This window comes from Pseudomonas ekonensis, from assembly GCF_019145435.1.
In the GTDB taxonomy this organism is placed as follows: domain Bacteria; phylum Pseudomonadota; class Gammaproteobacteria; order Pseudomonadales; family Pseudomonadaceae; genus Aquipseudomonas; species Aquipseudomonas ekonensis.
Window position 1 is genome coordinate 1,136,812 of sequence record NZ_JAHSTS010000001.1, and the last position, 57,004, is coordinate 1,193,815.

Genomic DNA, 57,004 nt, shown 5'->3' on the forward strand with positions numbered 1-57,004 from the left:
CGAGCACATGCAGGTCGACCGTCACGACGAAGTGCTGGCCGCGACCAGTCACCTTCCGCACCTGCTGGCCTTCGGTCTCGTCGATTCGCTGGCCAAGCGCAATGAAAACCTGGAGATCTTCCGTTACGCTGCGGGCGGTTTCCGCGATTTCACAAGAATCGCCGGAAGCGACCCGGTCATGTGGCACGACATCTTCCTCGCCAACCGCGAGGCGGTCCTGCGCACACTCGATACATTTCGCAGCGACCTCGACGCCTTGCGCGACGCGGTCGATGCAGGGGATGGGCACCAACTGTTGGGCGTCTTCACGCGCGCCCGGGTTGCCCGCGAGCATTTCAGTAAAATCCTGGCCCGCAGGGCCTATGTGGACGCTATGAATTCCAACGATCTGATCTTCCTGGCTCAACCTGGTGGCCGCCTGTCCGGTCGGATTCGCGTACCGGGCGACAAATCGATTTCCCACCGTTCGATCATGCTCGGCTCCCTGGCTGAAGGCGTCACCGAAGTCGAAGGTTTCCTCGAGGGCGAAGACGCCCTGGCGACCTTGCAGGCGTTCCGCGACATGGGCGTGGTCATCGAAGGCCCGCACCACGGTCGCGTGACCATTCACGGCGTCGGCCTGCACGGCCTCAAGCCTGCGCCTGGCCCGATCTACCTGGGCAACTCCGGCACTTCGATGCGCCTGCTGTCCGGCCTGCTGGCGGCGCAGGACTTCGACAGCACCCTGACCGGCGACGCGTCGCTGTCCAAGCGTCCGATGAACCGCGTGGCCAATCCGCTGCGCGAGATGGGCGCCGTGATCGAGACCGCCGCCGAAGGCCGTCCGCCGATGACCATCCGCGGCGGCAACAAGCTCAAGGGCCTGACCTACACCATGCCGATGGCCAGCGCCCAGGTGAAGTCCTGCCTGCTGCTGGCGGGCCTCTACGCCGACGGCAAGACCACCGTCACCGAGCCTGCGCCGACCCGCGACCATACCGAGCGCATGCTGCGCGGCTTCGGCTATGCGGTGGACGTCGACGGTGCGACCGCCTCGGTCGAGTCGGGCGGCAAGCTGACCGCGACCCACATCGAAGTGCCGGGCGACATTTCCTCGTCGGCGTTCTTCCTGGTGGCGGCCTCGATCGCCGAGGGCTCCGAGCTGGTGCTCGAGCACGTCGGCATCAACCCGACCCGTACCGGCGTCATCGACATCCTGCGCCTGATGGGCGCGGACATCACCCTGGAGAACCAGCGTGAAGTCGGCGGCGAGCCGGTGGCCGACCTGCGCGTGCGGGCAGCTAAACTGAAGGGTATCGAGATTCCCGAGGCGCTGGTTCCGCTGGCCATCGACGAGTTCCCGGTGCTGTTCGTGGCCGCTGCCTGCGCAGAAGGCCGTACCGTGCTGACCGGCGCCGAAGAGCTGCGGGTCAAGGAGTCGGACCGGATCCAGGTCATGGCGGACGGTCTGCTGGCGCTGGGCGTCAAGTGCGAACCGACCCCGGACGGCATCATCATCGACGGCGGCCGCATCGGCGGCGGCGAAGTGCACGGTCACGGCGACCACCGCATCGCGATGGCCTTCAGTGTGGCCTCGCTGCGCGCCGATGCGCCGATCCGCATCCATGACTGCGCCAACGTCGCGACCTCGTTCCCGAACTTCCTGGCGCTGTGCGCGCAGGTGGGCATCCGTGTGGCAAAAGAGGCGCAGTCGTGAACAGCATCGCACCGGTCATCACCATCGATGGGCCAAGCGGCTCGGGCAAGGGCACGGTAGCCGGCATTCTGGCCGAGCGCCTGGGCTGGAAGCTGCTGGACTCCGGTGCGCTGTATCGCCTGTTGGCGTTCGCGGCGCGCAACCATGGTGTCGACCTGACCAATGAGGAGCTGCTGAAGAAGCTCGCCGCTCATCTGGATGTGCAGTTCATTCCGGCGACGAACGGTCAGCTGCAGCGCATCATCCTGGAAGGCGACGAAGTCAGCGATGTCATCCGCACCGAGGGCGTCGGCGCCGGCGCCTCCCAGGTGGCGGCGTTGCCGGCGGTGCGCGAGGCGTTGCTGCAGCGCCAGCGTGATTTCCAGGAAATGCCGGGCCTGGTGGCCGACGGCCGCGACATGGGCACAGTGGTGTTCCCCGGTGCCCCCTTGAAGATTTTCCTGACGGCCAGTGCCGAGGAGCGGGCGCGCCGCCGATATTTGCAGTTGAAGGGCAAAGTCGAGGGTGTTAGTCTGTCGAGTCTGCTAGATGAGATCCGTGCGCGCGACGAGCGTGACACCCAGCGAAGCGTAGCCCCGCTCAAGCCGGCGGCCGACGCGATACAGCTGGATTCCACGGAGTTGTCCATCGATCAGGTGCTTGAACGCATCATGAGCGAGATCGCCCTCCGCGATATCGCCGGGTGACCAGAAGGCGGCAGGGGACCAGTCATAGTCCTGCGGCGCTTCTTTTAAATGAAACTGATCCATACCGTCTGGGGTGTGGCTATGGGCGTATCCTTCGCCCTAATCTACAGGAATTAAAATGAGCGAAAGCTTTGCGGAACTCTTTGAAGAAAGCCTAAAGTCCCTGAACCTTCAGGCAGGCTCCATCATCACCGGCGTTATCGTTGATATCGACTACCAGATGGGCTGGGTAACCGTCCACGCTGGCCTGAAGTCGGAAGCACTCATCCCTCTGGAGCAATTCAAGAGCGATTCGGGTGACCTGAACATCAACATCGGTGACGAAGTTCACGTTGCTCTGGACTCGGTTGAAGACGGTTTCGGTGAAACCAAACTGTCCCGTGAAAAAGCCAAGCGCGCTGAATGCTGGATCGTTCTGGAAGCTGCCTTCGCAGCCGAGGAAGTGGTCAAGGGCGTTATCAACGGTAAGGTTAAGGGCGGCTTCACTGTCGACGTTAACGGCATCCGTGCGTTCCTGCCAGGTTCCCTGGTTGACGTCCGTCCAGTGCGCGACACCACGCACCTGGAAGGCAAAGAGCTGGAATTCAAGGTCATCAAGCTGGATCAGAAGCGCAACAACGTTGTCGTTTCCCGTCGCAGCGTCCTGGAAGCCGAGAACTCCGCCGAGCGTGAAGCTCTGCTGGAATCCCTGCAGGAAGGCCAGCAAGTCAAAGGTATCGTCAAGAACCTCACCGATTACGGCGCATTCGTCGATCTGGGTGGCGTGGACGGCCTGCTGCACATCACCGACATGGCCTGGAAGCGCATCAAGCATCCTTCCGAGATCGTCAATGTCGGCGACGAGATCGACGTCAAGGTTCTGAAGTACGATCGCGAGCGCAACCGTGTTTCCCTGGGCCTGAAGCAACTGGGTGAAGACCCGTGGGTTGCCATCAAAGCCCGTTACCCGGAAAGCACCCGCGTCATGGCGCGCGTGACCAACCTGACCGACTACGGCTGCTTCGCTGAGCTGGAAGAAGGCGTTGAAGGTCTGGTGCACGTTTCCGAAATGGACTGGACCAACAAGAACATCCACCCTTCGAAAGTCGTACAAGTCGGCGACGAAGTGGAAGTCATGGTTCTGGACATCGACGAAGAGCGTCGTCGTATCTCCCTGGGCATCAAGCAGTGCAAGTCGAACCCATGGGAAGACTTCTCTGGCCAGTTCAACAAGGGCGACAAGATCTCCGGCACCATCAAGTCGATCACCGACTTCGGTATCTTCATCGGCCTGGACGGCGGCATCGACGGTCTGGTTCACCTGTCCGATATCTCCTGGAACGAAACCGGCGAAGAAGCCGTGCGTCGTTACAAGAAGGGCGACGAGCTGGACACCGTTATCCTGTCGGTTGACCCAGAGCGCGAGCGCATCTCCCTGGGCATCAAGCAACTGGAAAGCGATCCGTTCTCCGAGTACGTTCAAGAGAACGACAAGGGCGCTATCGTCAAGGGCACCGTGAAAGAAGTTGACGCCAAAGGCGCCATCATCGTTCTGGCCGACGACATCGAAGCGACCCTGAAAGCCTCCGAAATCAGCCGTGACCGCGTTGAAGACGCGCGTAACGTCCTGAAAGAAGGCCAGGAAGTCGAAGCCAAGATCATCAGCGTTGACCGTAAGAGCCGCGTAATCCAGCTCTCGATCAAGTCGAAAGACGACGCTGAAGAGAAAGAAGCCATCCAGAGCCTGAAAGCCGCTCCGGAAGGTGAAGCAGTCGACACCACCATGGCGGCACTGCTGAAGCAAGCAATGGCCAAACAGAACTAAGTTCTGATCGGTCATGAGAAAGGGCGACTTCGGTCGCCCTTTTTTTGTGCCTGCGATTTGGCGTTCGCGGTCTTGAGGGGCGGTTTCGGCATCTGGATGAAACCGGATCGTTTTTTTGACGGTCTGTTTCTCTGGGCGGATCAATTGCCCAATCGCAGCTAGGCTTGAATTGAAGAGTGCAGTGGTCGGGCTGTTTGCCTGGCATAAGGATCGGAATGAGCAAGCTGATTGTCTTGTTTGCAATGTTGGCGTTGGCGGGGTGCACGACTGGCGCAAAGACGCATGCGGTGCACGGTGTCAGCGGCATAGAGGTGGACTGTTCGGGCCTGGGGTCCGGATGGGACAGGTGTCTCAAGCGGGCGGCCAAGGAGTGCAAGGGGGCTGGCTACAAGGTGTTGGCGAGATCCGATGATGCGAAGGAGGAGGACGTCTTTCCTTTCGGATTCAACCCGGCAGGCTACGTGACGCGCACCATGCTGGTGATCTGTCGGTGACTCCGCAGGCGTCGCAGTGCTGAAAGCGGGTGTTTCCGGGGCGTTGAAGATATGTCAATCCCTGGGCTGTTCAAATTCTTCAGGGCGTGCTAAAACCTTTGAAGCGCTGATCTAGCTGCTTGAAAAAGAAGGGAAAAACATGACGAAGTCGGAGTTGATCGAACGAATTGTCACCCATCAAGGGCTGCTCTCATCCAAGGATGTGGAGTTGGCCATCAAGACCATGCTTGAGCAAATGTCCCAATGCCTGGCGACCGGGGATCGCATTGAGATCCGTGGCTTCGGCAGCTTTTCCCTGCACTACCGTGCGCCGCGCGTCGGTCGCAACCCAAAGACCGGCCAGTCCGTCAGCCTCGACGGGAAGTTCGTTCCGCACTTCAAGCCAGGCAAGGAGTTGCGTGACCGTGTGAACGAAGAGGAGGAGGGGCTGTGATCGTCATGCCGCTTTCCGGGGAGTCGGCATGAGCCCTCTCAAACGTATCGTCGCAGGCGTCTTCCTGCTGGTGCCGGTGCTGGCCACTCTTGCGTTCATGCTGGAGAACCAGCAGCCGCTTTCGCTGCGCTTCATGGGGTGGGTCGGCCCCGAGCTTCCCGTCTCGTTGATCATGGTGCTGGCGTTGCTGTTCGGCATGTTGATCGGCCCGCTGATCGGCTGGCTTTTCGGGCGGTCGTCCAGGGCGTCCCGCAAACGTCTCGCCTGACACATGCAGCGACAAAGCCGGGTGTCGATGCTGTTCCGTTTGATCCGCAGCCTATCCAGATCCATTAGTAAATCGTTCATTAAGCTGTAAAATGCCGCCCTGACCGACTGGAGGCATCTTTGCGCTTCCGTCAGGACCGATTTCGATAGAGGCCTCGTCGTCGAGGGGCTTTTTGTTCGTGGATTTGACGTCGCCCGGTCGGCGATCCGTCAGCAGCTCAAGGGTATGACTTCGCGTGAAAATTCTCGTAACCGGCGGTGCCGGATTCATCGGCTCGGCCGTTATCCGTCACATCATCTCCAACACACCCGATTCTGTGGTGAACGTCGATAAGCTGACCTACGCCGGTAATCTTGAATCGTTGGCGCAAGTGAGCCAGGACGAGCGTTACGTTTTCGAGCGGGTCGACATCTGCGACCGCGGGCAGATCGACCGCGTCCTCAATGAGCACCAGCCGGATGCGATCATGCACCTGGCCGCGGAGTCTCACGTCGACCGTTCGATTTCCGGGCCGTCCGAGTTCATCCAGACCAACATCATCGGCACCTACACCCTGCTCGAGGCTGCGCGCCAGTACTGGGGCGCGATGGATGAGGGGCGCAAGGCGCGCTTCCGCTTCCATCACATCTCGACCGATGAAGTGTACGGCGACCTGGAAGGCCCGGAAGACCTCTTCACCGAGACCACGCCGTACCAGCCGAGCTCCCCGTATTCGGCGAGCAAGGCCAGTTCGGACCATCTGGTCCGCGCCTGGGCCCGTACCTATGGCCTGCCGACCCTGGTCACCAATTGCTCCAACAATTACGGCCCCTGCCATTTCCCCGAGAAGCTGATCCCGCTGATCATCCTCAACGCCCTGGAAGGCAAGCCGCTGCCTGTGTACGGCAAAGGCAACCAGGTGCGCGACTGGCTGTATGTCGAAGATCACGCGCGCGCGCTCTACAAGGTCGTCACCGAGGGCGTCGTCGGCGAGACCTACAACATCGGCGGGCACAACGAAAAGCAGAACATCGAAGTGGTGCACGCGCTTTGCGCCTTGCTCGATGAGCTGCGTCCTGAATCCGCCCATCGCCCGCATGCGGATCTGATCACCTACGTTCAGGACCGTCCCGGCCACGACCAGCGGTATGCCATCGATGCCAGCAAGATCCAGCGCGAGCTGGGCTGGGCGCCCGAGGAGACTTTCGAGACCGGCATCCGCAAGACCGTCGAGTGGTACCTGAACAACACGCAGTGGGTGGCCCACGTCAAGAGCGGCAGCTACCAGCAGTGGATCGAGCAGAACTACGCGGGCCGTTCGGGCAAGCCATGAAGATTCTACTGCTGGGCAAAAGCGGGCAGGTGGGCTGGGAGCTGCAGCGCTCGCTGGTGCCCCTCGGCGAGCTGATCTGCCTGGACCGTCACGGCGCGCCCGGGCTCTGTGGGGATCTTGCCGATCTGGACGGCCTGCGCGCGACCCTGCAAGCGGTGCGGCCGGACGTCATCGTGAATGCCGCGGCCTACACCGCCGTCGACAAGGCAGAGGCCGAGCGGGAGTTGGCCGAACGGGTGAATGCCCAGGCGAGCCGGGTCATGGCCGAGGAAGCGGTACGCCTGGGGGCGTGGCTGATCCACTATTCCACCGATTACGTCTTCAGCGGCGAGGGATCCACGCCTTGGCTGGAGACCGATGCGGTAGCCCCGCTGAACCACTACGGCGCCAGCAAGGCGGCAGGTGAGCAGGCGATCATCGCCAGCGGCTGCAAACACCTGATTTTTCGCACCAGCTGGTGCTATGGCTCCCGCGGCGGCAATTTCGCCAAGACCATGCTGAGGCTGGCCCGTGAGCGCGCAAGCCTCGACGTCGTCGCCGACCAGGTCGGCGCGCCGACCGGTGCGGACCTGATCGCGGACGTCACGGCCCACGCCATCCAGCAGGTTCAACAACGTCCCGAGCTGGCAGGCGTGTATCACCTGGTGGCGGGCGGTGAGGTGTCCTGGCACGGCTACGCCGCTTTCGTCATCGGCCTTGCCCGGGACCTCGGCGAGGAACTGGCGGTCACGCAGATCAATCCGATCGATTCCGCCGCCTATCCGACCCCGGCCCGCCGCCCCTTGAACTCGCGGCTGAGCAACCAGAAGCTGCGCGACAACTTTTCTTTGCACTTGCCGGATTGGCAAAGTGGCGTCACTCGAATGCTTAGGGAAATTCTCAACAAATGATCAAGACAAACCGTAAAGGCATCATCCTGGCCGGCGGCTCGGGCACCCGTCTGCATCCGGTCACGCTGGGTGTGTCCAAGCAGTTGCTGCCGATCTACGACAAGCCGATGATTTTCTATCCGCTGTCGGTGCTCATGCTGGCCGGCATGCGTGAGATCCTGATCATCTCAACCCCTGAAGACTTGCCGAACTTCCGCAAGCTGCTGGGCGACGGCAGCCTCTACGGCATCGAGCTGAGCTACGCCGAGCAACCGAGCCCCGACGGCCTGGCGCAGGCGTTCATCATCGGCGAGTCGTTCATCGGCGACGATCCGTGCTGCCTGATCCTGGGCGACAACATCTTCTACGGGCAGTACTTCACCGAAAACCTGCGCTCGGCCAACGCCCAGCCTTCCGGGGCGACGGTGTTCGGCTATCACGTCAGTGACCCGGAGCGCTTCGGCGTGGTCGAATTCGATGCATCGGGCAGCGCCCTGAGCATCGAAGAGAAGCCGCTGAAGCCCAAATCCAACTATGCGGTCACCGGGTTGTACTTCTACGACAACAAGGTGGTCGAGATCGCGAAAGGCATCAAGCCATCGGCGCGCGGCGAGCTGGAAATCACCGACATCAATCGCGCGTACCTGGAACAGAAGACCCTCAACGTCGAAATGCTGGGCCGCGGGTTCGCCTGGCTGGACACCGGTACGCACGATTCGTTGCTGGAGGCCGGGCACTTCGTCCACACCATCGAGCACCGTCAGGGGCTGAAGGTCGCATGCCTGGAAGAGATCGCCTACAACAACGGCTGGATCGATGCAGAGCAGCTGAAGGTTCAGGCCGAGCGCCTGAAGAAGACCGGTTACGGTCAGTATCTTCAGAAGCTGCTGGACCATCCTTCGATTTGAGGTCGGCCGTTCTGTCGGTTGCTTTGGCCCGTATGCACTTGCCGAGTGAACTATGGGGAGCTGGCGCTGTAGAATGGCCGCCAGCGGCGAGGGTTTTGCACTGAGTCCGGTGCAGGAACGACCAGAAACATAACTGAACCCGCTTGCCCGTCGGTCATCCGCGGGAAGGGGCTTAAGGATTTAGAGCATGGAACTGATTCCCGTAATTTTGTCTGGCGGAGTGGGTAGCCGGTTGTGGCCGGTTTCCCGTGAGGCTCATCCCAAGCCGTTCATGGAGTTGCCGGATGGCCAGAATCTGATCCAGAAGACGTTCCTGCGCGCTTCGCGCCTGGAAGGGGTTGTCGAAGTCCTGACGGTCACCAACCGTGAGCTGCTGTTCAAGACCGAAGACGAATACGGCCTGGTCAACAAGGCCGGCCACGCCCAGGGCTTCATCCTCGAGCCGTTCGGTCGCAATACGGCAGCCGCCGTCGCTGCGGCGGCGCTTTCGCTGGAGGCCAGCCACGGCGCAGACGCCCATATGCTGGTGCTGGCGGCCGACCACCTGATCAAGGACGAGAAGGCGTTTGCGGCGGCCGTGGCGAACGCCGTCACCCTGGCTTCCGATGGCTGGCTGGTCACCTTCGGCATCCAGCCGACCTATCCTGAAACCGGCTTCGGCTACATCGAGGCGCAAAAGTCCGCTCCGCTCAACGGCGGTCTGAAGGTGGCGCGCTTCGTTGAGAAACCGAACCTGGAAACCGCCCAGGGCTACCTCAGCGCCGGCAACTATTTCTGGAACTCCGGCATGTTCTGCTTCCGCGTCGGCACGGTGCTGGAGGAGCTGCGCCAGCACGCTCCCGACGTCGTCGCTGCGGTCGCCAAGACCATTGAGGCGTCGCGCCTGACGTCGTCCGAGAACTACCGTTGCCTGGCCCTGGACAGCGGGCTGTTCGCCCAGGTGCCGGACATTTCCATCGACTACGCGCTGATGGAACGTTCCCAGAAGGTCGCGACCATCCCTTGCGACATCGGCTGGAGCGACATCGGTTCCTGGAACGCGGTGAGCGAGCTGACCCCGGCAGACGAAAACGGCAACCGGTTCGAAGGCGAAGTACTGGCCCACGACTCGCGCAACAACTACGTGAACAGCGAAGAGCGCCTGACCGCCCTGGTCGGCGTGGAGGACCTGCTGGTCATCGACACCCCTGACGCCGTGATGATCGCCCACAAGGATCACGCCCAGGACGTGAAGCACATCGTCAGCCAGCTCAAGGCCTGCAGCCACACGGTGCACCTGCTGCACCGCACGGTCCATCGCCCGTGGGGCACCTACACCACCCTGGAAGAGGGCAAGCGCTTCAAGATCAAGCGTATCGTCGTCAAGCCGAAGGCCTCGCTGTCGCTGCAGATGCATCACCACCGCAGCGAGCACTGGATCGTCGTCGAGGGCATGGCGGTGGTGGTCAACGATCAGCAGAAGCTGATGCTGAACACCAACGAATCGACGTTCATCCGCGCCGGCCATCAGCACCGTCTGGAGAACCCGGGCGTGATTCCGCTGGTGCTGATCGAGGTGCAGAGCGGCGATTACCTGGGTGAAGACGATATCGTCCGCTTCGAAGACAACTACGGCCGCGTCGACAAGTAACCGCGGGCCGGACGCCATAAGCCTGACCGGTGCATGTTCTGCCGGTCAGGCTTATTTGCATGTGTCGATCCTCGACACCCATCCATCTCGGCGGTGCGCAGCGGATGTTCCCGGCGTGCCGTCACCTGAATCCCGAGCAAGAGACCAGCATGCATACCCCTATCAAGACCCAGTGCTTCAAGGCTTACGACATTCGCGGCCAGGTGCCTTCCGACCTCAATGAAGAGGTCGCCTACCGGATCGGCCGGGCGATGGTCACTGAGCTTCAAGGCAAGAGCATTGTGCTGGGGCGGGACATGCGGCTCGAGAGCCCGATGCTGGCCGAGGCGATGACGCGGGGCCTGCTCGAGGCCGGCGCCGATGTGATCGACATCGGCCTGTGCGGCACCGAAGAAGTGTACTTCGCCACCAGCGCGTTCGGTGCCGACGGCGGCGTGATGATCACGGCCAGCCACAACCCCAAGGGCTACAACGGCATGAAGCTGGTCAAGTCGCAGTCGCGGCCGATCAGCGGCGACACCGGGCTCAACGCCATCCGCGACCGCGTCGACAGCGGTGACCTGGGCCCGCTGGCCGCCACGCCGGGCAGCGTTCGCGTGGAGGCGGACAAGGGGCGCTACATCGAGCACCTGCTGACCTACATCGACGTCGCCGCGCTCAAGCCCCTGAAGGTGCTGGCCGACCCGGGCAACGGTGCCGCAGGCCCGGCGCTGCAGGCGCTGATCGACCGTCTGCCGTTCGAGTGGGTGGTCATCAACGCCGAGCCGGACGGCCATTTCCCCAACGGCGTGCCCAATCCGCTGCTGCCGGAAAACCGTGACCTGACCCGTCAGGCCTTGCTGGACAACGGCTGCGACCTCGGCCTGGCCTGGGACGGCGATTTCGACCGTTGCTTCTTCTTCGACGGGAACGGGCGGTTCATCGAGGGTTACTACATTGTCGGCCTGCTGGCCGAGATGCTGCTCAAGCAGCACCCGGGCAGCAAGATCATCCACGACCCGCGCCTGACCTGGAACACCATCGATCAGGTCGAGCAGGCCGGCGGCGTCCCGGTGCTGTGCAAGACCGGGCACGCGTTCATCAAGGAGCGCATGCGCCTGGAAGATGCGATCTACGGCGGCGAAATGAGCGCTCACCATTACTTCCGCGATTTTGCCTACTGCGACAGCGGGATGATCCCGTGGCTGCTCGTGGCGGCCCTGATGTCCGCCACCGGCAAGACGCTGGCCCAGCTGGTCGACGAGCGGATTGCCGCGTACCCGTGCAGCGGTGAGGTCAACTACCGGGTGGCGGACGTGCCGGCGGTGCTGGAGAAGGTGCTGGCGCATTACCTGCCGCAAGGCCCGGAGCTCGACAAGACCGACGGCATCAGCCTGTCCTTCGGCGACTGGCGTTTCAACCTGCGCGGCTCCAACACCGAACCGCTGTTGCGGCTCAATGTCGAAGCGAAGGGTGACGAGGCGCTGATGCAGGCGCGGTTCAAGGACGTCGAGGCGCTGATCACGGGCGCCTGAGGCGCCGGGTCTTCTGGTAGCCAACGGCGGCCACGCTTGCGTGAGCGAAGCGGTCAGGCGCGGCCGCCGGTCGCGAAGCATCAATTCTGAAGGTTCATAATTTGAAAACGGTTTTATTGCTGAGTACCTATCCGATCGCCAGCCCCCGGCACGGTGGGCAGGTGCGGGTGGCCAACATCGCCTCGACCTTCGAGGACAGCGGCTGGAGCGTGACTCACCTGGCGGTCTATGAGCCGGAAGGGTATCCGCCGTCGACACTGGGGCCGAACGACGTCAAGTTCCCGGCCGGCAGCGATTTCAGGAAGTACAAGGGCGCTTACGTGCCCTTGATCAATGACCTGCTTTCGGGGGAGTTCGCGGCCTCGGAGGAGGGCGGGTTCCCGGAGATCCTCAAGAAGCTGCCGCCGGCCATCGACGTCATCCATGTCGAGCAGCCGTGGCTGTGGCCGCTTGTGCTGAAGATCAAGCAGATGCCCCAGTACCGCAACGCCTGCCTGATCTACGGTTCGCAGAACATCGAAGCGCCGCTGAAGCAGGAGATCCTCGACAGCTACGGCATCAAGGGTGCAGCGCCGGTGATCGCCGACATCGAGGCGCTGGAGCGCAAGGCGGCGCTGGAGGCGGACATCGCCGTGGCCGTCACGCAAGCGGACTATGACATCCTCAAGGCCTGGGGGGCGGCGATGCCGCTGCTCGCGCCCAACGGCATCGCGCCCTGGACCGCCAAGGCGGATGCCCTCGAGACCTGGAAGGCGCGCCTGCCGGAATCGCCGTGGATCCTCTACGTCGCCAGCGCCCATCCGCCGAACTTCAAGGGCTTCAACGAGTGCCTGGGCAGTTCCCTGGCGTGCATCCCGCCGGACAGCAAGCTGGTGGTGGTCGGCAGCGTGTGCGAGCACCTGGAGGCGACGCTGCGCGACAGCCGTTGGGGCCAGTTGAACCTGTCGCGCCTGCAGTTGCTGTACATGCTGCCCGACGAAGACCTGGATGCCGTGAAGACCCTCGCCCATGCGTTCTTGCTGCCGATCCCCCATGGCGGCGGCTCGAACATCAAGACGGCGGAAGCCATCTATTCGGGCAAGTATGTGGTCGGGACCGAGTCGGCCTTCCGCGGGTTCGAGCAGCATCTGAGCCAGCCGGAAATCAGCGTCGCGCGCTCGCCCGCCGAGTTTCACGCCGCGATCCGTGGCCGTTTGACCGGGCCTGCGTCGACGGACGGCAAGGGGCCGGACAGGGCGTCCCGTGAGCCGTTGACCTGGGCCCGGAGCCTGGAACCGATTCCGCAAGCAGCGGCACAAGTCATTGAGAAGAAGGCGCAAGAGGCATGACCACCTGGTTTGATGTGACGACCATTCTGGGCTGGCGCCGGCCAGCGGTAGGCATTATCCGCACCGAGGCGGAAGCGGCTGCGCACGCGCTCGAGCTGATCGCCGCCGGTGAAGACGTGAAGTTCTGCGCCTACGACCATGCCGCCGGCTACGCCACGGTCTCTGCCGGTGACGTGGCGGCCACGCTGAAGCGCATTTCCGGCACCCACGCCGCGGCGCCGGGGAGGGTCGCCAGTGGCGCGGCGAACAAAAGTTCGATCGAAGCGCGGCTCAAGGAAAAGGCCATCAAGGTGCTGAACCGTCTGCCGACGCGCGTGAGCGGGCGGATCTATCAGTTCTTCCAGCAGCGCCGGGTCTCCATCGTCGAGGCGGTGATCGGCGTGCGGCATTTGCGTTCGGCGGCCAAGGCTTTCCTGAAGCCGGCCAACCGCGGTTACGTGTTCACGCCGGCTGCCCGCAAGGCCGGCATCGCCGGGCATCCCTTCTCCAGGGGCGACAGCTACATTTCCGTCGGCCTGGATTGGGACAACAAGGACCTGACGTACCTGTACGAGCTCAAGAAGAAGGTCGGCCTGCGGGTCGTCCTTTGCTGCTACGACGTGATCCCCGTGCGCTTGCCGCACCTGTGCGTGGGTGATGTGGCGGCCAAGTTCGCCAACTACTTCGCCGATGTCGCCTGGTGCGCGGACAAGATACTGTGCATTTCGGAATGCACCCGCAAAGACCTGATTTCGCTGCTGAGCGAGTTGGGTGCGCCGGTTCCGGAGACGGCGGTGGTCAAGCTGGGTTGCCAGTTGTCCCATGAATTGAGCGACGACATCAGCGCGGACGTGAAGGCCTTGCTGAAGGAGCGTTTCGTGCTGTTCGTGTCGACCATCGAGCGGCGCAAGAACCATGAGGTGCTGTACCGGGCCTATACGCGCCTGGTGGACAAGGGCGTGCAGGATCTGCCCAAGCTGGTGTTTGTCGGCATGCCGGGCTGGGGCGTGGGGGATCTGCTGATGGACATCAGCCTTGATCCGCGCACGAAAGACCACATCCGCATCCTCAACAACGTCTCCGACTCGGATCTGATGCACCTGTACCGCCATTGCATGATGACGGCCTTCCCGTCGCTGTACGAAGGCTGGGGCCTGCCGGTGGCGGAAAGCCTGGCGGCGGGCAAGTATTGCCTGGCCTCCAGCGCGGCTTCGATTCCGGAGGTCGGTGGGGATCTGCTGGATTACCTGGAGCCTTGGGACGTCACGGTGTGGGCGGCGGAGCTGGAAAAGTACGCCTTCGACCCGGCGGCGTTGGCCGCCAAGGAAGAGGCGATCCGCCAGCGCTACCGCCCGGTGGCGTGGAAGGAGACCGCTCAGGTCGTTTTCGACAGTTCGAGATAGTCAGTCGCCGGTGGCGCAGGCCTGGCGATCCGGGCCTGCGCCACCTGGCCTATACGATGGTGTTGGTGTTGAACACGCTCAGCGGCGCCTGAATGTCCGCTGTCGCCAGCAGGGCAGGGTTGGCCGACCACTGTTCGATGATGCCTGAAAAGTGATCGACGGCCTTGAGCAGCACCTTCGCCCGAAGCGAAGCGCCGACCGCCTGCTCCAGCTTCTGTGCGTAGTTTTCGGCCGTGAACGTTTCCCGTGCCCACGCTTGTGCCCGCTGCCCGATGGCATTGGCCGATGTCCGGTCCTCGTGGAGCGAAAGGAAGATCCGTTTCAGGTCCTCCACTTCATTGTCCGCCGATATCTTCAGGACGCACGGGTCGGGCAGCTCACTGTAGAAGCCGGTGTCCGTGACGATCGTGGCCTTGCCGTAGAGCATCGCTTCGATGGCCGAGGCGGAGGCGGCCTCCAGGCTGGGCCAGCGCAGGCAACTGATGACATCCGCTTCGCGGATGGCTTCGGACAGCGCCGCGTCATCGACTTCGTTGGAGATGATCAGCTCGACGCCGTTGTCTAGCGCCAGCTCGGACAGTCGTTTTTCCGTTTCCGGAAGGATGGCGCCAACCAGCCGGTAACGGATGTTCGCCCGCAGTGAAGGGCTTTCGGCGATGGCCTGGATGCAGCGTTCGACCCGCTTGTTGGGGTTGACGTGGCCGATGGTCAGGACATTCAGCCGGTCACCGCCGGTGCGCCCGTCGTTGCCTGTGGCGCCGGGGGCGTCGTAGGCCAACGGTGTCACGTAGACCGGGCCGGCACAAGCCGCCAGCACGCGCTCGCAACCCCAATTGCTGTGGGTGATCACGGTGCTGGCCATTGAGCTGATCCACTCGGTGAGCGGGGCTTCGTTGAGGGTCTGGCTGATGAAGACCGAACCGTCATGGATCTGGAAGTACCCCTGCGCAACGGCGTTTCCATACCACTGCTCCAGGATCCTGACCGCCTCTTCGCGCCGGTTCTGCGACCAGCCGAAAAACAGATGCCCGAGAAAGAAGTCGTGCAGGCAAACGACGCCGGGAGCCTTGGCCAGCCAGGCGATGCCGCCTTCATGGAACTCGTAGCTGTTGCCGATCTGGTAGACGCATTCGTCGGCCGCTTCGATCTCCCGGGCGACTTGGGCTTCGTCGGTCCATGGCAGCACGGTGCAGCCGAAGTCGTGCAGCTCGTCGACCGCGACGTGCTGGCTTTCGGTGCGGACCACCACGACCTGGTGTTGCTGGGCCAGGAGCTGGCGGACGACGAGCCGGGTCATCCGGCCGATGGCCGACGTCTTGACGGCCGGCGTGAACATGACAAGTTTCATTTGATCAGTGCCTCGACCGTCTCCGGCCAATTGATGCCCAGGCTGTTCCACAGCGTCTGTGCCCCTTCCCCGTACTGCCGGGTCCTGGCCCTGTTCTCGTAAGCGGCGTTCATCGCTTGCGCCAGGCTCTCCGCCGACGGCTCTGCCCGCCATCCGGTTTCGCCGGGCACCACCAGACCGAGGATCCCGCCGCTGTCGGTGGTCGTGATCAAGGCCTTGCGGGCGGTCGCCGCTTCCATGCTCACGTAACCCAACGAGTCTTCGTCGAACGGAATGTAGGCAACGGCCAGCGCACGGTTGACGTAGTCCACGTAGGTCGCGCGAGGCAGGAAACGCAGGTCGAGCCTGACGCGGTCCTGCAGGCCGAACTGCTCGATGATCGCGTGCAGTTGCTGGGTGTCGGCAGGCGTTTCGGGCGGTCCGGCAATGATCATTTTCACGCGCCGGTCAGCTTTGGCCAGGGCTTGCAGCAGCAGGTACTGGCGTTTCATGCCGTTGACCCGGCCGCCCGCGAAAATGTAACCGTCGTCTTCTCCGCCGGTGAAGGCTTCCGGGTCGTTGACGGGCGGAAGCAGCACTTTGGAGTCGAAGCCGTTGTACTTGAGCAGGCGCTGCCGGGTGACTTCCGAGTTGGTGTAGATGTGCCGGCTTTGCGCGAAGGTCTCGTTGTCGGCATGGGCGATGGCTTTGCGGATGTCCGCTCCGGTGTCGCCAGGGGGCAGGTTGGTCTGGCCGGCGTCGTACAGGTCATAGGCTTGCCGGTACTGGTGCAGCAGCCACAGCGATTTGCGGTGGTGGCGCACCAGGTACGCCGGAAACTTCAGCGCGATGACGTGATCGGTATTGGCGATCTCCAGCGTCCGCGCCAACAGCATCTGCGACGGGATGCGGGTTGCCGGCTCCCATTGGAAGGGGATCCGCAGGATTTCCGCGTCATGCCCGGCGACGGTCAGGTTCTTCTGCAGATTGACGGCCAGCTCTTCTGCGCCCCCCCAGATGAAGGGCGCCATGTTGTTCACGATCAGTACTTTCATGCCAGAAGACGCTCCAGAACCTGCGCCCACGAGATCTTCAGGTCGACCAGTCGCTGACTGGCATTCCTGCCCATGGTTTGGGTCACGTTCTTGTCCCGGTAGAGTTTGTCCATGGCGTTGGCCAGGGATTCGGGGGTCGGTTCGGCGACGTAGCCGTTGTGCCCGTCCAGAACCAGCTCCAGCACACCGCCGGAGTCCGAGGTCGTGAGGATCGGCTTCTGCGCGTGACTGGCTTCCAGGCTGGGGTATCCGTAGGAGTCTTCGTCGACCGGAAGATAGGCGGCGGCCAGGCATTGCGACAGATGCTCCACCTTTTCCTCTTCGCTGATCCAGCGGTCTTCCAGCGTGACCCGGTCCGCGACGTTGCAGGACTCGATCGTCTGCCGCAGGGCATTGCCGTAGTCGGGGCTTGCGCCCGTTCCCAGGATGCGCAGGCGAACCGGCGTCGTGGTGTAGCTCAGCGCCTCGATGAGCAGGTGCTGGCGCTTGTAGTGTTCCAGCCGGCAGATGTAGACGATCTCGTCGTTGTACCCGGCGCAGAAAAAGCGCTCCGGCTGGAAGACCGGCGGATACAGCACTTCGCTGTCGATGCCGTTGTAGGTCTTGAGGCGTTGGGAGACGACTTTCGAGTTGCTGAACACGGTCTTCGCTTCACCCATCGCCAGGGTGTCCACCTCCATCAGGGATTGGCGGATCGCCCGGTTCTTGGCGTCGTCGGGAAAGTCCCGGTACGGGGTGTCCCACAGGTCGTAAAAGGTGCGGATGTGGTGAATGAACCACAGGATCTTGTGCGGGTGCGGTATCAGGTGCGCCTGCGGACGGAAGCAGATGACCCGGTCCGCCGCCTGCAGGTCCACCCAGCGCAAAGCCATCATCTGCTGGAACAGGATGTCCGGCGGAGCGTCGTACTCCGGAAGGTACACGACCTCCACCTGATGTCCGGCTTCGATCAAGGTCGAAGCCAGCCAGTCGACGATGTTTCTTCCGCCGCCCTTGATGAAGGGGATGAATGAAGAGCAAAGGGCGATTTTCATCAGACCGCCAAGACCTCGCGCAGGCTGGCCGCGATCCTGATGATGTCTTCCCGGGTCAGATCCTGGTGGGTCGGCAGGTTGATGCCGCGGCCGGACCACAGGTCCGCCACCGGATAGATGCCGTCTTCCTTGTAGGGCGGCAGGACGTGCATCGGGTAGAACACCGGCCGGGTCTCGATGCCCATCGCGTCCAGCTTCTGCATGACGGCGTCGCGTTTGTGCTCGTCGCCGTCGGCCAGGAAGATGTTGTACATCCAGAACACCTGCTTGGCCCAGGCCGCCTCGGTAGGCAGGACGATCTTGTCCTTGAGGTCGGCCAGCGCCTCGTCGTACCAGTCGGCGATCTGCTCGCGGTCTGCCAGCGAGGTGGCGATGCCTTCCATCTGGGCCAGGCCGATGGCGGCCTGGATGTTGGTCATGCGGTAGTTGTAGCCGATCACCGGGAACCAGTAGCGACGGTTCGGATCCATGCCCTGGCCCCGGAACAGGCGCAGCTTGGCGGCCAGCGCGTCGTCGTTGGTGGTGACCATGCCGCCTTCGCCGGTGGTCACGATCTTGTTGCCGAAGAAGCTGAAGGTCGCGCAGGTGCCGAGACTGCCGACCTTGCTGCCCTTGACCTCGGCGCCGTGGGCTTCGGCAGCGTCTTCGACGACCCACAGGTTGTGTTTGCGGGCGATGTCGTTGATCACGTCCATCTGCGCCGGATGGCCGTAGAGGTGCACCGGGATGATGCCCTTGGTCTTGGAGGTGATCTTGCTTTCGATGGTCTGCGGATCGATGTTCATCGTATCGGCGCACACATCCACCAGCACCGGGGTGGCGCCGCAGTAGCGGACGGCGTTCGCGGTCGCGATGTACGTCACGGTCGGGATGATGACTTCGTCGCCGGGCTGCAGGTCGAGCACGACCAGCGCCAGGTGCAGGGCGGTGGTGCCGTTGTTGGTCGCGATCGCGTGCTTGACCCCGCAGAAGGCCGCAAAGCTTTCCTCGAAGGCGGTGATGTACTTGCCGTTGGAGGAAATCCAGTTGGTGTCCAGGCAATCGAGTACGTACTTGCGCTCGTTTCCGGCAAGCTTCGGTTGTGCAACGGAAATACGTTTCATGTCTCTTCCTTCAAAATTTGTTTAAAGCTTTGGCCGGCACGCCCACAACCGTGACTGCCGAACCGACATTGGAAATGACGACGCTGCCGGCGCCCACCATGGAAGACTCGCCGATGCGAATCTGCGGAATGATCTTGCTGCCTACGCCGATGAAGCTGAGGTCGCCGACCTGAACGTTGCCCGCCAGGGCGCACTGGGGGGCGATGTGGACGGCCTGGCCCAGGATGCAGTCATGGTCGATGGTGGCGCCGGTGTTGACGATGCAGAGGTCGGCTATCGTCGCCTCGGCATTGATCACGGCGCCCGCCATCACGGCGACCCCGGCGCCAAGCCGGGCCGAGGGCGAAACGGTGGCGGCCGGGCTGACGGCGTTGACCAGCGTGAAGCCCAGGGCGGTGGCCTTGGCGGCAAGCTTGTTGCGCACGGCGTTTGCGCCGATGGCGACGAACGCCCGCCGATAGCCTTCATTGAAGAGTGCGGACAGATGGTCGTCACTTTTCAGCACGGGGATGCCCACGCAGGTGTCCGGGCTGTCCGGATTGCCGACGCAGCAGGCGACGGTGTCGCCCTGGGCCTGCAGCAGTTCGATGCAGACCTTGGCATGCCCGCCGGCGCCGATGACGATGACTTCGGTCTTCATGCTTGCGTCCTTGCGGCTTGCATTGATTCGGGGGAAGTGAAAAGCAGGTTGACGGACTCGGCATGGGACAGCCGTTCGACCGACCAGTCTTCGAGATCGCCGGTTTGATCGTTGACGACGTTGAAGGCAAGCCCCAGGGCGGTGAAATGTCGCAGCCAGTCTTCGAGCGCGATCGAGTTCCGTTTCAGGTGGGACAGGCCAAGCTCGACGATGATGAACATGTGCGGGTTGGTCGAAAGCAGGCGTTTTGCGCCTTTGACGATATCGATCTCGGCCCCTTCCGCATCGAGCTTCAGCAGCCGTGCGGTCTGGGATTCGGGCAGGAACTCATCCAGGGTGGTCGTTGAAATGTCGACCGATGCCGCAGACGAGAACGACGGGGTCTCGAGTTCGTAGAGCGAGTGGTGGCCGCTGGTGGCGCCCAGGTGCAGCTTGTGGGTGCCCGTGGTGTCCGACAGGGCGTAGTGGGAGACTTCGCTGATCTCGGAGAAGCCGTTGAGCCACAGGTTCCTTTCGAGCATTTTGCGGGTGGGTTCGAACGGCTCGAAGGCGATGACCTTGCCGCGTCCCGCCATCGCCCGTGCCGCCGCGATCGAATGCATGCCGATGTTGGCGCCGACATCGATGTAGGTGTCGCCTGGGCGGACGAGCCGTTCAATGAGCTTTCGGGTTCCGGGCTCCAGTTCCCCGGCTTCCATCAGGTTGGCCAGAAGGGCATGGTCCTTGGCGCCGCACAGGACATAGCCGACAGCCGACTTCACCAGGGTCTCGTCGGATCCGGAGTTGATGGCGACGCGGTTGACGTCGATGAGCGAGTAGTGCTCGATGCGGTCCAGCTGCGGTCCGGCCTTCTCCAGGGGGAGCTGCTCGGCAATGAGTTTTCGCGAGAGCGAGGCCTGAACGCTGGCCGCATTCGCCAGGCGTTGGAGCTCCTGCATGATTTGCCGGGTCTGTTCTTGCTGATGTTCCTGCAGCCTGGCGAACTGCTGCTGCATTTCCTCGCGCAGGGCGCCGGTGAAATAGTTGCGTACGCGAAAGAGCACCGGACGTGCGAAAGGCTTGGTCGCGCGATAGGCGCTGCGGGCCATTCGTCGAAGCACTTGTTTGATCTGGTGTCGTAGCATCGTGCTGATCCTCGTTTGGGCGCCGCCGGCCACGTCGTCCATGCCGTGGGCGGCTGCCTCGGCGATGTCGGACGGTGCGGTTGCGACGGGCTGGACGGCCGCAGCGGTTCGCATGCGCCTGGATGCCGAAGTGAATGCCATTGCGATGTCAACGCCGTTGCGCTTGATGCTGTTCATTGGCTTCAGCCTCCGAAGTACGCAGCGGTGACGGACGCCGGGTCGCCGTCCATCCTGATCTTGCCGTGCTCCAGCCAGAGCACCCGGTTGCAGGTGTGCATGACCAGTTCGCGCGAGTGGCTGGCGATCACCAGGATGTTGGTTGACTTCACCAGTTCGTTCATGCGGATTTCGGCCTTGTGCTTGAAGCCTTCGTCGCCGACCGACAGCCATTCGTCCATCAGCAGGATTTCCGGTTTGATGGTGGTCGAGACCGCGAACGCCAGCCGCAGGTGCATGCCCGAGGAATAGGTGCGGATCGGCATGTCGACGAAGTCGCCCAGCTCGGAGAACTCGATGATCTCGTCGAGCTTTTCGGTGATCTGCGCCTTGGTCATGCCGAGGATGGCGCCGCGCAGGTAGATGTTTTCCCGGCCGGTGGCCTCCGGGTCGGTGCCCAGGGAAATGTCGATCAGGGAGCCGATCTCACCGTCGATCCGGGCGGTGCCGGAGGACGGTTCGTAGACGCTGCTGAGCAGGCGCAGCAGGGTGCTCTTGCCGGCGCCGTTGTGGCCGAGCAGGCCGACCCGGTCGCCGTCGCGCAAGGTGAACGTCAGGCCTTCGAGGGCCCGGACGATGACGCGGCCCTGCTGGTCGGCGCCCAGTTGCCCGCCGGTGGCCACCTGGATCAGGCGTTTTTTCAGGGAGCGGCCGTTGGCGTTGTAGATCGGGAAATCCACGCTGACGTTATTGAATTCGATCAAGGACATTGGGAGTTCTTCTCAGAGCCAGTAAGCGATGCGGCGCTTGTAGCGGCCATACACCATGAGGGCGACGATCCAGCCGATCACGGCCATGCTCACGGAGAACCACCAGTTGGTGGCGGTCGGCATCTGTCCGATCAGCGGGGAGCGGACCACGGAAATGACGTGGTAGACCGGGTTGAGGTCAAGCAGGTAAAGCCCGGCGCGCTGCGGCAGCAGGCTCGGCATCCACATGATCGGGGTGAGGTAGAACACCACTTGCAGCAGGCTGCCGACGATCTGCGGCAGGTCACGGTAACGGGCGCAGAGGATGCCCAGCAGCAGGGCGATCCAGGTCAGGTTGGCCAGTGCGAGGATGAAGCCCGGAATGCTGATCAGGGCGAGCCAGGTCAACGGCTTGCCGACGGCCAGCAGCACGAGCGGGAAAATGACGATGTTGTGCCCCAGGATCAGGATGTTGCGCCAGATCATGCGCAGGATGTGGGTGAACAGGGGAATGGGCAGCTGCTTGATGATGCCCTCGGCGGCGATGAAGCCGGTGCAGCCTTCGGTGACCACGGTCGACATGAAGCTCCAGAGGATCATGCCGATGGCCAGGAACGGAAGGAACTCCTGCATCGGGGAGTTGAAGATCTGGCCGAACACCACGCCGATGGTGCCGATCATCACGCCCATGCTGATGGTCAGCCAGAAGGGGCCGAGCGCGGACCTCCTGTAGCGTTGTCGCACGTCTTGCCAGCCTAGCGTCCCTACCAAAGCGTACCGCCTTGTCGCGGCGATGATGTCCGACACGGCGATACTTACTGAACCATTGCGCATTAAGAGCACCAGATTATTGATCAAAAAAACACGCCATTTTAGGCTGGGGGGCGGGGAGTGTCACCTTTTCTACATCTTTTCTTTGCGGCCGGCGGCGCGAGACCGGGGCCTTCGGTCGGAAACCCTCAAGTGACTGAATTTACAAGGCAACGCCCGTCAGGCGACTAAACCGGGCGGGCGCCTTGTGCAGCATCGGGCAATGATTTCTCCGGCGGTGCCGGGAAAGAACCGGACATGTATTGTCGGTCGGTTGGGTATCGTCGTTCCGGGCCGCATTCTGTATGATCTGCAAGAATTTGCGGCTCTGCCGACCGGAGCCCAATGGCGCACACGACACAACAGAGCCTGCTGACTAGGCGCTCAAATGGAGTTTAGAGGATTCGCATGAAAGCTATCGTTACCGGCATTACTGGGCAAGACGGCGCCTACCTGGCGGAACTGCTGCTGGAAAAGGGCTACACGGTGTATGGCACCTACCGCCGGACCAGTTCTGTCAACTTCTGGCGCATCGAGGAGCTTGGCATCGACAAGCACCCTGAGCTGCATCTGGTCGAGTACGACCTGACCGACCTGTCGGCCAGCATCCGTCTGCTCCAGACCACCGGAGCGACCGAGGTCTACAACCTCGCGGCCCAGAGTTTCGTAGGCGTCTCCTTTGACCAGCCCCTGACCACCGGCGACATCACCGGCATGGGCTGCGTGAACCTCCTGGAAGCCATCCGGATCGTCAACCCGAAAGTGCGCTTCTACCAGGCGTCGACCTCCGAAATGTTCGGCAAGGTCCAGGCGATCCCGCAGATCGAAAGCACCCCTTTCTATCCGCGCAGCCCTTACGGCGTGGCCAAGCTGTACGCCCACTGGATGACCATCAACTACCGCGAGTCCTACGGCATCTTCGCCACCAGCGGCATCCTGTTCAACCACGAGTCGCCGCTGCGCGGCCGTGAGTTCGTGACCCGCAAGATCACCGACTCCGTGGCCAAGATCAAGCTGGGCCTGCTGGACAAGCTGGAGCTGGGCAACCTCGACGCCAAGCGCGACTGGGGCTTCGCCAAGGAATACGTGGAAGGCATGTGGCGCATGCTGCAGGCCGACGAGCCGGACACCTTCGTGCTGGCCACCAACCGCACTGAAACCGTGCGCGACTTCGTCACCATGGCGTTCAAGGCCGTCGGCATCGACCTGGCCTGGAGCGGTTCGGCCGAAGACGAGCAGGGCACCGATGCCGCGACCGGCAAGGTGCTGGTGAGCATCAATCCTAAGTACTACCGTCCGGCGGAAGTCGAGCTGCTGATCGGCAACCCGGCCAAGGCCAAGGCCACCCTGGGCTGGGAACCGAAGACCACCCTGGAAGAGCTGTGCCGCATGATGGTCGAGGCCGACCTGCGTCGAAATGAGAAAGGATTTTCCTTCTGATGAGTATTGCCGGTAAACGAGCGCTGATTACAGGAGTTCAAGGTTTCACCGGGCGTTACATGGCCGCCGAGCTCAAGGCCGGCGGCTATGAAGTGTTCGGGTTGGGTACCCAGCCCTCCGACGAGCCCGGGTACTTTCAAGCCGATCTGGCGGATGGCTCCGCACTGCGCGAGTTGCTGGCAACCATTCAACCGGATGTCGTGATCCATCTGGCGGCGCTGGCCTTCGTCGGGCATGGCGCCGCCGACACGTTCTATCGGGTCAACCTGATCGGAACCCGTCACCTGCTCGAAGCGATCGCGGCCTGCGGCAAGGTGCCTGACTGCGTGTTGCTGGCCAGCAGCGCGAACGTCTACGGCAATGCCTCCACCGGCTTGCTCAGTGAAGCGACGCTTCCGGCGCCGGCCAACGATTATGCGGTCAGCAAGCTGGCGATGGAGTACATGGCCCGCCTCTGGTTCGACCGCCTTCCGATCGTGATCGCCCGGCCGTTCAACTACACGGGTGTCGGTCAGGCCGACAGCTTCCTGTTGCCCAAGATCGTTGCGCATTTCCGTCGGCGTGCCGACAAGATCGAACTCGGCAACCTCGACGTCTCCCGGGACTTCAGCGATGTCCGCGCGGTGGTCAAGGCCTACCGTGGCTTGATCGAAGCCAGGCCCGTGGGGCAGACCGTCAACGTCAGTTCAGGCAAGAGCCATTCCCTTCGCGAAGTCATCGACATGTGTTCGGCATTCACCGGCCACAGCATCGAAGTCGAAGTGAATCCGGCCTTCGTCCGGGCCAATGAGGTGAAGATCCTGTGCGGCGACAACGCCCGGCTTCGCGAGCTGGTGAAGGGGTGGGAGACGCCGGCGCTGGATGAAACGTTGAGCTGGATGCTTTCGGCGGACTAAATGAAGCTAATCCTGTCTGTTGAGCCGATCCGCTTTCCGCTGACCGGCATCGGTCGCTATACCTACGAACTTGCGCTGAGGCTTCAGCAGAGTTCCGACATTTCAGACCTGCAGTTCTTTGCCGGTCGACGCTTTTTGCCAGAATTGCCCACGGCCGCCGACGAGTCCGGCAGCGGTTATGGCCTGAAGCGTGCGGTGCAGAAAAACTTCCTCGCCGTCGAGGCCTACCGGCTGCTGATGCCGATCCTGCGCAAGGCGGCGCTCAAGGGGCACGGCGATTTCCTGTACCACAGCCCCAATTACTACCTGCCGCCCTTCGCCGGGCGCAGCGTGGCGACGTTTCACGACTTGTCGCCCTTCACCTGGGCCCATTGCCACGCCCCGCAGCTGGTGCGCTACCTGCAGAAAGAGCTGAAGGCCACGTTGACCAGGGCCGATGCGCTGATCACCGATTCGGAGTTCACCCGCAGGGAGCTGGCCGACTATTTCAACTGGCCCATCGAGCGGATCCACACCGTGCCGCTGGCCAGTTCCCCTGAGTTCTACCCGAGGCCGCTTGCCGAGCTTGAGCCGGCCCTGGCCCGTTACGGCCTCAAGGCGAACGGTTACTCGCTGTTCGTCGGCACCATCGAACCGCGCAAGAACATCGAAACGCTGCTGGACGCCTACAGCCGTCTTCCGGTGGACGTGCGCACGCGTTGGCCGCTGATCCTCACGGGCTACCACGGTTGGCGCAGCGATGTGATTCACCAGAAGCTGGAAACCGCCCGGCGCGAAGGCTGGGCGCATTACCTCGGGTTCGTGCCGAGCGAGGATCTTCCCCTGCTGTTCGCCGGCGCGCGGCTGTTCGCCTTCCCGTCGCATTACGAAGGGTTCGGGCTGCCGGTGCTCGAGGCCATGAGTTCGGGCGTCCCGGTGGTGTGCTCCAACAGTTCGTCGCTGCCGGAAGTGGCCGGCGACGCGGCGCTGATGTGCGCACCGATGGACATCGACGGGTTGACCCGGTTGCTGGAACGGGGCCTGGTCGACGAAGCCTGGCGAGACATCGCGGTGGCCAAAGGCATGCAGCACGCGCAAGGGTTTTCCTGGGAGCGCTGCGCCCGGGAAACCCAACAGGTCTATCGAAGGGTCGTCGACGGAAAATGATCAAGGTTCTGCACTTCTTCAAGACCTACTACCCGGAAACGATGGGCGGGATCGAGCAGGTCATTTTCCAGATCGCCCAGGGCGGCGCCGGCCACGGCTTTTCCTCCGAGGTGCTTTACCTGAGCGAGCGGGGAGCCGCCCGGGGCGAAACGGTGGGCAATCACGTCACCCACCGTTCGAAGCTGGACCTGCACGTCGCGTCCACCGGGTTCTCGCTGTCGGCCTTCAAGGACTTTTCGCAGTTGGCGAAAGAGGCGGATGTGGTGCATTACCACTTTCCGTGGCCCTTCATGGACCTGGTGCATTTCGCGAGCCGCCACGGCAAGCCGGCGGTGGTCAGCTACCACTCCGACATCGTCAAGCAGAAGACCCTGCTCAAGCTCTACCAGCCGCTGATGAACCGCTTCCTGTCCAGCGTCGACTGCATCGTCGCCTCTTCGCCGAACTATGCGCAGAGCAGCCCGGTGCTGTCTCGCTTTAGCGACAAGGTCGAAATCATTCCTTACGGGCTGGATCGGGCCACTTATCCCGCCGTTCCCGAGGCGAAGCTCGCCGAGTGGCGGCGCAGGGTCGGCGAGAAGTTCTTTCTCTTTGTGGGGGCGCTGCGCTATTACAAAGGCCTGGATTACTTGCTGGAGGCCGCCAGGATCACCGGCTTGCCGGTGGTGATCCTCGGCGGCGGCCATGAGGAGGCCGAGCTGAAGGCGCAGGCGCAGCGCCTCGGGCTTTCCAATGTGCATTTCCTGGGAGGGCTGGGCGACGAGGACAAGGCGGCGCTGCTCACGCTTTGTCATGCGTTCGTCTTTCCCTCGCACCTGCGTTCCGAGTCCTTCGGCATTTCACTGCTGGAGGCTGCCATGTACGGCAAGCCGCTCATTTCCTGCGAGATGGGTTCCGGCACCACATTCATCAACATCGCCGGCGAAACGGGGCTGGTGGTGCCTCCCCGCGACGCTCAGGCGCTGGCGGCGGCGATGAGCACCCTGTGGCAAGACACCGAATTGGCCGAAGGCATGGGCAGACGCGCAATGCACCGTTACGAGTCCGTCTTTTCGGCCGACACGATGGTCGCCGCCTACGCGGCGCTCTATCGCAGGGTTTGCGCGAGATAGCGCCGGCCTGTCCGCCAATTGAACCTTCCGGCGGCCCTCAATGTCTTCAAGCCCGGACATACATCGAATCGCCTTCAAACAAGAACAGGGATATCAGGTAGAGCAATGACTGTACGAGAGGCTCAGGTTTCAACGTCGTCCGCCCGCATTTCGGGCATCCATGCACGGCATATCGGGTATCGGCCCGACATCGACGGCCTGCGGGCCGTGGCGGTCCTGTCTGTCCTGTTCTTCCACGCCTTTCCCACGATGCTGCGCGGCGGCTTCGTCGGCGTGGATGTTTTCTTCGTCATTTCCGGCTACCTGATTTCCAAGGTCATCCTGACGACCTTGGAGCGGGAAACCTTCAGCCTCGCCGACTTCTACTCCCGGCGCATCAGGCGAATCTTTCCCGCGTTGGTTCTGGTGCTGGGGTTCTCCCTGGCGTTCGGCTGGAACACGATGCTGGCGGACGATCTGGCTCAACTGGGCAAGCATGTCCTCGGCGGCGCGACCTTCGTCTCCAACTTCGTTCTGTGGAACGAGGCCGGTTATTTCGACAAGGCTTCGGAGCTCAAGCCGCTGCTGCACCTTTGGTCGCTTGGCATCGAGGAGCAATTCTATGTCGTCTGGCCGCTTCTGCTGTGGGCAGCATGGCGTCTGCGCATTCCGTTGCTGCCGCTTGTCGTCGCGGTCGGCGTCGCTTCTTTCGCCCTGAACGTCGCGGGCGTGCGAGAGCACGCGACGGCGACGTTCTACTCGCCGCTTTCCCGCGGGTGGGAACTGGTGGTCGGTGCGCTCCTGGCGTGTTTCGCATCCGGGGCCCGGTTCCGGCTGCCGGGGGCGCTCGGCGGCGGGCACGGCGCATCGATAGGGCGAACGATCCTTTCGGTCGTCGGGCTGCTGCTCATCGTGTATGCGGTATTCCGGATTCGGGACACGCTGCCCTTTCCCGGCAAGTGGGCGCTGATACCGGTTCTCGGTGCGGCATTGATCATTGCCGCGGGCCCTGGGGCCTGGGTGAACAGGGTTCTTTTGGGCAACCGTCTGATGGTGTCCATCGGGCTGATCAGCTTTCCTCTCTACCTTTGGCACTGGCCATTGCTGACGTTCGCCAGAAGCGCCTTTCCGGAGGGGTTGGCCTGGCCGGCGCGGCTGGCGGTGCTGGCGGTCAGTGCGGTGCTCGCGACGTTGACCTATCTGTACATCGAGCGCCCGTTCCGTTCGGGTTCGGGTTCGGGAGCGCGGGTCAAGGTCATCGGGCTGTGTGCTTCGATGTGTGTGGCGGGTGTGCTGGCCGGCGTCATGTTCAAGTCCGGCGGTTTCCCTTCCCGCTATCCGGAAATCATTCAGCGGGCGACCGAATACGATCTGGACGGTTATCGTGCGTCCCTGCGCAATCGCGTCTGCTTCATGGACCTGGGGCAGGACGCGTCGCAGTTTGCGCCGGAGTGCGTGGACGGGGGAGACAAACCCCTGTGGATGTTGTGGGGGGATTCAGGTGCCGCCGCTGTCTATTGGGGCTTTCGCGAGCTTTCCAATCGTTCCTCGGCCTTTCGTTTGGCACAGTTCACGACGTCTTCGTGTCCGCCGATCGTGGATTTCGAGGGGAAGAACCCGGACTGCAAGGGCAACAATCGGCGAGCCTTCGAAAAGGTGCGTGAACTGGTGCCTGACACCGTCATTCTCGCCGGCATATGGGAGTCCTATGACAAGGCGCTGCTGCCGGCCACGATCAGGCAGATAAAGGATGCGGGCGTGCGCAGGGTCATTCTGCTGGGGCCTGCGCCGGCCTGGAAGGACACGCCTTCGCGCATTGCCTTCAACTTGTGGAGCAACGACCCCCTGCACCGCGTCCCTTCCGAGCGGCTGGACTATGCGAAGTACGGACTGTCCGAAGGCGGCCAGGACAACCAGACCGACGCGGCGGAGCAGTACCTTCGCGACGTCGCCCAGCAGACGGGCGCCGTCTACATCTCGGTCATACAGAAAATGTGCAATGACGAGGGCTGCCTCATGCGGGAGTCGGCATCGAGCGGTGATGCCTTCTACCTCGACATTGTCCACCTGACGCCTCGGGGGTCGGACTTCGTCGTGAGGTCCATTGCGCGGGAGTTGGGTGTCGAAGAGCGCTAGCTGCGCTGCGGGGGTTGCCGACTGAAGCGCGCTGCCGGGCTTCGGTCGACAGGATCCGGCGTTGGCCGGCCGGCGCGCGTTTCAGCGGCCGGCGGGCAGGTTCCGTGGGGGTATCAGGGCTGCCGGGCGATATGGATGCCTTCGAGCCTTGCGGAAAGGCCGTAGTAGCTGTCGTCGGTCGGTGAGTCGAACTCCAGGAGGTTGTCGCCGTCTTTGAGCGCTCCGTGTGCGATCGTGGCCGAGAACGTACCGTCTGCACTCCACTGCAGCGCCAGCGGCTGGCCGTTGAGCGCAATCTTCATGCTGCTCCGGTCGGTTGTTCCGGCGAAGATCGTGAATCGGCCCTTGAGTTCGTAGGTGCGCTGGTCTTTGGGCTTGAACGGGAAGATGAGGCTTGAGTAGCGCTCGCTTTTCCATGCCGACGCGTGGTGATGGAAGCTGTTGATTTCCCATTCCGCTTCGCGCCAGCCGGTACCGTGGGTCGGTATCTCCATGCTCCACCATTTGCCGAACGTCCAGTCGTACCGGTCGGTGGCGACGGCGTCCTTGAAGCGGATGAAGCGTGTCTTTGCATTCAGCGTGTCGACAATGCTCTTGTAGCGCTTTTCGACTACGCCCTGAGGCACGGTTCGGGTGTCCTGTGGGGTCTCGTCGGACTTGCCGATCTCCACGGTGACGATCGACGCTTTCGGTATCACCAGGTTCGCAGGCTGGGGGGTGGCGGGGACGCCCGGTCCGCTGACCGAGGTCGGGTACTCGAATGTCCAGTCCTGTGCGCCTTCAACGCACCGTCCCTTGCGGCCCAGCGCGTCCGAACGCTGCCAATGCTTGCTCGGCAGGTGGCAGACCTGAATGCTCGAGACCGGTTTGTCGTACAGGAACGACAGCGACCCCGTCAGGCTTTCATCGATGAACATCCACGTGTGGTTCAGCCGGTTGCCGTGATCGAGGATCAGCAGCGTCTTGCCTTCGGTGTTTCCGTCGAACTGCCGGGCGATGTCGTTCAGTATGGCCGTCTGCGTCCGGGATATCTCGATGTAGTGATGGAACTGATAGAGCTGGAACGAAATGCCCGTGATGAAGAAAAAGCCGATGGCCGCACCGGTCAGCGCTTTGGAGAGGCTGAAGCCGCCGTTCAGTATCGCCGCCAGCAGCAAGGCCGCGCCTGGGGTCGCGAACAGGTAGGTCCTCTGGCTGATCGCAAGGTGGGCATTGGACGTCAGGAACGGGAAATAGCCGAGCAGGATCAGTATCAGGCCGGTGAGGGCGAGTCTGATGTTGAAGGCCATGGCGGACGAGTTCCGGGTGCCGGCCGGCTGTGCGTTGTCCTTTCGCAGGAGCGCCATGATGGCCACGGACAAGACAGCGCTTGCCGCGAGGACGTACCCGTAGTTGGCGAACTCTTCGGCAGTGATCCTCACGGCGTCGAACCACCCGCCCAGCGTGCTGCGCAGCAGACCGACGCTGAACAGTTTCGGATAGGTGAGCTTGAGCGTCGAGAGCAGGTCGGTGCCGACGACGCCGGCCTGATAGCTCTTGACCACGGCGGATGTGCGCAAGGCGTAGATCACATAGGCAGCGGGGCCGGCGACCCAGATTGCGTGCTCCGCCAGCTTCGGCCTGATCTGGGTCAGCGCCGTCACCAGGCCGTCCCGGGCAAAGAGCATCAGGGCCGGGATGCAGGCGAGCAGCAGCGAGGCCTCGTACATGAAGCACGCGCACGCAAACAGGGCGCTGGCCAATGCGCTGAGCAGGCAGGCGCGGAGCTTGTGCTTGAGCGACAGTCCATGCAGGAAAACGGCGCTGCCCAGCAAGGCCAGGCTGAGGGCCCAGTTGATGTGCACGCCCCTGAAGGAGAGCTGCATCGTGTCGGCCGGGTAGATGATGACCAGCACGCAGGCAATGACGCCCAGCTTCAGGCTGCCTGTCAGCTTCTCCATCAGGTAGCTGACGGAGGCGCCCTTTATCACCAGCGCGAGCATCAGCAGGAGATGCCAGTAGAAGAAGGAGTTGCTGTCCAACCAAAAGGCCAGGGCGTGGGGGAAGATCGTCAGCGGCCTTAAGGCGTGCGGTGCGAGCGGGCTGGAGGTGTCGGCGAAAAAGAAGACGCCATGTTTGATGAACAGGCCCAGGACGCCCCACTCTTCGATCAGGCCGGTCAGCGCGAAGCCGAACGGTAGCCACAGGATCAGCACCACCAGCGCCGCAGGGACGATGTGCGCAAGCCAGCGCCTTGAGGCGGGCTGAGGATCCGACGCGGCGAGAGGGGCAGGGGGCTGGGTGGGGTTCATTGACGGCCTGATGCTCATTGATGGTTCCATGGCGTTCTTGCAGATTTGAGGTTCCGGGACCCTGAACAGAGGCAGTCCCGGAAAAGTCTTGGTGGTTTCCATCATCCCGCTGGCAGGGGGCCGGTGGCGGAACGACTGCGGTCTTTGGCTTGCCTTTACTGTGCTTTCGCGATTTTTACCCAGTCCAGCCGGGCGGAGATTCCGCCGAGGGCGGCATCCACGCTTGAGAGAAATTCGAGGGTGTTGTGCCCGGCTTCCAGTGTCTGCGGCGGCAAATCACCGCTGAACTCACCGTTGGCGCCCCAGCGGAGCGCCACCGGGTGGCCGTTGACCCGTATCTGCATCTGCGTGCGGATCTGGTCGTTGGCGAAGCTGTTGAACGCTCCGCTGATCGCGTAGGGGGTTGAGGCGGGTGTCAGGTCAAAGACCAGCGAGGCGCGCGGCGCGTTTATCCATGCCGAAGCGTTATGGCGAAAACGCCGGGTCTCCCACTCGGTCTCCCGCCAGCCGGAACCGGCCATCGGTGGCGCCAGGCTCCACCATTTGCCGAAGTCCCAGTGGTACTCGTCATGGGCGCGGTGGCGGAACGTGATCAGGCCGAACCGAGGAGCGACGCCGGTTTCGGCGATGCCTTGCAGGCGAGTGGCGGTCGGCGACGCGCCGGACTCCAGCGTCTGGCGCCAGGCCTGAAGTTCAGGGGAGGCGGACGCCGTTGCCCCGTTGCCGACGTCGACCGTGACGACTTGCGAGCGCGGCAGTTTGCGGACTTGCGCGGCGGATTGCCCGTCGGCGTCGAGCGGTACCGGATAATGCAGGATCCAGCCTTCTTCGGTCTCTTCGCAGCGGCCTTTGCGTTGCAGCGGGTCGGACTGCTGCCATTCGTGGCCAGGCATGTAGCAGACTTCGATGGCGTCCACCGGCTTGCCGTACAGGTGGAACAGCACCGCGCTCAAATCGGCATTCAAGAACATCCAGTCGTGATTGAGTTCGTTGGAGTGGTCGAGAATGATCAGGGTCTTGTTGAGCGCATTGCCGTCAAAGTTGCGGACGATGTCGCTCAGTACCGATTGCTGCCGTTTTGAGATGTCGATGTAGTGCTGGAACTGAAAGAGTTGCGCGCCGAGCCCGGTGAAGACCATCAGGGCCGCGAGCGCGGCGGTGACGGCCCGGGAATGGCGGCGGACGATCAGCAGCGCGGCGATGAACACCAGCACGGCACCCGGTGCCGCGTACAGGAATGTCCTCTGGCTGACGCCCATGTGCGCGGGGTTGAAGATGAACGGCAAGTACCCCAGGCAGATGAGAAGGCATCCGGCCAGGATCATCCTGCCCGCCAGCATGGGCTTTGCCGGTTGCCGCAGTCCTGCGCCGGCCGTCTGCGCCGACGTTGCCGACACCAGCGCAATGAACCCGAGGATCGCCGCCGAGGCGAGGGCGATGTACCAGTGGCTGCCGATTTCGAGGACAGTGATCTGCAGGGCGTCGATCCAGCCGCCGAACAGGCTTCGTCCGATTCCCAGGCGCCAGAGCTTGGGAAAGTACTGTTTCAGGGAGGCGAAGGCGCTGTCGCCCACCACTGCGCTTTGGTAGCTGTGCACCAGCGGCAGGGTGTGGATCACATAGGCGACGTAGGCGACCGGGCCGATGGCCCAGATCAGGTGTTGCGGGTAATGCCGTTTGATGTGCGGGACGAGGCCTTTGAGGCCGACCTGGATGAAGACCGCGAACGCTGGGATGGCCGCCAGCAGCAACGCGACTTCGTACATGGCGCACCCCGCCGCCAGCAGGAGGCTGGCGAACGCGCTGAGCGCGAAGGCGCTGGCCCTGCCTCTTTGCTCCAGTGCCTGGAGCAGCAGGACGCAGGCCATCAATGTCAGGCTGAGGGCCCAATTGATGTGGATCGATCTGAACGACAGTTGCATGGTGTCGGCCGGAAACAGGATCACCAGCACGCTGGCCAGCATTCCCCATTTCAGGGAACCGGTGATGCGGGTGGTGATCAGGCTCATGCAGCAGCCTTTGATCACCAGGGCGATGATCAGCAGAACGTGCCAATAGTTGAAGGTGTCCGGATCCAGGGCGTACGCGATGGCATGGGGCAAAATGGTGAGCGGGCGCAGCGCGTGGGCCGGCATGGCGCTCGTGGCGTCGGTCAGGAAAAACACCCCGATCCGGCTGAACAGCCCGATGACGCCCCATTCCTCCAGCAGGCCGGTCAGGCTGAAACCGAACGGCAGCCATATGAAAAGGACCGTCAGCAATGCCGGGCCGGCGTGGGCGAGCCAGGCGGCTTTTTTGCCGTGCAGCGACGCCGGCGTCAGGATCGACGACTGCGGGAGGGGGGCGGTCATGGGGTGTCAGTCCTTCGAGGGTGTTGTTTTGTGGGTGGCCTTGAGGACGAACTTGTTCAACAGGTAGCTGCAGGGAAGCAGCAGCGCGATCACCAGTATCGGAGCGATCGCCTTGTGCAGGTGCAGGTGTTCAACCAAGAGGTTGAGCAGCAGCGCGCCGAGAAGGTACTGCACAAGGTAGATGGTCGGGTAGACGAGCATGCCGCTCCACGACTGCTGCACCTTGAACACGACCTTTGCATTGAAGAAGTAGGCGAAGACTATCCCTGCCGCGTAAGCGATCGCATAGGCGATCTGGTAGTCGATCCAGACGCTCAGCAGCAGGTACAGGCCATAGGTGAGCCCGGTGTTCAGGCCGCCGCCGATCAGGAAGCTGATCCAGCGGCGAACCTGCGGGTTGTCTTTCAGCGCGATCACGAGACGGTTTTTTTCGCGGTGAGCCGGGTGAACTCCGAGTAGTCCCGGATGTAGTCGTCCGCTTCGTAGTAGTCGGACGTGAACACCAGCAGCACGGCGTCATCCGAGTACTTGTACTGGATGCCCCAGGTCATCGGCGGCAGGTAGATGCCCTTGTCGGGTGCATCGAGCAGGACTTCGGCCCGGTTGGTGCCGTCGTCGACCACCACCGCGCAGCTGCCTTTGACGCAGATCAGGAACTGGTGGCATTTGTGGTGGGCATGTTCGCCGCGGGTCTTTTGGCTCGGGACGTTGAAGACCAGGAAGTAGCGCTTGGGCAGGAACGGGATTTCCTTGTGGAACTCGCCGACCGAGAGATCGCCGCGCATGTCGGTGATGTACTTGAAGCGGTGGGTGGTGACATCGCCCACGCCGATCCGCACCACGGCATCGTCTTGCTCCCGGGCCTTGGCGGCGGGGCTCTTGGCGGCGTCGCTGGAGGCGGAGTTCTCCACGTAGCCGGTGATGCGCGCCGGCGAACCGGTGACGATGGCATACGGCGGAACGGACTTGGTGACCACCGCGCCTGCGCCGACCATCGCGCCCGTGCCGATGGTGATGCCCGGCAGGATCACCGCGCCGCCGCCGATGGAGGCGCCGTCCTGGATCACGGTCTGCGAAAACGACTCCGGATAGACCTTCGAGCGCGGGAACTTGTCGTTGGTGAACGTGGCGTTGGGCCCGATGAAGACGTCGGAGCCGATCCGCAGGCCGTCCCAGACGTAGACGCCGGACTTGATGGTGGTGCGGTCGCCGATGATCACGTCGTTCTCGATCAGGGAGTGCGAGCAGACGTTCACGTCGTCGCCGATGACCGCGTTCTCGAAGACCACCACGTATTGCCAGATGCGCGTGTTCTTGCCGATCTTCTTGCTTTTGACGTCGGCGCTGGCGTGGATGAAGGGCTCAGTCACTTCAGGGGTTCCTTGTTGTCGAGTTGCATGCAAACGATCGCCAGCGGCCGTTGTTTGCTGTTTTCATAGGCGCGCCACGCATAGGTGCCGACCAGGCCGACCCCCAGCAGGTTCAAGGTTCCCAGCAGCAGCACCACCAGCATCGTCGCGGCGTAGCCAGGCACTTCGATGGCGCCGGACAGGCGGGCGACGATGACCATCAGGCCGATGAACAGTGAAATCATCGAACCCACCGCGCCCATCCGGGTCAGCAACCGGATCGGGTAGTCGGTGAAGGCGAAGATGCTGTCCATCATGTAGTCGAGTTTTTTCTTGAACGTCCAGGCTGATTTGCCTTCGAGGCGGGTCTGGCGCTCGTACTCGACGAACTTGCGGCGGAAGCCCAGCCAGAAGATCAGGGCGATCAGCGACGAGCGGGATTCGTTCAACTGCAGGAGCTGTTCGCGGAACGCCTTGTTGCAGCCGAAGATGTCGACCCCGCCCTTGGGCATGTCGTGCACCACCAGGCGCCGGTACAGGCCCCAGAAGATCGAGGAGGCCATGCGGCTGGAGAAAGGATCCTGCCGCGCGTTGCGGGTGCCGATGGCCACGTCGCACTCGTCGTTGGACAGCGCCTTGAAGAAGCTGATCAAAAGCTCCGGCGGCTCCTGAAGGTCCGCCGCCATCACGCCGAAATAGTCGCCCTTGGCGGCCATCAGGCCGGTGCGGATCGCCGGGAACGAGCCGAAGTTGCGCGAGTGGGCGAGCAGCTGGGCGCAGAAGGTCATGTCGCCCAGTGCGTTCTTCAGCATCGCGAACGATTGGTCCGGGCTGCCGTCGACCACGAACACGACTTCAAGCTGCTTTTCGAGCGAGTCGTTCATGTCCTCCAGGGCCTGGATCAGCCGAGGTATCGATTCTTCGTTCTTGTAGACCGGGACGATTACCGAATACTTCATGCCGCCCATCCGTTGACGGCGGCGATGACCTTGCTGACTTCGTCGTCGGTCATTTCCGGGTAGCAAGGCAGCGTGAGGATCTGCGAGGCCAGCCGCTCGGTGTTCTCCAGCGACACGCCGGCGAACTGCTCGCCGAACACCGGCTGGCGGTAGTCCGGGATCGGGTAGTGGACGTCGGAGGCGATCTGCGCCTCGCGCAGGTGCGTCTGCAGCGCGGTGCGCTTGGACGATTTGATGACGTACAGGTGGGCGACCGAGGCCTTGCCTTCGTCGGCGCCGTGGGTCACGTCGCTGTGACGGATTTCGCTGCGGTAGCGGGCGGCGATGTCGCGGCGGCGGGCGTTGCCTTCATCGAGATGGGGCAGGAGCTCGGACAGGATCGCCGCCTGCATTTCGTCGAGACGGCTGTTGCGCGCACCTTCCAGCTCGACGCAGTACTTCGAGGACCAGCCGTACTGGCGCAGTTGGGCCACGCGCTGGGCGATGCGGTCGGAATTGGTCACGACCGCACCGCCGTCGCCCAGGGCGCCGAGGTTCTTGGTCGGGTAGAAGCTGAAGCTCGACGCATCGCCGAAGGTGCCGACCCGCTGGCCGTCGCGTTCGGCGCCGTGGGCCTGGGCGCAGTCTTCCAGCAGCGGGATACGCTGTGCGGCGCAATACTCGGCGATGGCCTTGATCTCAGGGATGGCCAGGCCATAGAGGTGGGTGACGACCACTGCCTTGGCACCGGCCTCGACGGCTTGCTTGACGCTGTCCAGGGTGACGACGTGGGTGTCCGTGTCGACGTCCATGAAGACCGGCGTGGCGCCGACGGCCAGGGCCGAGGTGGTGGTGTACATGCCGGCGTTGGCGACCGTCGCCACTTTGTCGCCCTTGACCACGCCGAGCGCCTTGAGGGCCAGCTCGATGGCGTCGGTGCCGTTGGCGACGGTGATGCAATGGGCAGCGTTCAGGTATTGGGCGAACGCCGCTTCGAAACGTTTCACTTCCGGGCCCAGAACCACCCAGCCGCTGGCGACCACCCGCTGCACCGAAGAATTGATTTGCGATTGAAACTTTTCAATCTTCGCTGCGAGGTTGTTGATTTGCTGCATGGGTGCTCTCCATTTCGAAGCAAAAAGCGTGCGATATCTGGTTTTTTGACGGCATTGGCCGAAGTTATTTTGGGCGGGAACGCGTCGGCCACCCACCGGCGGGCGCACGATCCCTATTTCCGCACGGATTCTATCCGTACCCTGAGCCGGCTCCAACCGCCAATGCGCAATTTGGATCGGCGGGCGGCTGAGCCGCAACGGTGAACCGGACGGCGCAAGGGCGAAAATGAACGCGTCGGCGGGTCGGCGAGCCTCCGCCCTGCGACAAAGTGGCTAACCGTGCATCGATTCAATAAACTGCCGCCCTCCGGCCGTTTCCGGTTCAACGTTTCGGATTTCGGTGATGGCGGCAGGATGATCGCCGTTCAGCCAATGTATTCGCTGCCGTCTCTCCACTGATTTCCATGTTTCCCAAGGGGCGTCCATGCGATCCAAAACAATCCTGGTCACCGGCGGCAGTGGTTTTGTCGGGCGTGCGCTGATCGCACGGCTGGCGGCGCTGCCGTGTTCGGTCATCGCGCCGGTGCGGGATATGGCCACGGTCTTTCCGGCCAACGTGCGCAAGGTTCAGGCCGGCGACCTTGGGCCGGGGCAGGACTGGGCCGCGTCTTTGCAGGGTGTCGACTGCATCGTCCATGCGGCCGCGCGGGTGCATGTCATGCACGACACGGACGCCGATCCCCTGGCCGCCTTCCGCCAGGTCAATGTCGAGGGCACGGTCAACCTGGCGCGCCAGGCGGCTGCGGCCGGGGTCAGGCGCTTCGTCTTCGTCAGTTCGGTCAAGGTCAACGGCGAGGGCACGCCACCGGGCAGGGCCTACAGCGCCGATGACGCGCCGGCCCCGGCCGATCCTTACGGCATTTCCAAGCTCGAAGCCGAAACGGCATTGCTGGCCCTGGCCCACGCCACGGGGATGGAGGTCGTCATCGTCCGCCCGGTGCTGGTGTACGGGCCGGGCGTGAAGGCCAATTTCCTCAGCATGATGCGCTGGCTTGCCCGGGGCGTGCCGTTGCCGTTCGGCGCCGTGGACAACCGGCGCAGCCTGGTGGCCATCGATAACCTGGTGGACTTCATCGCCGTGTGCCTGGAGCACCCGGCGGCGGCCGGCCAGGTGTTCCTGGTCAGCGACGGCGAGGATCTCTCGACCACGCAGCTGCTGCGCAAACTGGCCGCCGCGCTCCAGGTGCGCGCGCGGTTGCTGCCGGTGCCGGTCGCGCTCATGCGCGCTGCGGCCACCGCGCTGGGGCGGCGCGACCTGTCGCAAAGGGTTTTCGGTTCCCTGCAGGTCGACATCGACAAAAACCGGCGCTTGCTGGGCTGGACGCCTCCGGTCAGCCTCGATCACGCCTTGGGCGCTACGGCGCAACACTTTCTGGACGCTCGCCAATCATGAATTACGGATGGTTCATTCCTGCCGTCGCGCTGGTTTCATTCCTGCTGACCTGGGCGCTTCGCCGCTACGCGCTGGCCCGCAGCCTGATCGACATTCCCAATGCCCGCAGTTCCCACTCGGTGCCGACCCCCCGGGGCGGTGGCGTGGCAATCGTGCTGGCGTTCCTGCTGGCACTGGGCCTGTTGCTGTGGGGCGGGCTGATGACTGTGGCGCAATTCGTGGCGATCGCGGGGGCAGGGGCCCTGGTGGCGGTCATCGGTTTCATGGACGACCACGGCCACATCGCCGCCCGCTGGCGTCTGCTGGGTCATTTCCTGGCGGCCGCCTGGCTGTTGTGCTGGATCGGCGGCCTGCCGCCAGTGCGCCTGGCGGGCGTCACCGTCGATCTGGGTGTGGTGGGCCACGTGCTGGCGGCGTTCTATCTGGTCTGGTTGCTCAACCTCTATAACTTCATGGACGGCATCGACGGGATCGCCAGCGTCGAGGCCATCTGCGTCTGCATCGGCGCCGGCCTGCTGGGCTGGTGGAGCGGCCTGCCGCAGTTGGCCTGGGTGTCGGCCTTGCTGGTGGCCAGCGTGGCGGGGTTCCTGTTCTGGAACTTCCCGCCTGCGCGGATCTTCATGGGCGATGCCGGAAGCGGGTTCCTGGGCATTGCGCTGGGCGGTTTGTCGCTTATGGCCGCAACGTTCGACGCCAATCTGCTGTGGAGTTGGCTGATACTGCTGGGCGTCTTCATCGTCGATGCGACGTTCACCCTGTTGCGCCGGCTGTTGCGGGGCGACAAGGTGTATGAGGCGCACCGCAGCCATGCCTATCAGTTTGCCTCTCGTCGGTTTGGCAGCCATTTGGCGGTCACGGCGACCGTCGGGGCGATCAATCTGCTCTGGCTGTTGCCTATTGCGGTGTGCGTCGCCCGTTTCGGGCTGGACGGCAGCCTGGGCCTGATCCTGGCCTATGCTCCCTTGTTGGTGCTGGCCATCAGGTTTCACGCCGGAGAACTTGAAAAAGCGCCGGCGAAGGACTAAGCAACAGTTCTGTCATAAGGGATTGGATTAAAGTGCGAGAGGCTCGGGGCCGGACCGCCGCGCCAACGTAACCGATCAAAGGAGGGCTGAGGTGTTTGAAGAGTTGATGGAAAACGTCAGAGCGCGCCTTCTGGGGCTTCCCCGGCGTCGCAAGCGTCTGATCCAGGTCAGCACGGACATCGTCCTGGTCTGGGTCGCCCTGTGGCTGTCCTTCATCGTCCGCCTCGGGATCGATGACATGTACAACCCCTTCAGGGTGCATTTCTGGTTGTTTGTCTGCGCCCCGGTGGTCGCCATCCCGCTCTTCATCCGCTTCGGCATGTACCGGGCGGTCATGCGCTATTTCGGCAACGATGCGCTGATCGCGATCATTAAGGCCGTGAGCCTGTCCTCGCTGATCCTGGCGGTGGTGGTGTACTGGTACAGCAACCACGAAGCGGTCGTGCCCCGTTCGGTCATCTTCAACTACTGGTGGCTGAGCCTGGTGATCATCGGCGGCCTGCGCCTGTGCATGCGCCAGTACTTCATGGGCGACTGGTTCACCGCCGCCCAGCACGTCCCGTTCACCAGCCGCGACAACGGGCTGACCAAGGTCGCTGTGTATGGCGCCGGCGTCGCCGGCAACCAGCTGGTGGCCGCTTTGCGCATGGGCAAGGTGATGCGTCCGGTGGCGTTCATCGACGATGACCCGAGCATCGCCGACCGCTCCATTTCCGGCCTGGTGGTCTACAAGCCCAAGCACATCCAGCAGATGATCGACGTGACCGGCGCGCAGGAGATCCTGCTGGCGCTGCCGTCCTCCACCCGTTCCCGCCGCCGGGAGATCCTCAACCTGCTGGAAGGCTTCCCGCTGCACGTACGCAGCGTGCCCAACTTCTCGGATCTGGCCAGCGGCCGCGTCAAGGTCGAAGACATCCAGGAAGTGGACATCGCGGACCTGCTCGGGCGGGATTCGGTGCCGGCCCAGCCTGACCTGCTCGAACGCTGCATCAAGGGCAAGACCGTCATGGTGACCGGGGCCGGCGGCTCCATCGGTTCGGAACTGTGCCGGCAGATCTTCGCGCTCGGCCCGACCGCGCTGATCCTGTTCGACCACAGCGAGTTCAACCTCTACAGCATCCTGTCGGAGCTGGAGAAGCGCGGCGCCCGTGAGTCGGTGCCGGTGCACCTGCTGCCGATCCTCGGCTCCATCCGGCATCCGCACAAGCTGCTGGACGTGATGAAGACCTGGAAAGTGGAGACCGTGTACCACGCCGCCGCCTACAAGCATGTGCCGATGGTCGAGCACAACATCGCCGAGGGTGTGCTCAACAACGTCATCGGCACGTTGAACACGGCCCAGGCCGCGCTGCAGTCGGGAGTGGCCAACTTCGTGCTGATCTCCACCGACAAGGCCGTGCGCCCCACGAATGTGATGGGCAGCACCAAGCGCCTGGCCGAACTGACCCTCCAGGCCCTGAGCCGGGAAGTGGCGCCGGTGCTGTTCGGCGACAAGGCGAACGTCTCGCGGGTCAACAAGACCCGCTTCACCATGGTGCGTTTCGGCAATGTCCTGGGCTCGTCCGGCTCGGTGATCCCGCTGTTCCACAGCCAGATCAAGTCCGGCGGGCCGCTGACCGTGACCCACCCGAAGATCACCCGCTACTTCATGACCATTCCCGAGGCGGCCCAGCTGGTCATCCAGGCGGGTTCCATGGGGCAGGGCGGCGATGTGTTCGTGCTGGACATGGGCGAGCCGGTCAGGATCGTCGAGCTGGCGGAAAAGATGATCCACCTGTCCGGCTTGAGCATCCGCTCCGAGCGCAATCCCCAGGGCGACATCTCCATCGAGTTCACCGGGCTGCGCCCCGGCGAGAAACTGTACGAGGAGTTGCTGATCGGGGACAACGTCGCGGCCACGCCGCATCCGATGATCATGACGGCCAACGAGGACCACCTGGCCTGGGATGTGCTGAAAAACCGTCTGAGCGACCTGCTGGCGGCGGTCGAGCAGGACGACTACTCGCGGGTGCGGCAGTTGCTGCGCGAAACGGTCAGCGGGTATTCGCCGGACGGGGAGATCGTCGACTGGATCTATCAGCAGCGCCGGCTCGAGCCCTGATTGTTTCATATCCTGTAACGCACGGGTTTTTGACAGGCCCGCTCCATTGTCTAAGTTTTGGGAAGCAGCTTCGGAGAAGCTGCTTTCCCAAATGATGATGGAGCGTCACTTATGCGTACCGGTTTTTTCTCTTCCCTGGTTTTTGCCCTGCTCACCAGCGCCTCGATCGCTGCGATCGCTGCGCCGTTGGCGAGCCCCGAAGCACAGAAGCCACCTTTGGCGAGCGTTGCGGCACAGGCGCCTGCCACCTCCGCCAAGGTTGACCTCAACGACGCCGATGCCGCCACCCTGCAAAAGGAACTGGCGGGTGTGGGGGAGGCCAAGGCGAAAGCCATTGTTGCGCACAGGGAAACAAACGGGCCGTTCGCCTCAGTGGATGAACTGCTGGAAGTGAAGGGCATCGGCAAGGCGATCCTGGATCGCAACCGCGACAGGCTGGAAGTGAACTAAGCTGAACGCTCATCGCCAAGAGGCCGGTCATTGACCGGCCTTTTTGCATTCCGGCACCGGGCAGATGGAGATCCGGGCGGGTGTTCGTCGGGTGGATTTAAATTACGGCTATCATATTGCTCTCTGATTATGCCTATAATATTTTCGCCATCCGAAGCCGTCCGGCCTCCGGAGGCGTTCATTCCCCAAGGTTCTGCAGGAGTACGGTCATGAATTCTCCAAAGTCTCAAGGTACGGCCCTCGTCACCGGCGCGTCTTCCGGCATCGGCGCGGTGTATGCCCAGCGGTTGGCGGCGCGGGGGTTCGATCTGTTGCTGGTGGCCCGTGACCAGGAGCGGCTGGAAAGCGCCGCCGTCAGGTTGCGCGGTGCCCATGGCGTCCAGGTCGAAGTGTTGAAGGCCGACCTGACGCAACAGGCCGATGTGCAGAAAATCGAGCAGCGCCTGCGCAACGACGCCGGCATCAGCCTGCTGGTCAACAACGCGGGCGTCGGCGCCAACGGTTCGCTGGCCGACGCCGATCCTGAGCAGTTGGAGCGGCTGATCCAGCTGAACATCACCGCCGTCACCCGGCTGGCCTCCGCCGCCGCGGCGGCGTTCGTCAAGGCCGGCCGCGGCACGATCGTCAACATCGCGTCCGTGGTGGCGCTGTTTCCCGAGCGTTTCAACGCCACCTACAGCGCCAGCAAGGCGTACGTGCTGAGCCTGAGCCAATCGCTGAACGCGGAGCTCGACGGCACCGGCGTCAAGGTGCAGGCGGTGTTGCCCGGCGTCACCCGCACCGAAATCTGGGAGCGCTCCGGGATCGACGCCAGCGGCATTCCGGATGAAATGATCATGGAGGCCGGCGAGATGGTGGATGCGTCTCTGGCGGGGCTGGACCAAGGTGAACTGGTGACCATTCCGTCCCTGCCGGACGCCGGCGAATGGCAGGCCTTCGTCGCCGCGCGCCTGGTGATGGCGCCGAACCTCTCCCACCGTTCGGCGGCCGGACGCTACAAGTAAGACCTTTCTGAATCGGCAAGAGGAAACCTGATATGGATCAGTGTCGGATAGTGGTCACGGGAATGGGCCTGGTGTCTCCGCTGGGCAGCGGCGTCGAAGCGGCCTGGCAGCGTCTGTTGGCCGGCCGCTCGGGGTTGCGTCCGTTGCCGGAGGCGGTGGTCGCCGACCTGCCGGCCCGTGTCGGCGGGGTGGTGCCGACGGTGGAGGAGGATGCCGAGGCCGGCTTCGACCCTGATCGTGCGACGCCGTCCAAGGAACAGAAGAAGATGGACCGCTTTATCCTGTTCGCCATGGAGGCGGCCCGTCAGGCGTTGGAGCAGGCGGGCTGGAAGCCTGCCGAAGCCCGGGCCCAGGAACGCACCGCAACCGTCATCGGTTCCGGCGTCGGTGGCTTCGGCGCCATCGCCGATGCGGTGCGCACCACCGACAGCCGGGGCCCGCGTCGTCTGTCGCCGTTCACCATCCCTTCGTTCCTGGTCAACCTCGCTGCCGGTCATGTCTCGATTGCGCACGGCCTCAAGGGGCCGCTGGGCGCGCCGGTGACGGCGTGCGCGGCCGGGGTGCAGGCCATCGGCGACGCGGCGCGGATGATCCGTGCGGGCGAAGCCGACATCGCGGTGTGCGGCGGCGCCGAGGCGGCCATCGACCGGGTCAGCCTGGCCGGCTTCGCGGCGGCCCGCGCCTTGTCCAGCGCCTACAACGACACGCCCGAACGCGCCTCGCGCCCGTTCGACAGCGGGCGGGACGGCTTCGTCATGGGCGAGGGCGCGGGCCTGCTGGTGATCGAGTCCCTGGAGCATGCGCTGGCGCGGGGCGCCCGGCCCTTGGCCGAACTGGTCGGATACGGCACCAGCGCCGATGCCTACCACCTGACCGCCGGGCCCGAGGACGGCAACGGGGCCCAGCGCGCAATGAAACTGGCATTGGCCCAGGCGGGCGTGACGCCGGATCAGGTGCAGCACCTCAATGCCCACGCGACCTCGACGCCGGTCGGGGATCTGGGCGAACTGGCGGCCATCAAGTCGTTGTTCGGTGCCGGGCGCGGCATCGCCGTGACCTCGACCAAATCCGCCACCGGGCATCTGCTGGGCGCGGCCGGCGGACTCGAAGCGATCTTCACGGTGCTGGCGATCCGCGACCAGAGCGTCCCGCCCACCCTCAACTTCGACGACCCCGACCCGGCCAGCGAAGGCGTGGACATCGTCCACGGCCAGGCGCGTTCGATGCCGATCGAGTATGCGCTGTCCAACGGTTTCGGGTTCGGCGGGGTGAACGCCAGCGTGCTGTTCAGGCGCTGGGCGGGCTAGTCTTTCGAACGCTTGAGGTGTTCGCGGGTGACGTCGAGGATGCGCTGGGCGAAATCGCCGTCCGCGACGCTGCGCGACAGCAGCAGCGCGCCCGCCAGGGTCGCCATGATGACGATGCTGCGCTCGGCCGCGTCGTCGCCGTCGAGGGTGCCTTCGATCTGGTCGAGGCGGGCCTTGAGCACCTCATCGCTGGTGGGGCTGGGCTGGCCGCGCAGCCCCAGTTCCGAGGAGATGGTCAGCAGCGGGCAGCCTTCGTGCGGAGAGGTCTGGTGCCATTCGGAGAGGTAGGTGTCGATGAACAGATCCAGCGGATTGTCCTGGGCGAAGATATCGGCGCACAGGCCGGCCACTTGGTCGCCGGCCGCCTGCAAGGCCTTTTCCACCAGCTCATCCTTGGACTTGAAGTGCGAATAGAAACCGCCGTGGGTCAGGCCCAGGGCTTTCATCAAGGGCTGCAGGCCGGTCGCGCCGATGCCGTCCTTGCGGAACCGTTCGGAGGCTTCCTTGATGATGCGCTGGTGGGTCTGGGCTTTGTGATCCTGCGAATAACGCATTTAAACTCTCCGCAACAAGGTCCCCATCTTAACCAATGAAAATTGCATGGTGACTGTACTTCTACTTCTAAAAGGCGTGCGGTTGAGTCCGGTGTGATCTCAGCCGTGTACCTGCCTGTGGGCCAGCCAGCGCCGCAATGAAAAACCCGCCGGCGTCGGCGGGTTTTCATTCAGCGGTCCTGTGCCTCCTTGGCGTCCATTTCCGCATTGCGTTCAGCGACGCGTCTGCGTTGCTCTTCGGTCAGTTCGACCTTGTTGGCGGTGTCGCGCAGCATCATCAAGCCGCCAACGATCGAGCCGATGGCCACGACCAGGATCAACCAGGCATACCAAGGCATAACGGCACTCCTCAAGGGCAGGCCGGCGGGCGAGGGTTTCGCCGTACGCCGCTGCATACACTGTTTGAGCGAAGGGATTTCGCAGTGGTTCCATTCTAGGCCGGTTACGCCCTCAGCGGTTCACGGACCGGTGCCGTAATCGGCGCGTAAAGCCACTCTTTACGCTTTCTTTATGCGCTTGCGAGCCCCTCGGTCTCGTTCTTTTACGGCCGCCTTTCCGACAATGCCTCCACACGCGGCAATACGCCGTAACACGGAGATCTTCCATGAGCGTTCTGGACGGGGTGTCCCTGCTGCTGGCGGCAGGGCTGTTCATTTATCTGTTGGTTGCGCTGTTGCGCGCGGACCGGAACTAGGAGCGGCTATGCACAGTTATGACTATTGGCTGATCCTCGCGTTTTTCGCGGTGGTTCTGCTGCCGGCGCCGTTGCTGGGGCGCTTCTACTACAAAGTGATGGAAGGCCAGCGCACTTGGCTGACGCCGGTGCTCGGCCCGCTGGAACGCGGCTGCTACCGCCTCGCCGGGGTCGATCCGCAGGCCGAGCAGAGCTGGCAGAAGTACACGCTGGCGTTGCTGGCGTTCAACCTCGCCGGGTTCTTGCTGCTGTTCGCTATCCTCCTGTTCCAGGATCACCTGCCGCTCAATCCGCAGAACCTGCCGGGCCAGGAATGGACCCAGGCGTTCAACACCGCGGTCAGTTTCATGACCAACACCAACTGGCAGTCCTACAGCGGTGAGGCGACCTTAAGCTACCTCAGCCAGATGGCCGGCCTCACTGTGCAGAACTTCGTCAGCGCCGCCACCGGCCTGGCCGTGCTGGTTGCGCTGTGCCGCGGCATCGGCCGCAAATCCGCCAAGACCCTGGGCAACTTCTGGGCCGACATGACCCGCGCCACCCTCTACGGCCTGCTGCCGCTGTGCCTGCTGCTGGCGCTGTACCTGGTGTGGCAGGGTGTGCCGCAGACCTTCGCTCAGTACGTGAACGCCGTGACGGTGCAGGGCGTCGATCAGGTGATCCCGCTCGGTCCTGCGGCCAGCCAGATTGCGATCAAGCAATTGGGCACCAACGGCGGCGGCTTCTTCGGCGTCAATTCGGCGCATCCGTTCGAGAACCCGACCGCGTGGAGCAACCTGTTCGAAGTGGCGTCGATCATCCTGATCCCGGTGGCGCTGGTGTTCACCTTCGGCCATTACGTGAAGGACCTGCGTCAAAGCCGCGCGATCATCGGCTGCATGCTGGCGCTGTTCATCATCGGCGGCGCCACGTCGCTGTGGGCCGAGTACCAGCCGAATCCGGCCCTGAACAGCCCGGCCGTCGAACAGACCGCGCCGCTGGAAGGCAAGGAAGCGCGCTTCGGCACCACCGCCACCGTGCTGTGGTCGGTGACCACCACCGCCGCCTCGAACGGTTCGGTCAACGGCATGCACGACAGCCTCAACCCGCTCAGCGGCATGGTGGCGCTGGTCAACATGATGGTCGGCGAGGTGATCTTCGGCGGCGTCGGCGCCGGGCTCTACGGCATGCTGCTGAACGTGTTGATCGCGGTGTTCCTCGCCGGCCTGATGATCGGGCGCACGCCCGAGTACCTGGGCAAGAAGCTGCAGGCGCGGGAAGTCCAGCTGCTGGTGGTAACGCTGCTGGTGATGCCGGTGGGCGTGCTGGTGCTCGGCGCGATCGCCGCGAGCCTGCCGGGCCCTGCCGCGACCATCAGCAACCCCGGCCCCCACGGCTTCAGCCAGTTGCTGTACGCCTACACCTCGGCCAGCGCCAACAACGGCTCGGCGTTCGGCGGCCTGAGCGCCAACACCCCGTTCCACAACCTGATGCTGGGCCTGGGCATGCTGATCGGCCGCTTCGGCTACATCCTCCCGGTCATGGCCCTGGCCGGCAGCCTGGCGATGAAGAAGACCGCGCCGGTGGGCCAGAACAGCTTCCCGACCCATGGCCCGCTGTTCGTGACCCTGTTGACCGTGACCATTTTGCTGGTGGGCGGCCTGACCTTCCTGCCGACCCTGGCGCTGGGCCCTATCGCTGAACACCTGAGCATGGGCTTCTAAGGAATCCATCATGAATATGCCTGCAATCAAACCCGTCGCCGCCAAGGCGCCGGAACATGCGAAAACCGCGATCAGCGCCTTGTGGCGTCCGGCGCTGGTGCAAGCCTTCGTCAAGCTCGACCCGCGCCAGCTGCAACGCTCGCCGGTGATGCTGGTGGTGGAGCTGACCGCCGTCCTGACCACCGTGCTGTGCTTCATCCCGGACAGCGTCGTGCCGACCTTCGTCGCCGCGCAGATCGCCCTGTGGCTGTGGTTCACCGTGCTCTTCGCCAACTTCGCCGAAGCCCTGGCCGAAGGGCGCGGCAAGGCCCGGGCCGACAGCCTCAAGGCCGGCAGCGAAGGCCTGAGCGCCCGGCGCAAGCTGGCCAGCGGCAGCTTCCAGGTGGTGCCGGCCGCCAGCCTGCGCAAAGGTGATGTGGTGCGCGTCGAGGCCGGGGAAATGATCCCCGGCGACGGCGAAGTCATCGAAGGCATCGCGGCGGTCAACGAAGCGGCCATCACCGGTGAGTCCGCGCCGGTGATCCGCGAGTCCGGCGGCGACCGTTCCGCCGTCACCGGCAACACCCGCCTGGTGTCCGACTGGCTGCTGGTGAAGATCACCGCCAACCCTGGCGAGTCGACCCTCGACCGCATGATCGCGCTGGTCGAAGGCGCGAAGCGCCAGAAGACCCCGAACGAAGTGGCGCTGGACATCCTGCTGATCGGCCTGACCCTGATCTTCCTGCTGGTGGTGGTGACCCTGCAGCCGTTCGCCCACTTCGCCAACGGCAGCCTGCCGCTGGTGTTTCTGGTGGCGCTTCTGGTGACGCTGATCCCGACCACCATCGGCGGCCTGCTGTCGGCCATCGGCATCGCCGGGATGGACCGCTTGGTGCGCCTGAACGTGATCGCCAAGTCCGGGCGTGCGGTGGAGGCGGCGGGCGACGTGCACGTGCTGATGCTGGACAAGACCGGCACCATCACCTTCGGCAACCGCCGCTGCAGCGCGGTGCATGCCGCGCCGGGCGTGAGCGCCCGTGAACTGGCCGAGGGCGCGCTGTTCGCCTCGCTGGCCGACGACACCGCCGAAGGCAAATCCATCGTCGAGTACCTGCGCGGCTCCAACCCGCAGCCGGAGCCGTCGATGGACACCCTGACCGCCGTGCCGTTCAGCGCCGAGACCCGGCTCTCCGGCGTCGACTGTCAGGGCCGCGCCTACCGCAAGGGCGCGGTGGATTCGCTGCTCGCCTTCCTCGGCCAGCAGCGCGGCGACCTGGCCCCGGCCCTGTCCCGGGAGATCGACAAGATCGCCCAGAGCGGCGGTACGCCGTTGCTGGTCTGCGCCGACGGCAAACTGCTGGGCGTGATCCACCTCAAGGACGTGGTCAAGCCGGGCATCCGCGAGCGCTTCGCCGAACTGCGCAAGCTGGGGATCCGCACGGTGATGGTGACCGGCGACAACCCGCTGACCGCCGCCGCGATCGCCGCCGAAGCGGGCGTCGATGACGTGCTGGCCGAAGCCACGCCGGAGAAGAAACTGGCGCGCATCCGCCACGAGCAGAACGACGGCCGCCTGGTCGCCATGTGCGGCGACGGCGCCAACGACGCCCCGGCGCTGGCCCAGGCCGACGTCGGCATGGCGATGAACGACGGCACCCAGGCGGCGCGCGAGGCGGCCAACATGGTCGACCTCGACAGCGACCCGACCAAGCTCTTGGACGTGGTGCAGATCGGCAAGGAACTGCTGGTGACCCGCGGTGCGCTGACGACCTTTTCCATCGCCAACGACGTGGCCAAGTACTTCGCGATCCTGCCGGCGCTGTTCGCCGCGATCTACCCGCAACTGGGCGTGCTGAACATCATGCACTTGAGCAGCCCGCAGAGCGCGATCCTGTCGGCCATCGTGTTCAACGCCCTGATCATTGTCGTGCTGATCCCGCTGGCCCTGCGCGGCGTGCGGGTGCAGGCGGCGAGCGCAGCGGCGCTGCTGCGGCGCAACCTGCTGATCTATGGCCTGGGCGGGATCCTGGTGCCGTTCGTGGGGATCAAGGCCATCGACATGCTGCTGACGGCGTTGCACCTGGTTTGATTCTGCAAGGTGCGCCAGGCACACCGCCAGCAGGCTGGCTCCCACCCTTGAAGGCACGGCCCTGTGGGAGCCAGCCTGCTGGCGATGGGCTCGCCTGGACGCACCTGACCTAACGCGGCATCCGCTGCTTGAATTCGAGGATTTTGAAATGTCCACACTGATACGTCCCGCCCTGAGCCTGCTGGTGCTGATGACCCTGGTCACCGGCGTCGCCTATCCGCTGGCGGTCACCGGCATCGCCCAGGTCGCGTTCCCGGAGCAGGCCAACGGCAGCCTGGTGCGCGACGCCGAAGGCAAGGTGCGCGGCTCGTCCCTGATCGCCCAGGATTTCGTCGGCGATGCCTGGTTCCACCCACGCCCCTCGGCCGGTGCGTTCGCCACCGTGTCGAGCAGCGCGAGCAACCTGGCGCCGAGCAACCCGGCCCTGGCCACCCGCGTCATCGACGACGCCGGCAAGATGCAGGTGCCGGGCCAGGGCCCGGTGCCGCTGGCGCTGCTCACCACTTCCGGCAGCGGCCTCGATCCGCACTTGCCACCGGCGGCAATTGCCTATCAACTGGCGCGTGTCGCCCAGGCGCGCAACCTGCCGGTGGCGACCCTGCAGCAACTGCTCGATGCGCACATCGAACAGCCGCTGGTGGGGCCGCCGGTGGTCAACGTGCTGGAGCTGAACCTGGCGCTGGAAAAACTCTGAACCGGCTGCGCTGCTGATCGCCAGCAGGCTGGCTCCTACAGGGAGATGCATGCGCCTGCGGGAGCCTGCGTGCCGGCGATGACGGCAGTCGATGCAATACCCAAACATCAGGAAGAGAACATCAAGCATGAGTGACTCCGGCCGCGCCGACGCGCTGTTAGCCAACTTGCCCCGGGACGGCCGCGGCCGGCTGAAAGTGTTTCTCGGCGCCGCGCCGGGCGTGGGCAAGACCTACGCCATGCTCCAGGCCGCCCACACCCAATTGCGCCAAGGCGTGAAGGTCATCGCCGGCGTCGTCGAGACCCACGGCCGGGCGGAGACTGAAGCGCTGCTCGGCGGCCTGCCGCAGCAGCCGCTGGTGCGCTCGGAATACCGCGGCGTCACCCTCGAAGAAATGGACCTGGACGGCCTGCTCGCGGCCAGACCCAAGCTGGTGCTGGTGGACGAACTGGCCCACACCAACGCCCCCGGCAGCCGTCACACCAAGCGCTGGCAGGACATCCAGGAACTGCTCGCCGCCGGCATCGATGTGTTCACCACGGTCAACGTCCAGCACCTGGAAAGCCTCAACGACCAGGTGCGCGGCATCACCGGCGTGCAGGTGCGCGAAACCCTGCCCGACTGGGTGCTGCAGGAAGCCTACGAACTGCTGCTGATCGACCTGCCGCCGCGCGAGCTGCTGGAGCGCCTGCGCGAAGGCAAGGTCTACGTGCCGGAGCAGGCCCGGGCGGCCATCGATGCGTTCTTCACCCAGACCAACCTCACCGCGCTGCGCGAACTGGCGATGCAGACCGCCGCCGCGCAGGTGGACAACGACCTGGCCCAGGGCTACCGCCAGCTCGGCCAGTCGGCGCCGGCGGTGCGCGGGCGCCTGCTGGTGGGCGTGGACGGCGATGCCCAGGCCGAACGGCTGGTGCGCCACGCGAGCCGCGTCGCCCAGCGCCGGCATCTGCCGTGGAGCCTGGTGCATGTGGACAACGGCCGGGTGCGCGACGAGCAATCGCGCCTGCGCCTGCAAAGCGCCCAGCAACTGGCCGAGCGCCTGGGGGGCGAGGTGGTGCTGCTGCGCGCCGGCGAGGTGGCCAAGACCCTGATCCAGCACGCCGCCGAACGCCGGGCGAGCCTGGTGCTGGTCGGCCAGTCCCGGCCGCGCCTGCGCCGTCGCCTGTTCGGCGGCGGTCTGGCGGCGCGTCTGCTGCGTCAGGCCCAGGGCCTGGAGATCAACGTGCTCGACAGCGAGCACCAGCCGCATCAACCGCGCCTCAGGAGCGCGCCGGCGCTGGTGTGGTTCGATTACGCGCTGGCGCTGGTGGCGACGGTGTCGGCCAGTGCGCTGGCGTGGGCGGTGTCCAGCGTGCTGCCGCTGCCGAACATTTCGCTGGTGTTCCTGGCGGCGGTGCTGCTGGTGGCGGTGCGCAGCAGTCTGGGCCCGGCGCTGGCCTGCGCGGCGCTGTCGTTCCTGACCTACGATTTTCTGTTCATTCCGCCGAACTTCTCCTTCGCCATCCAGCGGGAGGAAGACGTGCTGACCTTGCTGTTCTTCCTGCTGATGGCGGCGCTCACCGGCAATCTCGCGGCCCGCCAGCGCCGGCAGCTGCAGGCCCTGCGCGACACCCAGGAAGAAACCACCGAACTGCTCGACCTGTCGCGCCGGCTCACCGCCGCCACCGACCGCCAGGCCGTGGTCAGCGCCGCCGCCCAGCACCTCAACGGCTGGAGCGACCTGCAGGTGTGCCTGCTCAACCGCGACGGCCAGGGCGGCTGGAAAGTCGAGACCGGCGGGCCGCTGCAGTTCTCCGAGGCCGAACGCGCCGCCGCCGATTGGGCCTGGCAGCACGACCAGCCGGCGGGCATGGGCACCGGCACGCTGCCGTTCGGGCGTTGGTGGTGGTGGCCGCTGTCGGCGGAGGAGGGGCCGCTGGCGCTGCTGGGCGTGTGCGCCAAAGAGGGCCAGACCTTGAGCGGCCAGCGTCGCCGTTTGCTCACCGCGTTGAGCCAGCCGCTGGCCCAGGCGCTGGCGCGGGCGCAACTGGCCGACGACCTGGAGGCGGCGCGGCTGCACGGCGAGACCGAGCAACTGCGCAGCGCCTTGCTCGCCTCGGTGTCCCACGATCTGCGCACACCGCTGACGTCGATGCGCGGCAGCATCGACAGCCTGCTGGCCCTGGGCGAGGCGATCCCGCTGGAGGACCGCCGGGAACTGCTGGAAGGCACCCGCGACGAGGCCGAGCGCCTGGACCGTTACATTCAGAACCTGCTGGACATGACCCGTCTGGGCCACGGCGCGCTGAAGCTGGCGCGGGACTGGGTGGCGCCGGCGGACATCGTCGGCAGTGCGCTCAACCGCTTGCGCGCCGTGCTGTCGTCGTTGCAGGTGAGCACCGAGGTGCCGGCCGAACTGCCGCTGCTGTTCGTGCATGCGGCGCTGATCGAACAGGCGCTGGTGAACGTGCTGGAGAACGCCGCGCGGTTCTCGCCGTCCCATGGTCGCCTGCAACTGCGCGCCGGGGCCGACGGCGACGAACTGTTCTTCTCGGTCAGCGACGAAGGGCCGGGCATTCCCGTCGAGGAGCGGGCGAAGATTTTCGACATGTTCTACACCGCCGCGCGCGGTGACCGGGGCGGGCAGGGTACGGGCCTGGGGCTGGCGATCTGTCAGGGCATGGTCGGCGCCCACGGCGGCCGGATCAGCGTCGGCGACGGGATCGACGGCCGCGGCACCTGCATCACGCTGCACCTGCCGTTGCAGACGCAGCCGGGGATGGACGGTGAAGGCTGATCCCCGCTGCGCTACTCTCTTGCCAAACTTTTGTGTTGACGTGAATCCATGAGCCAGACCGCGACCATTTTGGTCATCGACGACGAACCGCAGATCCGCAAGTTTCTGCGCATCAGCCTCGCTTCACAGGGCTACAGGGTGCTGGAGGCTGGCACCGGCACCGAGGGCCTCGCGCAGGCGGCATTGAACAAGCCCGACCTGTTGGTGCTCGACCTCGGCCTGCCGGACATGGACGGCCAGCAAGTGCTGCGCGAGTTCCGCGAGTGGGCCACGGCGCCGGTGCTGGTGCTGTCGGTGCGCGCCAGCGAAGGGCAGAAGGTGCAGGCCCTGGACGGCGGCGCCAACGATTACGTGACCAAGCCGTTCGGCATCCAGGAGTTCCTCGCCCGGGTTCGGGCGCTGCTGCGCCAGGCGCCGGCAGGAGAAGCGCAGCAGGCCGCGCTGAACTTCGGCCCGCTGACCGTGGATCTGGCGTACCGCCGGGTGACGCTGGACGGCGCCGAAGTGGCCCTGACCCGCAAGGAGTACGCGGTGCTGGCGCAGCTGGCGCGGCATCCGGGACGGGTGATCACCCAGCAGCAATTGCTCAAGGACATCTGGGGCCCGACCCACACCGAGGACAGTCACTACCTGCGCATCGTGGTCGGGCACCTGCGCCAGAAACTGGCGGACGACCCGACCCGTCCGCGGTTCATCGTCACCGAGGCGGGGGTGGGGTATCGGTTGTTGAGCGAGGCCAGCCTTTAGCCGTGTGACGGATGGCCGGCCCTATCGCCAGCAGGTCGGCTCCCACAGAGGATTTGTGAACGCCGCCAGTTCCTTGTGGGAGCCAGCCTGCTGGCGATGGCGCCAATCCAGGCACCGCAGAGCAAGGGCAAGTACAGTTGTTCTCACAGGTTTGCGCCGAAGTGCAGTGGTGGTGAGCGACCGCAATCACTGTGGGAGCGGGCTTGCCCGCGATGGGGCCCTGTCAGGCCATGCGGCCCTCAAGGCTGCTCGCCCTCGTACCGGTCCAGCGTGTCCCGCGCGATCTCCCTCCCCAGCGCGATCAATTCCGGCGCCTTGTAGAACTCAAAGAACCGGCACACCCGCTTCGGCACGTTGATCAGCACGTCCGGCGGATACCCGGCGATCTTGTACTGGGCCAACGAGGTCTGCATCACCTCAAAGCTCTGGTTGATCAGGTCCAGCAACGACGCCGGCCCCACGTTATCGATGATGAACGAACCGGTGGCCGACTTCGGCGCGCCGTCGCGCTCGGGGGCGGCGGCGGGTTGCTGGGTTTCCGGTTCGGCGCCTTCGACCCACGGATTGATCTCCGCCGCCTCGGCCCGCAGCGCTTCCTGCTCCAGCATCAGCAGTTGCTCGGCCTGCTTGCGCCGGAACGGCATCTTCGAGCCCAGTGAGCTGATCAGGCTGTCGAAGCGGGTGCGGAACGCAGCGGGGCGCTGGATCACCGGCAGCTTGTAGTGGCGTTGGTTAGTGGCGTTGAGGTTCACGGCGATGATCAGGTCGCAGTGGCTGGACACCACCGGCACGATCGGCAACGGGTTGAGGATGCCGCCGTCCACCAGCATCCGGTTGCCTTGCATCACCGGGGTGAACAGGCTGGGAATCGCCGCCGAGGCGCGCATCGCCTGATGCAGGCAGCCTTCCTGGAACCAGATCTCCTGCTGGTTGGTGAGGTCGGCGGCCACCGCCGTGTAGGGGATGCGCAGGTCTTCGATGTTGATTTCGCCGACGATCTTGCGGATCTGGCCGAAGACTTTCTCGCCGCGGATCGCGCCGAGGCGGAAACTGACGTCCACCAGCCGCAGCACGTCCAGGTAGTCCAGGCTCTCGATCCAGTTGCGGTACTCGTCCAGCTTGCCGGACGCGTAGATCCCGCCGACCACCGCCCCCATCGAACAGCCGGCGACGCAGGCGATCTCGTAGCCCCGCCGTTCGATTTCCTCGATGACGCCGATATGGGCATACCCTCGGGCGCCACCGGAGCCCAGCACCAGTGCGACACGCTTTTTCATCGGACTTCCTCCCCTCACGCCTGCACAATGCACCCATCCGGGGCCGGGCTTCAATCGGTCGGGTCGCGCGGGGCGGCGAGGGTGTCGCTTTTTCGATGCCGGGCGACCCTTCGCGGCTATCTTTAAAGTATTGCCCTGCGCGGGTGGCCCAAGGCACTTTTGCGCCGTCGAACCGTCTTACCTGCACGACTGTTGACCTATCTCTGAGGTGTGAGTGATGAAAGCCTGGATCTGTGTACCCCTGATGGCGCTGGCGTTGGCCGGTTGCGCGGGCAAGACGGCCTACCGCGACAGCTGCGGCAGCCAGCTCGACGCGGCGTGGCACGAGCTCGATCTGGCCAAGGCCGAAGGGTTCGCCGGGACGGTGAGCTATTCCAAGGCCCTGTCGCTGCTGACCGCCGCCAAGACCCAGCAGCAGTTCGAAGGGTTCGAGGGCTGCACCAAGAAAGCCGAGAAGGCGCGCTTCTACATTCGCGAGTCCCGCGCGGGGCGATAGAGGCGCCCATCAGCGCTAAGCTTAGGGCGGCAAGCCCGTGCGGCTTGTCGCTTGAGCCGTCCCGCTTGCCGCTGTTTACGGAGTGAACCCATGATCGATCGGTTGGTGGCCCATGTCCTGGGCCTGGAAGTGCGGTTGCTGGCCTGTCAGGCGCGTCTGGCGGCGCGTACCGATCCGGAGGCGCTGCACGACCTGCGCACCACCGTGCGCCGCTTGCGCAGCCTGCTGAGGCCGTTGCGCGGGCTGCCGGGTGTCGAGCAACTGGAAGGGGCGGCCGCCGCCGTCGGGCAGTTGACCACGCCATGGCGTGACCGCGAGGTGTTGGCGGCCTACTTGCTCAAGCATGGCCGGCCTGAGGCGGCCCATCGGCGCTTGGCGCAGATGGCCGAGGCGTACCCGGCGCTGGCGGCGAGCGCGGAACTGGCGTCGCTGCTGATGATCCTCGATGCCTTTCCCCGTTTCCTGCGCGCCTCCCAGCGCCAGGGCCTGCTCAAGGGGCTGGACACGCGCATCGGCAAGCGCCTGCGCAAGCAGTGGAAGAACCTTGACGAGGCGCTGCACGACCCGGCCCACGACCGCCATCGCCTGCGCCTGCTGATCAAGCGCGTGCGTTACGGCATCGAGGCCTACCCCGAACTGGACCGCCTGCCCGCCGCAGCGATGAAGCATCTGAAATCCGCCCAGGGCGCGCTGGGCGACTGGCACGATTGCTGGCAATGGCTGGCCAAGGCCGAACAGGAAGCGGATCTGCTGCCCTGCGTTCCGACCTGGCAGGCGACCATGGTCAGTGCCGAGGCCAAGGCCGACCGTGTCCTCGACAGGCTCAGCGAGGCCTGCTTCAAGCCCTGAACCTGCCCTTGTGGCAGCGAGCCCCGCAGCCCTGTACGGCCTTTCTGTCAGTCGATTTGACCGGAATAGACGCTGCGGCGCTTTGCCGGGCTGGTTAAGATCCCGGCTTTCACTCTTTCGTACCCGAGGTTCCCATGCGCTTTTGCGATCTGCTCGATGCTGTCCGCCGTCAACCGGAGCTGTCGGTTCCGGCCGAATGGGGGCAGGGCCGGGCCAGCTTCGGCGGCCTGGTGGCAGCGCTGCAATATGAAGTGATGCGCGCCAAGGTGCCGGCGGAACGTCCGGTTCGCTCGCTGGCGATCACCTTTGTCGGCCCGGTGGAGCCTGAGGTGCCGGTGAGCTTCGAGGTCGAGGTGCTGCGCGAGGGCAAGGCGGTCAGCCAGGTGCTGGGCCGCGCGACGCAGAACGGCCAGGTGGTGACCCTGATGCAGGGCAGCTTCGGCGGCTCGCGCACGTCGGAAGTGGCGGTCGACGCCCAGCCGGCGCCGCAGATGAAGCACTGGGACGACTGCCAGGAACTGCCCTATATCAAAGGCGTCACGCCGGAGTTCATGCGCCATCTGGCGATGCGCTGGAGTGTGGGCGGCATGCCGTTCACCGGCAACAAGTCCCGCGACATGGGCGGCTGGGTGCGCTTGCGCGGCGACGTCCCTGAAGAGCCGGTCAACGAATCGCACCTGCTGGCGCTGGTCGATGCCTGGCCGCCTGCGCTGCTGCCGTTCCTGAGCAAGCCGGCGCCGGGCAGCACCCTGACCTGGACGGTGGAATTCGTGCAGCCGCTGCGGGAT

50 protein-coding genes (2 of these 50 running past the window's edge) are annotated in these 57,004 nt (G+C 64.2%); 33 read left to right on the plus strand and 17 right to left on the minus strand.

Annotated features, from left to right (window positions below):
- The 13 genes from KVG96_RS05230 to KVG96_RS05290 all read left to right on the plus strand — a co-directional run.
- Positions 1–1,696, plus strand: the 3' portion of a protein-coding gene (locus KVG96_RS05230) for a bifunctional prephenate dehydrogenase/3-phosphoshikimate 1-carboxyvinyltransferase (protein WP_264082375.1). The gene continues 512 nt to the left of window position 1, outside the view; 1,696 of the gene's 2,208 nt are visible here — the last part of the coding sequence; its start codon lies off the left edge, out of view; it ends in the stop codon at positions 1,694–1,696.
- Positions 1,693–2,382 (plus strand): (d)CMP kinase, encoded by a 690-nt coding sequence (gene cmk, locus KVG96_RS05235; protein WP_217891092.1) that lies wholly within the window; start codon positions 1,693–1,695, stop codon positions 2,380–2,382. Before KVG96_RS05230 ends, cmk begins: the two co-directional genes overlap by 4 nt.
- Positions 2,383–2,500: 118 nt before the next feature.
- Positions 2,501–4,186 (plus strand): 30S ribosomal protein S1, encoded by a 1,686-nt coding sequence (rpsA, locus tag KVG96_RS05240; protein ID WP_085578045.1) that lies wholly within the window; start codon positions 2,501–2,503, stop codon positions 4,184–4,186.
- Positions 4,187–4,401: 215 nt separating this feature from the next.
- Positions 4,402–4,680: a hypothetical protein gene (locus tag KVG96_RS05245; RefSeq protein WP_085578044.1), complete on the plus strand. Its 279-nt coding sequence runs from the start codon at positions 4,402–4,404 to the stop codon at positions 4,678–4,680.
- Positions 4,681–4,819: 139 nt separating this feature from the next.
- Positions 4,820–5,113 carry an integration host factor subunit beta gene (gene ihfB, locus KVG96_RS05250; RefSeq protein ID WP_077047287.1) on the plus strand — a complete coding sequence of 98 codons (294 nt, stop codon included), beginning with the start codon at positions 4,820–4,822 and terminating at the stop codon, positions 5,111–5,113.
- A 28-nt stretch (positions 5,114–5,141) separates the two neighbouring features.
- Entirely contained in the window at positions 5,142–5,381 is a 240-nt protein-coding gene (locus KVG96_RS05255) for a LapA family protein (protein ID WP_085578043.1), read from the plus strand.
- Between the two features lie 235 nt (positions 5,382–5,616).
- Complete coding sequence (gene rfbB / locus KVG96_RS05260) at positions 5,617–6,693, plus strand: dTDP-glucose 4,6-dehydratase (protein WP_217891093.1); 1,077 nt, start codon at positions 5,617–5,619, stop codon at positions 6,691–6,693.
- Positions 6,690–7,583 carry a dTDP-4-dehydrorhamnose reductase gene (rfbD, locus tag KVG96_RS05265; protein ID WP_217891094.1) on the plus strand — a complete coding sequence of 298 codons (894 nt, stop codon included), beginning with the start codon at positions 6,690–6,692 and terminating at the stop codon, positions 7,581–7,583. Before rfbB ends, rfbD begins: the two co-directional genes overlap by 4 nt.
- The gene (rfbA, locus tag KVG96_RS05270; protein WP_217891095.1) at positions 7,580–8,470 is read left to right on the plus strand and encodes a glucose-1-phosphate thymidylyltransferase RfbA; all 891 of its coding nucleotides are present in this window, start codon (positions 7,580–7,582) and stop codon (positions 8,468–8,470) included. Before rfbD ends, rfbA begins: the two co-directional genes overlap by 4 nt.
- A 187-nt stretch (positions 8,471–8,657) precedes the next feature.
- Positions 8,658–10,100 carry a mannose-1-phosphate guanylyltransferase/mannose-6-phosphate isomerase gene (locus KVG96_RS05275; RefSeq protein WP_217891096.1) on the plus strand — a complete coding sequence of 481 codons (1,443 nt, stop codon included), beginning with the start codon at positions 8,658–8,660 and terminating at the stop codon, positions 10,098–10,100.
- A gap of 149 nt (positions 10,101–10,249) precedes the next feature.
- Positions 10,250–11,614 (plus strand): phosphohexomutase domain-containing protein, encoded by a 1,365-nt coding sequence (locus KVG96_RS05280; RefSeq protein ID WP_217891097.1) that lies wholly within the window; start codon positions 10,250–10,252, stop codon positions 11,612–11,614.
- 101 nt (positions 11,615–11,715) lie between these two features.
- A complete protein-coding gene (locus tag KVG96_RS05285) occupies positions 11,716–12,942 on the plus strand; it encodes a glycosyltransferase family protein (RefSeq protein ID WP_217891098.1) in 1,227 nt (408 codons plus the stop codon).
- Positions 12,939–14,324, plus strand: coding sequence for a glycosyltransferase family 4 protein (locus tag KVG96_RS05290; RefSeq protein ID WP_217891099.1), 1,386 nt, complete (start codon positions 12,939–12,941; stop codon positions 14,322–14,324). The genes KVG96_RS05285 and KVG96_RS05290 overlap by 4 nt, the downstream gene beginning before the upstream one ends.
- A gap of 49 nt (positions 14,325–14,373) precedes the next feature.
- Here the strand turns inward: KVG96_RS05290 and KVG96_RS05295 are convergent, their stop codons facing one another.
- Genes KVG96_RS05295 through KVG96_RS05330 form a run of 8 tightly spaced genes read right to left on the minus strand, consistent with a single transcriptional unit; the run spans position 14,374 to position 22,346 of the window.
- A complete protein-coding gene (locus KVG96_RS05295) occupies positions 14,374–15,660 on the minus strand; it encodes a glycosyltransferase (protein WP_217891100.1) in 1,287 nt (428 codons plus the stop codon).
- An 8-nt stretch (positions 15,661–15,668) separates the two neighbouring features.
- On the minus strand, positions 15,669–16,706 hold the full coding sequence (locus KVG96_RS05300) for a glycosyltransferase family 4 protein (protein WP_217891101.1): 1,038 nt from the start codon (positions 16,704–16,706) through the stop codon (positions 15,669–15,671).
- Positions 16,703–17,740: a glycosyltransferase family 4 protein gene (locus KVG96_RS05305; RefSeq protein ID WP_225927215.1), complete on the minus strand. Its 1,038-nt coding sequence runs from the start codon at positions 17,738–17,740 to the stop codon at positions 16,703–16,705. The genes KVG96_RS05300 and KVG96_RS05305 overlap by 4 nt, the downstream gene beginning before the upstream one ends.
- On the minus strand, positions 17,740–18,843 hold the full coding sequence (locus tag KVG96_RS05310; protein WP_217891102.1) for a DegT/DnrJ/EryC1/StrS family aminotransferase: 1,104 nt from the start codon (positions 18,841–18,843) through the stop codon (positions 17,740–17,742). The genes KVG96_RS05305 and KVG96_RS05310 overlap by 1 nt, the downstream gene beginning before the upstream one ends.
- Positions 18,844–18,853: 10 nt before the next feature.
- Positions 18,854–19,483 carry an acetyltransferase gene (locus KVG96_RS05315; RefSeq protein WP_217891103.1) on the minus strand — a complete coding sequence of 210 codons (630 nt, stop codon included), beginning with the start codon at positions 19,481–19,483 and terminating at the stop codon, positions 18,854–18,856.
- A complete protein-coding gene (locus KVG96_RS05320) occupies positions 19,480–20,784 on the minus strand; it encodes an FkbM family methyltransferase (protein ID WP_217891104.1) in 1,305 nt (434 codons plus the stop codon). The genes KVG96_RS05315 and KVG96_RS05320 overlap by 4 nt, the downstream gene beginning before the upstream one ends.
- Before the next feature lie 5 nt (positions 20,785–20,789).
- On the minus strand, positions 20,790–21,533 hold the full coding sequence (locus KVG96_RS05325) for an ABC transporter ATP-binding protein (RefSeq protein WP_217891105.1): 744 nt from the start codon (positions 21,531–21,533) through the stop codon (positions 20,790–20,792).
- Positions 21,534–21,545: 12 nt separating this feature from the next.
- Positions 21,546–22,346 (minus strand): ABC transporter permease, encoded by an 801-nt coding sequence (locus KVG96_RS05330; protein WP_217891106.1) that lies wholly within the window; start codon positions 22,344–22,346, stop codon positions 21,546–21,548.
- Positions 22,347–22,730: 384 nt separating this feature from the next.
- On the opposite strand from KVG96_RS05330, the gene gmd reads away from it, so the two are divergent.
- The 5 genes from gmd to KVG96_RS05355 all read left to right on the plus strand — a co-directional run bounded on the left by gmd (position 22,731) and on the right by KVG96_RS05355 (position 29,031).
- Positions 22,731–23,762 (plus strand): GDP-mannose 4,6-dehydratase, encoded by a 1,032-nt coding sequence (gene gmd / locus KVG96_RS05335; protein WP_085578028.1) that lies wholly within the window; start codon positions 22,731–22,733, stop codon positions 23,760–23,762.
- The gene (locus tag KVG96_RS05340; RefSeq protein ID WP_217891107.1) at positions 23,762–24,658 is read left to right on the plus strand and encodes a GDP-mannose 4,6-dehydratase; all 897 of its coding nucleotides are present in this window, start codon (positions 23,762–23,764) and stop codon (positions 24,656–24,658) included. Before gmd ends, KVG96_RS05340 begins: the two co-directional genes overlap by 1 nt.
- Positions 24,659–25,804 carry a glycosyltransferase family 4 protein gene (locus KVG96_RS05345; protein ID WP_217891108.1) on the plus strand — a complete coding sequence of 382 codons (1,146 nt, stop codon included), beginning with the start codon at positions 24,659–24,661 and terminating at the stop codon, positions 25,802–25,804.
- Positions 25,801–26,916 carry a glycosyltransferase family 4 protein gene (locus tag KVG96_RS05350; protein WP_225927216.1) on the plus strand — a complete coding sequence of 372 codons (1,116 nt, stop codon included), beginning with the start codon at positions 25,801–25,803 and terminating at the stop codon, positions 26,914–26,916. Before KVG96_RS05345 ends, KVG96_RS05350 begins: the two co-directional genes overlap by 4 nt.
- 105 nt (positions 26,917–27,021) lie before the next feature.
- Positions 27,022–29,031 carry an acyltransferase family protein gene (locus tag KVG96_RS05355; protein WP_217891109.1) on the plus strand — a complete coding sequence of 670 codons (2,010 nt, stop codon included), beginning with the start codon at positions 27,022–27,024 and terminating at the stop codon, positions 29,029–29,031.
- Positions 29,032–29,144: 113 nt separating this feature from the next.
- Here KVG96_RS05355 and KVG96_RS05360 read toward each other — a convergent pair whose 3' ends face one another.
- The 6 genes from KVG96_RS05360 to KVG96_RS05385 all read right to left on the minus strand — a co-directional run bounded on the left by KVG96_RS05360 (position 29,145) and on the right by KVG96_RS05385 (position 37,075).
- Positions 29,145–31,340 carry a hypothetical protein gene (locus KVG96_RS05360; protein ID WP_217891110.1) on the minus strand — a complete coding sequence of 732 codons (2,196 nt, stop codon included), beginning with the start codon at positions 31,338–31,340 and terminating at the stop codon, positions 29,145–29,147.
- 137 nt (positions 31,341–31,477) lie between these two features.
- Positions 31,478–33,673: a hypothetical protein gene (locus tag KVG96_RS05365; protein WP_217891111.1), complete on the minus strand. Its 2,196-nt coding sequence runs from the start codon at positions 33,671–33,673 to the stop codon at positions 31,478–31,480.
- A gap of 6 nt (positions 33,674–33,679) precedes the next feature.
- Entirely contained in the window at positions 33,680–34,090 is a 411-nt protein-coding gene (locus KVG96_RS05370) for a GtrA family protein (RefSeq protein WP_256575487.1), read from the minus strand.
- The gene (locus KVG96_RS27675; protein WP_217891112.1) at positions 34,087–35,043 is read right to left on the minus strand and encodes a WxcM-like domain-containing protein; all 957 of its coding nucleotides are present in this window, start codon (positions 35,041–35,043) and stop codon (positions 34,087–34,089) included. Before KVG96_RS27675 ends, KVG96_RS05370 begins: the two co-directional genes overlap by 4 nt.
- The gene (locus KVG96_RS05380) at positions 35,040–35,981 is read right to left on the minus strand and encodes a glycosyltransferase family 2 protein (protein ID WP_217891113.1); all 942 of its coding nucleotides are present in this window, start codon (positions 35,979–35,981) and stop codon (positions 35,040–35,042) included. The genes KVG96_RS27675 and KVG96_RS05380 overlap by 4 nt, the downstream gene beginning before the upstream one ends.
- Entirely contained in the window at positions 35,978–37,075 is a 1,098-nt protein-coding gene (locus tag KVG96_RS05385; protein WP_217891114.1) for a DegT/DnrJ/EryC1/StrS family aminotransferase, read from the minus strand. Before KVG96_RS05385 ends, KVG96_RS05380 begins: the two co-directional genes overlap by 4 nt.
- Positions 37,076–37,499: 424 nt before the next feature.
- Between KVG96_RS05385 and KVG96_RS05390 the strand changes: the two genes are divergently transcribed.
- From KVG96_RS05390 to fabF, 6 genes are all read left to right on the plus strand, one after another.
- Positions 37,500–38,468 (plus strand): UDP-glucose 4-epimerase family protein, encoded by a 969-nt coding sequence (locus tag KVG96_RS05390; RefSeq protein ID WP_217891115.1) that lies wholly within the window; start codon positions 37,500–37,502, stop codon positions 38,466–38,468.
- On the plus strand, positions 38,465–39,493 hold the full coding sequence (locus tag KVG96_RS05395; RefSeq protein WP_217891116.1) for an MraY family glycosyltransferase: 1,029 nt from the start codon (positions 38,465–38,467) through the stop codon (positions 39,491–39,493). The genes KVG96_RS05390 and KVG96_RS05395 overlap by 4 nt, the downstream gene beginning before the upstream one ends.
- 106 nt (positions 39,494–39,599) lie before the next feature.
- Complete coding sequence (locus tag KVG96_RS05400; RefSeq protein WP_437180499.1) at positions 39,600–41,594, plus strand: polysaccharide biosynthesis protein; 1,995 nt, start codon at positions 39,600–39,602, stop codon at positions 41,592–41,594.
- Between the two features lie 111 nt (positions 41,595–41,705).
- A complete protein-coding gene (locus KVG96_RS05405; protein WP_217891117.1) occupies positions 41,706–42,044 on the plus strand; it encodes a ComEA family DNA-binding protein in 339 nt (112 codons plus the stop codon).
- 209 nt (positions 42,045–42,253) lie between these two features.
- The gene (locus KVG96_RS05410; RefSeq protein ID WP_217891118.1) at positions 42,254–43,048 is read left to right on the plus strand and encodes an SDR family NAD(P)-dependent oxidoreductase; all 795 of its coding nucleotides are present in this window, start codon (positions 42,254–42,256) and stop codon (positions 43,046–43,048) included.
- 32 nt (positions 43,049–43,080) lie between these two features.
- The gene (gene fabF, locus KVG96_RS05415; RefSeq protein WP_217891119.1) at positions 43,081–44,355 is read left to right on the plus strand and encodes a beta-ketoacyl-ACP synthase II; all 1,275 of its coding nucleotides are present in this window, start codon (positions 43,081–43,083) and stop codon (positions 44,353–44,355) included.
- On the opposite strand, the gene KVG96_RS05420 is transcribed toward fabF, so the two are convergent.
- Positions 44,352–44,909, minus strand: coding sequence for a TetR/AcrR family transcriptional regulator (locus KVG96_RS05420; protein ID WP_217891120.1), 558 nt, complete (start codon positions 44,907–44,909; stop codon positions 44,352–44,354). The two genes, fabF and KVG96_RS05420, sit on opposite strands and share 4 nt — an antisense overlap.
- Positions 44,910–45,079: 170 nt before the next feature.
- Positions 45,080–45,247 carry a DUF2897 family protein gene (locus tag KVG96_RS05425; protein WP_085578013.1) on the minus strand — a complete coding sequence of 56 codons (168 nt, stop codon included), beginning with the start codon at positions 45,245–45,247 and terminating at the stop codon, positions 45,080–45,082.
- Between the two features lie 266 nt (positions 45,248–45,513).
- Between KVG96_RS05425 and kdpF the strand changes: the two genes are divergently transcribed.
- The 6 genes from kdpF (at position 45,514) to KVG96_RS05455 (ending at position 53,594) form a co-directional block, all read left to right on the plus strand.
- Complete coding sequence (kdpF, locus tag KVG96_RS05430) at positions 45,514–45,603, plus strand: K(+)-transporting ATPase subunit F (protein ID WP_007963673.1); 90 nt, start codon at positions 45,514–45,516, stop codon at positions 45,601–45,603.
- Between the two features lie 8 nt (positions 45,604–45,611).
- A complete protein-coding gene (gene kdpA, locus KVG96_RS05435; RefSeq protein ID WP_217891121.1) occupies positions 45,612–47,306 on the plus strand; it encodes a potassium-transporting ATPase subunit KdpA in 1,695 nt (564 codons plus the stop codon).
- 10 nt (positions 47,307–47,316) lie between these two features.
- Positions 47,317–49,374, plus strand: a complete 2,058-nt coding sequence (gene kdpB, locus KVG96_RS05440; RefSeq protein ID WP_217891122.1) for a potassium-transporting ATPase subunit KdpB — start codon at positions 47,317–47,319, stop codon at positions 49,372–49,374.
- 148 nt (positions 49,375–49,522) lie between these two features.
- Positions 49,523–50,068: a potassium-transporting ATPase subunit KdpC gene (kdpC, locus tag KVG96_RS05445; protein ID WP_217891123.1), complete on the plus strand. Its 546-nt coding sequence runs from the start codon at positions 49,523–49,525 to the stop codon at positions 50,066–50,068.
- A 127-nt stretch (positions 50,069–50,195) separates the two neighbouring features.
- A complete protein-coding gene (locus KVG96_RS05450; protein WP_217891124.1) occupies positions 50,196–52,847 on the plus strand; it encodes a DUF4118 domain-containing protein in 2,652 nt (883 codons plus the stop codon).
- A gap of 48 nt (positions 52,848–52,895) precedes the next feature.
- Positions 52,896–53,594: a response regulator gene (locus tag KVG96_RS05455; RefSeq protein WP_217891125.1), complete on the plus strand. Its 699-nt coding sequence runs from the start codon at positions 52,896–52,898 to the stop codon at positions 53,592–53,594.
- Between the two features lie 239 nt (positions 53,595–53,833).
- Here KVG96_RS05455 and KVG96_RS05460 read toward each other — a convergent pair whose 3' ends face one another.
- Positions 53,834–54,871, minus strand: coding sequence for a patatin-like phospholipase family protein (locus KVG96_RS05460; protein WP_217891126.1), 1,038 nt, complete (start codon positions 54,869–54,871; stop codon positions 53,834–53,836).
- A 217-nt stretch (positions 54,872–55,088) separates the two neighbouring features.
- Between KVG96_RS05460 and KVG96_RS05465 the strand changes: the two genes are divergently transcribed.
- From KVG96_RS05465 to KVG96_RS05475, 3 genes are all read left to right on the plus strand, one after another.
- Complete coding sequence (locus KVG96_RS05465) at positions 55,089–55,367, plus strand: hypothetical protein (protein WP_007950948.1); 279 nt, start codon at positions 55,089–55,091, stop codon at positions 55,365–55,367.
- Positions 55,368–55,457: 90 nt separating this feature from the next.
- Entirely contained in the window at positions 55,458–56,216 is a 759-nt protein-coding gene (locus KVG96_RS05470; RefSeq protein ID WP_217891127.1) for a CHAD domain-containing protein, read from the plus strand.
- A gap of 134 nt (positions 56,217–56,350) precedes the next feature.
- A protein-coding gene (locus KVG96_RS05475; protein WP_217891128.1) for an acyl-CoA thioesterase crosses the window boundary here: on the plus strand, positions 56,351–57,004 show its 5' portion. 141 nt of this gene lie beyond the right edge of the window; the window shows 654 of its 795 coding nt (coding positions 1–654); its start codon is at positions 56,351–56,353; its stop codon lies beyond the right edge, outside the window.

Coding starts and splice junctions, on each gene's coding strand:
- rpsA (WP_085578045.1), top strand. CDS start 2,501: ATGAGCGAAAGCTTTGCGGAACTCTTTGAAGAAAGCCTAAAGTCCCTG.
- KVG96_RS05245 (WP_085578044.1), top strand. CDS start 4,402: ATGAGCAAGCTGATTGTCTTGTTTGCAATGTTGGCGTTGGCGGGGTGC.
- ihfB (WP_077047287.1), top strand. CDS start 4,820: ATGACGAAGTCGGAGTTGATCGAACGAATTGTCACCCATCAAGGGCTG.
- KVG96_RS05255 (WP_085578043.1), top strand. CDS start 5,142: ATGAGCCCTCTCAAACGTATCGTCGCAGGCGTCTTCCTGCTGGTGCCG.
- rfbD (WP_217891094.1), top strand. CDS start 6,690: ATGAAGATTCTACTGCTGGGCAAAAGCGGGCAGGTGGGCTGGGAGCTG.
- rfbA (WP_217891095.1), top strand. CDS start 7,580: ATGATCAAGACAAACCGTAAAGGCATCATCCTGGCCGGCGGCTCGGGC.
- KVG96_RS05275 (WP_217891096.1), top strand. CDS start 8,658: ATGGAACTGATTCCCGTAATTTTGTCTGGCGGAGTGGGTAGCCGGTTG.
- KVG96_RS05280 (WP_217891097.1), top strand. CDS start 10,250: ATGCATACCCCTATCAAGACCCAGTGCTTCAAGGCTTACGACATTCGC.
- KVG96_RS05290 (WP_217891099.1), top strand. CDS start 12,939: ATGACCACCTGGTTTGATGTGACGACCATTCTGGGCTGGCGCCGGCCA.
- KVG96_RS05295 (WP_217891100.1), bottom strand. CDS start 15,660: ATGTTCACGCCGGCCGTCAAGACGTCGGCCATCGGCCGGATGACCCGG.
- KVG96_RS05300 (WP_217891101.1), bottom strand. CDS start 16,706: ATGAAAGTACTGATCGTGAACAACATGGCGCCCTTCATCTGGGGGGGC.
- KVG96_RS05305 (WP_225927215.1), bottom strand. CDS start 17,740: ATGAAAATCGCCCTTTGCTCTTCATTCATCCCCTTCATCAAGGGCGGC.
- KVG96_RS05310 (WP_217891102.1), bottom strand. CDS start 18,843: ATGAAACGTATTTCCGTTGCACAACCGAAGCTTGCCGGAAACGAGCGC.
- KVG96_RS05315 (WP_217891103.1), bottom strand. CDS start 19,483: ATGAAGACCGAAGTCATCGTCATCGGCGCCGGCGGGCATGCCAAGGTC.
- KVG96_RS05320 (WP_217891104.1), bottom strand. CDS start 20,784: ATGAACAGCATCAAGCGCAACGGCGTTGACATCGCAATGGCATTCACT.
- KVG96_RS05325 (WP_217891105.1), bottom strand. CDS start 21,533: ATGTCCTTGATCGAATTCAATAACGTCAGCGTGGATTTCCCGATCTAC.
- KVG96_RS05330 (WP_217891106.1), bottom strand. CDS start 22,346: ATGCGCAATGGTTCAGTAAGTATCGCCGTGTCGGACATCATCGCCGCG.
- gmd (WP_085578028.1), top strand. CDS start 22,731: ATGAAAGCTATCGTTACCGGCATTACTGGGCAAGACGGCGCCTACCTG.
- KVG96_RS05340 (WP_217891107.1), top strand. CDS start 23,762: ATGAGTATTGCCGGTAAACGAGCGCTGATTACAGGAGTTCAAGGTTTC.
- KVG96_RS05345 (WP_217891108.1), top strand. CDS start 24,659: ATGAAGCTAATCCTGTCTGTTGAGCCGATCCGCTTTCCGCTGACCGGC.
- KVG96_RS05350 (WP_225927216.1), top strand. CDS start 25,801: ATGATCAAGGTTCTGCACTTCTTCAAGACCTACTACCCGGAAACGATG.
- KVG96_RS05355 (WP_217891109.1), top strand. CDS start 27,022: ATGACTGTACGAGAGGCTCAGGTTTCAACGTCGTCCGCCCGCATTTCG.
- KVG96_RS05360 (WP_217891110.1), bottom strand. CDS start 31,340: ATGAGCATCAGGCCGTCAATGAACCCCACCCAGCCCCCTGCCCCTCTC.
- KVG96_RS05365 (WP_217891111.1), bottom strand. CDS start 33,673: ATGACCGCCCCCCTCCCGCAGTCGTCGATCCTGACGCCGGCGTCGCTG.
- KVG96_RS05380 (WP_217891113.1), bottom strand. CDS start 35,981: ATGAAGTATTCGGTAATCGTCCCGGTCTACAAGAACGAAGAATCGATA.
- KVG96_RS05385 (WP_217891114.1), bottom strand. CDS start 37,075: ATGCAGCAAATCAACAACCTCGCAGCGAAGATTGAAAAGTTTCAATCG.
- KVG96_RS05390 (WP_217891115.1), top strand. CDS start 37,500: ATGCGATCCAAAACAATCCTGGTCACCGGCGGCAGTGGTTTTGTCGGG.
- KVG96_RS05395 (WP_217891116.1), top strand. CDS start 38,465: ATGAATTACGGATGGTTCATTCCTGCCGTCGCGCTGGTTTCATTCCTG.
- KVG96_RS05400 (WP_437180499.1), top strand. CDS start 39,600: ATGGAAAACGTCAGAGCGCGCCTTCTGGGGCTTCCCCGGCGTCGCAAG.
- KVG96_RS05405 (WP_217891117.1), top strand. CDS start 41,706: ATGCGTACCGGTTTTTTCTCTTCCCTGGTTTTTGCCCTGCTCACCAGC.
- KVG96_RS05410 (WP_217891118.1), top strand. CDS start 42,254: ATGAATTCTCCAAAGTCTCAAGGTACGGCCCTCGTCACCGGCGCGTCT.
- fabF (WP_217891119.1), top strand. CDS start 43,081: ATGGATCAGTGTCGGATAGTGGTCACGGGAATGGGCCTGGTGTCTCCG.
- KVG96_RS05420 (WP_217891120.1), bottom strand. CDS start 44,909: ATGCGTTATTCGCAGGATCACAAAGCCCAGACCCACCAGCGCATCATC.
- KVG96_RS05425 (WP_085578013.1), bottom strand. CDS start 45,247: ATGCCTTGGTATGCCTGGTTGATCCTGGTCGTGGCCATCGGCTCGATC.
- kdpF (WP_007963673.1), top strand. CDS start 45,514: ATGAGCGTTCTGGACGGGGTGTCCCTGCTGCTGGCGGCAGGGCTGTTC.
- kdpA (WP_217891121.1), top strand. CDS start 45,612: ATGCACAGTTATGACTATTGGCTGATCCTCGCGTTTTTCGCGGTGGTT.
- kdpB (WP_217891122.1), top strand. CDS start 47,317: ATGAATATGCCTGCAATCAAACCCGTCGCCGCCAAGGCGCCGGAACAT.
- kdpC (WP_217891123.1), top strand. CDS start 49,523: ATGTCCACACTGATACGTCCCGCCCTGAGCCTGCTGGTGCTGATGACC.
- KVG96_RS05450 (WP_217891124.1), top strand. CDS start 50,196: ATGAGTGACTCCGGCCGCGCCGACGCGCTGTTAGCCAACTTGCCCCGG.
- KVG96_RS05455 (WP_217891125.1), top strand. CDS start 52,896: ATGAGCCAGACCGCGACCATTTTGGTCATCGACGACGAACCGCAGATC.
- KVG96_RS05460 (WP_217891126.1), bottom strand. CDS start 54,871: ATGAAAAAGCGTGTCGCACTGGTGCTGGGCTCCGGTGGCGCCCGAGGG.
- KVG96_RS05465 (WP_007950948.1), top strand. CDS start 55,089: ATGAAAGCCTGGATCTGTGTACCCCTGATGGCGCTGGCGTTGGCCGGT.
- KVG96_RS05470 (WP_217891127.1), top strand. CDS start 55,458: ATGATCGATCGGTTGGTGGCCCATGTCCTGGGCCTGGAAGTGCGGTTG.